This is a genomic window from Alishewanella sp. BS5-314, assembly GCF_025377695.1.
Lineage (GTDB): Bacteria > Pseudomonadota > Gammaproteobacteria > Enterobacterales > Alteromonadaceae > Alishewanella > Alishewanella aestuarii.
Genome location: NZ_JACEHJ010000001.1, coordinates 1 through 57,671, shown reverse-complemented (window position 1 = coordinate 57,671; position 57,671 = coordinate 1). Strand labels below are relative to the sequence as shown.

The window sequence follows — 57,671 nt, the reverse complement described above, 5'->3', positions numbered from 1 at the left end:
AGGCTGCCAGTAATAAGCTGCTAAGCGTAACAACAGGAAGAGTTTGCAGAAGACGGTTGTTCACGATAGTTACCCTGTTAAATAGAATTGGCACTTGCCTGTGAGTGATTCGGGCCTTCCGTGGCACGCGAAACATGCTGCGCCTGACTCAGGGGCAGACAGCACTTAAGCGGCAGTGCGCCGCTTAAGTGTCAGATGGGTGCTTAAAACTTATATTGCGCACCCAGGTAGTACTGCCGGCCAGTGGCATGGTAGTAAGTTAAACGATTGCCGCTGGAATCAACCCACTGATCATCCACTTCGTTGGTCAGGTTCAGTGCTTCAAACGTCAGCTTCCAGTTATCGTTTAACTGATACGACATCGCAGCATCAATGTTACGGGTGGCATTGGTGCCTTCCATATCATTGTTATCGCGGCCGATAGCGTTGGTCAGGTAACGCGCACGGTCTGCCAGTGACACCCGGGCGGAGAATTTTTCGTCCTCGTAGTACAGGGTGGCACTACGGGTATTCTCGGATAACCCCTGCAGGTCGCGGGTGGCCAGCACGACGCCGGTATTGTTAATGTAGTCCATCTGGGCTTTAACATAGGTATAGTTACCGATAAAGCCGAAACGGTTCCAGAACTCCGGCAGGAAGCTAAACGGCATCTGGTACTGCACTTCAAAGCCATACAGATTACCGCCAGGGCCATTTAATGGCGTATTGGTTTGCCACTCAACGTTCTCAGTACAACCTGTGGCTTCGCCATAGCCGGGGCCGGCATTACAGGCGTCGATGGCGGCCTGGATCGGTAAACCGGTTTCGGTAAACAGCTTGGTTTCGCGCAGACCTTGTACATAGCTGTCGATATCCTTGCGGAATACCGCCACGCCCAGTAACGACTCGTTATCAAAGTACAGTTCCAGGCCTAGGTCATAGGTCTTGGCTTTGGTCGGCTCCAGTGTTGGGTTACCGCCGCTAATAGAGCGCGAACCACCCGATACTGACACTGAGACGTTAGGTCGGATGCTGCCGAGGCCGGCCCGGGCCATCACTTCGGCATAACCAAAGCGGATAATCACATCATCCATGGGTTCAAACACCAGGTTCAGCGATGGCAGGAACTCGTTATAGTCATGCTTGGCGGTAATCAGCTGCTCAGTTCCACCCAGGGTCGCCCAGGCAGTGGAAGACTGATCGGTTTTTACAAAGCGGCCACCAATATCACCACGGAAGCCGGTATCACCCAGTTCGGTATCAAAAGCCAGCTGCACATAGGCACCCAGCGTTTTCTCTTCAGCAGAGTAGTTATCGACGCGGCGGAAATCACGGCTTACGGTAAAGGCACCGGTATTGCTGTAGATATTGTAGCGGGCATCGATAGCCGCTAAATCCGGCACCAGCCAGCTGCCGTAAGGACCCACACCTGCGCCATACTGGCGGATCAGATCCGGGCTCATCACCACACCAGCGGCGTTTTCACTTTGCCGGCGTGCTTCGTAGGTTTCGAATTCAAACTTTTTATAGTGCAAGCCACTGCGTAAGGTCAGGATATCGTTCAGTACATACTCAACGTTAAAAGCAGCACTATCAAAGGTGTTTTCTGCGCCCAGTGGCCGTAAACGCACGCTGTTGGTGGTCCAGCCGTTCGGATCGAACACGCCGGCACCGAACAGCAGTTCAGGATTCTGCCGCTTGCCGCCACGGTAATCGTAACTGAAGGTCTGACCGGCTTTCTCCATTACCACTGTGGTTTGGATCGGGTTATCGAACTCAGAGGTAGCGCGACCGATCATACCGTCAATTTTCAGGTTATCGGTTAACTGATGTTGGCCACTGAGCGTGATTTGCAGGAACTCGGTCGACAGTTCGTCATAACGCAGTTCGTTGCGGATCAGCGCGTTTTCAAAAGAGGCGTAGGTGACCGTATTGGTGCTGTCAATTTCGTAATCCAGTACGTTCATACCGCCGGTAATGCCGCTGGCCGGGTTGGTCAGGGCGGCCCGGTTAGCACCGGCATTCAGAATGCCCTGCATAAAGGCTTCCTGACGGGTTGAATCGTCTTTGGAGTACAGCACATCCAGATTAAAGCGGGTTTCCATGCTTGGACGGTATTCCAGTGCGGTAGCAACACCGGTACGTTTCACATTGTGGATGTAAGAATCGTAACGTGGCAGACGCGGCCTGAAAGCATTGTTGATGGTCTGCAGCTCAGGTGCGTTGGCATTGCCGCGGTAAGTGCCAAAGTCATTGACGTTGTTCCAGCGCACCGTAGAGGCGCCTTCATCGAGAATATTACGCTCGGAGAAGGCCGCTGAAATCAGATAGCCAAAGGTGCCATCGTCGTTAATATTGCTAAACAGGAAGGAGCCTTTCGGATCGATTTCTTCTGACTTATCGTTATAGCCGGCCTGAATATTGGCCGCGAAGGTCATGCCATCATAATCGAAGGGGCGGGCAGTGCGCATATCGACGGTCGCACCCAATGAGCCTTCTTCAATATTGGCCGACGCCGTTTTGCGTACCGTCAGTTCGTTAAATAAGTCTGAGGAGAAGGTATTAAAGTCGAAACCACGGCCGCGGTTAGCGCCGCCGATCTGGTCGGTACCACCACTGGTGGATTGTGCTTCCATACCGTTGATCCGAACCCGGGTAAAATCCGGGCCCAGACCACGTACTGAGATCTGGCGGCCTTCACCGGCTACCCGGCTAATGGCTACCCCCGGAATACGCTGCAGCGATTCGGCCAGGTTCAGATCAGGGAAATCAGCGATATCTTCAGCCTTGATGGTGTCAGTGGCGCCGGTTTCAAAGCGCTTCTGGTTTAGGGCACTGGCCAGACTGCCACGGAAGCTACCGACAACGGAAATTACTTCAATTTGTTCTTCCGCTTTTTGCTGTTCGGTCTGTTCAGCCTGTTCAGTTTGCTGTGCCAGCGCCTGAGCGCTGAATAAGGTTGCCAGACCGGCCAGGGTTAATGCCCGGCAGACTTTACTGGGGCGAAAGGGTGTTCTGCTGTTTGCCATCTTGTTCACCTTGTCCTGAGTGTTTATCTGTTGCCAGCTTAACTGGCTATTCTCGTCTTTGTCAGGAACCTATACCCGTTGTCTGTAACCTTGCAGCGCAAAAAGCTGTGTGGGTTATCGTGCCGGGTATATTGCTCCCCTGTTGATAATTCGGCGACTGTTAAAGCATAGTTGTCTTGTCTACCGGTGGCAAAAAAAGCTTGCAATTTTATGCCACCGATGGCAAAAAGCTAACACCAAGCAGTAAATCCTGTCAATTAATGATGCAAATTAAATCAGTTTTCGACAGGCGCTTTCTGCGGATCCATGGTTTAACTTAATGAATTTATTGCGTTTTATTGGTTATTGAAAATTCAGGTTGTTCCATATTTGAACATTATTCCTGACGATAGCACCGCGGATGCCGCAGCGACAAACCGACAAAATAGGAGTGACAGATGACAAGCTTATTTACCCTAAGCGGCCAAACTGCGCTGGTCACCGGTGCCAGCCGTGGTTTAGGCCAGGCGATAGCTAAGGCGCTGGCTGCAGCGGGGGCCAAAGTGCTGTGCGCCTGTTCCAACAGTGGTGGCGCAGCAGCAACGGTTGATGCCATTCTGGCCAGTGGTGGCCAGGCGCAGGAGTTGGTGGCGGATCTGAGTAACGAACAGGCCGTGCGGGAACTTGCTGCCGCCGCGCTGGCAGCAGGGCCGGTGCAGATCCTGGTGAACTGTGGCGGCACCATTTTCCGGGCGCCGGCACATGAGTTTCCGATGAGCGAGTGGCATAAGGTGATCGCAGTCAATCTGGATGCGGCCTTTTTATTGTCGCAACTGCTCGGTGCCGAGATGATCAAACGCCAGAGCGGTAAGATTATTAATATCGCCTCGATGCTTTCCTACAGTGGTGGCATCACGGTACCGGCCTATACTGCCAGTAAACATGCGATTGCCGGAGTCACCAAAGCGCTGGCCAATGAGTGGGCGCAGCATAATATTCAGGTTAATGCGATCGCCCCGGGCTATTTCCGCACCGATAACACCGCTGCTTTACAGGCTGATGCACAGCGCAATGCCGCTATTTTGGGGCGGATCCCGGCCGGGCGCTGGGGTGAGCCGGAAGATTTAGCCGGTGCCGCCGTATTTTTGGCGAGCGGGGCCAGCGATTATGTGAATGGTCATGTGCTGGCCGTCGATGGCGGCTGGCTGGCGCGCTAAAGCGCTAAATCACAAGACAGCCAGAGCGCAGCAACCCATTAAACAGAGGACTAATGATGAGCGTAATTTTTGAAAGCCGTTATCCAACCCACCCGGATGATGTAAAGCGTTACGATACCGAGCAGCTACGGCAGCATTTTCTGGTCGATAACCTGATGCAGCCTGACCAGCTGGTACTTTGCTATACCCATTACGAGCGGGTTATTGTCGGCAGTGCGGTGCCGGTGGCCGGTCCGGTGCTGCTTGAGACGGTAGAAGCGTTAAAAGCCGACTATTTTTTACAGCGCCGCGAGCTTGGCATTATTAACGTCGGTGGCAGTGGCGTGGTTGAAGTTGATGGCCAGCGTTATCCGCTGCAAAACAAAGAAGCGCTCTATGTCGGTATGGGCGCACGGCAGGTTAGTTTTTATAGCGACAACGCCGCTACCCCGGCCAGGTTTTATCTGAATTCGGCGCCGGCACATCACAGCTATCCGACCAAGCATCTGACCATGGATAAGTGTACTGTGCTGCAAATGGGAGCCCAGGCGACATCGAATGAACGGGCGATCCATCAATTAATGATTAATGATGTGGTAGAGACCTGTCAGCTACAAATGGGCCTGACGGTATTAAAGCCCGGCAGTGTCTGGAATACCATGCCAGCGCACCAGCATGACCGCCGGATGGAAGCCTATTTTTACTTTGATTTAGCGCCGGAGCAGGGCGTTTGCCACTTTATGGGCCAGCCACAGCAAACCCGGCATATTTGGGTCGCCAATGAGCAGGCGGTGGTGTCGCCGGCCTGGTCGATTCACAGCGGCTGCGGTACCAGCAACTATGCCTTTATCTGGGGTATGGCCGGTGAAAATCTGGATTATCACGATATGGATAAGTTTCCGGCCAGCGCCATGCGCTAACGGCAGCAGCCAACGTCAGGCCGGCACAGACCGGCCGACCGGCTACCACAGTAGCCAGCATAGGATTAACAGGGTAACAGTATGAAGAAACGAACACAGCAAAGCCGGATGCGCTGGGTGCTGGCGGCAGCGGCCAGTTTGCTGCTAAGCGCCTGTCAGCCAGAGCAGGAGGTTAAGGTGCTGAGGCTGGCGCACACGCTGGATCAGGAGCATGTGGTGCATAAAGCCATGGTACTGATGGGCGAGCGGCTGGCAGAATACTCCGGCGGCAGTATGCGGATTGAGATCTACAGTGGTGGTCAGCTCGGTAACGAGCGGGAGCTGGTTGAGTTGCTGCAGATCGGCAGTCTGGCGATGACCAAGGTGTCGGCCAGCCCGCTGGAAGGCTTTGTACCGGCGATGCAGGTGTTCAGTGTGCCCTATATTTTTGACGATAACGCGCATTTCTGGCGGGTATTGGAAAGCGAGATCGGTCAGGGCTTGCTGCAGGAGATCCAGGTTGCCCGTCTGTATGGCCTGGGTTATTACGATGCCGGCAGCCGCAGTTTTTATTCCAGTAATACCCGTATCGATAGCCCGGCCGATTTACGCGGCAAAAAATTCCGGGTGCTTAACAGTCAAACCGCAGTGCGGATGGTGGAAGCACTGGGCGGCGCTGCTACCCCGATTGACTGGGGTGAGCTTTACACTGCTATCCAACAGGGGGTGGTGGACGGTGCCGAGAATAATCCGCCCAGTTTCTATTTATCCCGCCACTATGAGCTGAGTAAATACTTCTCGCTGGATGAACACACCGCGGTACCGGATGTGCTGATTATGAGCCTGCATGTCTGGCAGGATCTGACGCCAGAGCAGCAGCAATGGGTGCAGCAGGCCGCTAATGATTCAATTGTCTATCAACGTGCTGCCTGGCAGCAAGCCTCGGAAGACGCACTTAATGCCGTTAAAGCCGCAGGGGTGACGGTTATTTACCCGGATAAAGCACCCTTCCGTCAGGCGGTTGCGCCCTTCTATCAGCAAATGCTGCAAACCCGTATCGGCCCCTTGCTGCAGCAAATTGCGGCCATGCGTGAGGTTAGCCCGGAGGTAAAGGATGACTAAATTATTGTTCTGGGTTGATACGGTGCTGAAGTGGTTTCTGGCGCTGCTGATGCTCAGCATCGTGCTGGTGGTAAGCTGGCAGGTGGTATCACGTTATTTGCTGCAAAGCCCAAGCTCGGTCACCGAAGAGTTGTCGCGTTGCCTGTTGATTTGGATAGGCATGATTGGCGCAGCACTGGCCTATCGCACCGGTGTACATCTGGGGCTGGATATTGTGACCCGGCGCTTTGACGCTGAGTTGCAGCGGCGGCTGAATATGCTGCTAACCAGTGCCGTAGTGCTATTTGCGCTGGCGGTGATGGTGGTGGGTGGCGGTAATCTGATGGCGCTGACCTTTGAGTTAAATCAGATGTCAGCAGCACTGGGAATTAAGATGGCCTATATCTACAGCGTGATCCCGCTATCAGGCTTACTTATTGCGTTTTATGGCTGTTGCCAGCTGTATCATCTGGCGCTGCGACAGCCAATGCCACAAGTCGAGGGGCTGCACTAATGGAAATCTCAATACTGGTACTGTTGCTGGTCTTTTTCTCACTGCTACTGCTCAATGTCCCTATTTCGTTCTGTATCGGGTTGGCAACGCTGGCCACCATGTTGATCAGTATCGACTTTATGCCGGCGGTCACGACGATGGCGCAGCGGATGGCCGGTGGGATTAACAGCTTTGCGTTACTGGCGATTCCGTTTTTTATTTTGTCCGGTTTGATTATGGGGCGTGGCGGCATTGCCAAGCGGCTGATTGAATGTGCCATGGCACTGATTGGTATGCTGCCGGGCGGCCTGGCACTGGTCAATGTGGTGTCCTGTATGTTCTTTGGCGCCATCTCCGGCTCGGCGGTAGCCGCCACCTCGGCCATCGGCAGCTTTATGCTGCCAGAGATGAAAAAACAGGGTTATGACGTTAACTTCAGTGCCGCTGTAACCGCCTCTGCGGCAACCACCGGCATGTTAATTCCACCGAGCAATATTCTGATTGTCTATGCCATTGCCAGTGGTGGGGTATCGATTGCCGCGCTCTTTGTTGCCGGCTATTTACCCGGCATTTTGCTCGGCGTGTCGCTGATGCTGGTGTGTGCCGGCTATGCGAAGTTAAAAGGTTATCCGGTTGGTGCCCGTTTGCCGCTGAAATTAGTGGCGCAGAAAGTGGCGGCCGCCTTACCCAGCCTGTTTATGATTTTCCTGGTGATTGGCGGCATTATCGGTGGCATTTTTACCGCCACTGAGGCCGGCGCCATCGCCGTGATCTATTCGTTGATTCTCGCTGTTGGCCTGTACCGTGAAGTGAAAGTCAGTGAGCTGTCGGGTATTTTAATGAAAGCGGCCGAAACCACGGCCATAGTGCTGGCGTTAATTGCGACCTCGTCGGCGATGTCGTGGATCTTGTCTTATGAGCAAATTCCGCAAACCATCAGCGCGGCGATGCTGACCATCAGCGAGAACCCTTTGTTGATCCTGCTGATGATTAACCTGATTTTATTGATTGTCGGTGCCTTTATGGATATGACGCCGGCGGTGTTGATCTTTACCCCAATCTTTTTACCGGTGGCGGTTGAGCTGGGCATGAGCCCACTGCACTTTGGCATTATGATGGTGTTGAATCTGTCGATTGGTCTGGTATCGCCGCCGGTTGGCAGTGTGCTCTTTGTCAGCTGCGCCATTGCCAAAACGCGGATTGAAGCCATTATCCGGCCGATGTTGCCGCTGTATCTGGCGATGTTTGTGGTACTGATGCTGGTAACCTATATTCCGGCGATCAGCGAGTTTTTACCGGCCCTGTTTGGACTGTAAAACACCAAGGAGCAATGCGATGGGTAGTTATGTGATCCCTAATCTGGCTAATGCCTGCCGGGTATTGGCCCTGGTGGCTGAATCGGAGCAAGGCTTAAGCTTAACCGAGCTGGAGCAACGGCTGGCGGTGCCACGCACGACCACCTTTCGCATTTTGCAGACGCTATGTCAGCAGCAATTGCTGGAAAAACACGGTAAGCGCTATCTGGTAGGCGCGGCGCTGTTTAAGATGAGCTGCCAGCTGGTGAGTACTTCTAAACTGAGCCGGGAAGCCTTACCTTTCTTGCAGCGCCTGACACTGGCAACCGGCATGAGTGTGCAATTGGTGCTGCCGCATGCCGAGGGGGCACTGATCACTGAGGTCTGTGATTGCCCAAACCCACTGCGGCTGGCAGCAAGGCCGGGCACCCTGGCTTATTTTAATTGCTCGGCAGCAGGTAAGCTGTTTCTGGCATTTTTACATTTTGATGCGCTGCCTGAGCTGGCGGATCAGGGCCTGTTTCGCGCCCAAACACCACAAAGTATCGTGAGTTGCCCTGAACTTAGGGTAGAATTGCAACGCATATTAGGCCGGGGTTATGCAACGGATGATTTAGAGTATCATCCGGATGTGCGCTGCTTAGCAGCGCCGATCCGCGATGAGCGCGGTATAGTCGTCGCAGCGGTGTCGGTAACGGCGCCGGCCAGCATGTTCCCGCGACAAAATATCACTGAGGTTGCGGCGAAAGTGAAGAAAGCGGCTATCGATATTGGATTAACCGTATACCGGCCACAACTGGCTGCCAATCAGAAATAATCCGGAATGCGAGATGAGTAACCTTATGCAGAAACAGTCAACCATCAATGATGTCGCCCGGATTGCCGGTGTGTCGAAACGCACCGTCTCAAGAGTGATCAATGGCTCACTGAGCGTGGGGGAGAGTACCCGCTTAAAAGTTGAGAAGGTGATTAACGAGCTGAAATATGCCCCCAACGCCCAGGCGCGTGGCCTGGCATCCAGCCGCTCTTATTTGCTGGGGCTGATTTATGATAACCCGGACGCCCTGTATCTGGATGATGTACAGCGCGGCGTGCTGGAGGTGTGTTCGACGCTTGGCTATGAGCTGGTAGTGCATCCCTGCCGTTATCAGAGTGAAACCCTGGTCAATGATTGTCTGCGTTTTATGCGCCGCTCCAAGCTGGACGGGGTGATCGTATTGCCGCCGGTATCAGAGTCGGAAACCCTGGCCAGCGCGTTAAAAGAGTCTGGCAGCCCCTATGTCCGGCTTAGCTCAGTGGCACTGGATAGTCAGGAGCATATCGTGGTGTCGGACGACCGCGCGGCTGCGGCCGAAATGGCGCGCTATTTTGCGCAGCTGGGCCATGAGAAGATTGCCTTTATCAGTGGTCCACAGCGTTATAAATCCTCGACTGAGCGGATGGAAGGATTTCAGCTTGGCTTGTCAGCCTATGGGGTAAAGATCCCACCGCAGATGATCCTGGAGGGCAATAACAGCTTTGAAACCGGCATCGAATGTGCCCGGCAGTTATTGCAGCGCGACGAGCGCCCGACCGCGATCTTCGCCAATAATGACCAGATGGCAGCCGGCGTATTAAAGGTGGCGTATAGCCTTGGCATCAAGGTACCGGATGAGCTATCGGTCGCCGGTTTCGATGACAATATGCTGGCGTCGCGGGTGACTCCGGCCCTGACAACCATTCGCCGCCCGGTGCGACAAATGGCGCTGTTGGCGACGACGAAGATGATTATGTCGATCGAACAAAACCATAAAGCGGCATTAAATGTGGCAGCCAAGGTGGCGCCAACCCTGGTGGTACGTGAGTCAACCGGCCCTTGCCAAGGCTCTGCTGCCGCGGCTGAGACGGCTTTGGCACGTCATGCAACGGCGCCTGGTTAAACGGCTTTTTTAAGCTGCACTAAAAAAGTTGCCAACGGTGGCAATTTTTTTAGTGAAATGCTTGCCACCGGTGGCAAATTGGTTATTATAACAACCAGACCCCGGTAATTGTCGAGCGACCGCCTCGACGTACGCAGTAGGTATTGTTCCCTGTTGCCAACAACAAAGGATACAAGATGACAGATCTGAAGAAACGTAACAGCCTGAAACTTTTTACCGCCGCCTCGGCCAGTCTTGGTCTGTTAAGCGTCAGTGGTTGCCAGAGCGTTACTCCACTGCCTGTTAGTGCCAAAGACGCCGACGATTTGCGGCAGTGGCAGCAGGCCGATCAGATTATCGCTGCCATTAAGCCGGTTAAGTTTCCGGATCGCAGCTTCTCAATTACTGATTTTGGCGCTGCAGCCAAAACCGGCTTTGACAATACGGCCGCCATTGCTGCGACTATTGCCGCCTGTGCCGCTGCCGGCGGTGGCCGGGTACTGATCCCGGGCGGCCGTTTTGAAACCGGTGCTATTCATCTGAAATCGAACGTCAATTTACATCTGGCTGATGACACTGTGCTGTCGTTCTATACCGATCGCGAGCATTACCTGCCTTATGTGATGACCCGCTGGGAAGGCGTTGAGTTAATGGGCTATTCACCACTGATCTATGCTTATCAGCAGGAAAATATTGCGCTGACGGGCAATGGCATTCTTGAAGGTAATGGTGCGGTAGACGCCTGGTGGCCGTGGAAAGGCCAGTGGGAGCGCCGCAACTGGGATTACGATGCCAGTGTTGATCAGGTGAAAACCCGCTCACCGCTGTTTGAGATGGCCGAACGCGGCGTGCCGGTCAGTGAGCGGGTGTTTAACGAAAACTTTTTACGGCCACCTTTTATTCAACCCTATGGCTGTAAGCGGGTGTTGATTGAAGGGGTGACCATCCGTAATTCGCCGTTCTGGTTAATCAATCCGGTGTTATCGGAAGATGTGATAGTGCGTAATGTGAATTGCATCAGCTATGGTCCGAACTCGGATGGTTGTAACCCGGAGTCCTGCAACAGAGTCCTGATTGAAAACTGCCTGTTTGATACCGGCGATGACTGTATTGCGTTGAAGTCCGGCCGCAACAATGACGGCCGTCGCCTGGCAACACCGGTACAAAACGTGGTGATCCAGGATTGTATTATGCGTGCGGGTCATGGCGGTGTAGTGATGGGCAGTGAAATCTCCGGCGGTGCCCGTAATATCTTTGCCCGCCGCTGCCGGATGAGCAGCCCTAATCTGGCGCGTGGTATCCGGATCAAAACCAACTCGGTCCGTGGTGGCCTGATTGAAAACGTCTATATCCGGGATATCGAGATTGGTGAAGTGCGCGACGCTATCGTGATTAACTTCTTCTACGAAGAGGGCGATGCCGGCAACTTTATGCCACAGGTTAAGAATTTACATATCAGTAATCTGACAGTGCAAAAGGCGCAGCGGGCTTTTGAGCTGCGCGGCTTCGAACGGGCGCCAATCAGCGGCGTTACCCTGCATCATGTGCAGTTTAACAATACAGCGGCGCTGGGCGTGTTGGAAAACATTGCTGGTATTGATCAGTTAGACGTCAGCCTGAACGGCCGGGCGATTAGCATTTAATTTTTTGTTTTTATTGCCACCGCTAGACAAGGTTGGCGCAACACAGGTAACAACAGATGACAACAGAGCAGCAAGCCGGATGCAGTATCCGTTTACCGGAACAAAGCAGTGCAGCCCAGCTGGCGGTATTGCAGGTGCACCAGCGTGATAATGTGCTGGTGGCGTTGCAAGCGCTGCAGGTGGGCGAGCCGTTACCGGCGCCGTTTTCACATCTTAGCGCGCAAACCGCAGTACCGGCCGGGCATAAGCTGGCGCTGACGGCAATCGCGGCCGGTGAGCCGGTGCTGAAATACGGTTTTGCGATTGGCCGTGCCACCCAGCCGATTGCCGCTGGCGAGCATGTGCACTCGCATAATCTGGCGACCGCGCTAAGTGGCACCATTGAATACAGCTATACCGGCTGTCAGGCACCGGCGCTGAGTTTTCCGGCTGACTTGCCGCAAAGCTTTCAGGGTTACCGGCGCAGCAACGGCAAGGTGGGTACCCGCAATGAGCTGTGGATCATCAATACGGTAGGCTGTGTCAACCGCGCGGCAATGCGGGTCGCCGAGCAGGCGCGTCAGCACTATGCCGATTTGTTAGCCCTTAACAATATCGATGGTGTTCATGCTTTCACTCATCCCTTTGGTTGCTCGCAACTGGGCGATGATCTTGATCATACCCGCCAGTTACTGGCCGGCCTGATCCAACATCCAAACGCCGGTGCGGTGCTGATCCTGGGACTTGGCTGCGAGAACAATCAGTTAGCCAGGCTGTTGCAAGCCTGCCCCGATGTTGATAGCAGCCGTATCCGCGCCTTTAATGCCCAGCAGGTTGAAGATGAAGTGGAGCAGGGCCTGGCTGCAGTGGGGGAATTACTGCAGCTGATGGCCAACGACCAGCGCTCGGCCTGTCCGGTATCAGATCTGGTGCTGGGCATGAAATGCGGTGGTTCAGATGGTTTTAGCGGCCTGACAGCTAACGCCCTGGTCGGACGAACCGCCGATTTGCTGGCCGCAGCTGGCGGCAAGGTGGTGCTGACTGAAACGCCGGAAATGTTTGGCGCCGAGCAGGTGTTTATGGCTCGTGCCGCCAATCAGCAGGTGTTTGCCGATCTGGTCACTCTGGTTAATGACTTTAAACAGTACTTTATCGACAACCAGCAGCCGGTGTATGAGAACCCGAGCCCGGGCAATAAAGACGGCGGCCTGACCACGTTGGAAGAAAAGTCGCTTGGTGCCATTCAAAAAGGCGGCTCTGCCGTGGTGCAGCAAATTATCCGCTACGGCGAACAAGCGCATGCCGCCGGTCTGACCTTGCTGGAAGGGCCGGGCAATGATGCGGTGTCCTCAACGGCGTTAACAGCAGCCGGTGCCACCTTACTGCTGTTTACTACCGGTCGTGGCACACCGCTGGGCTTCCCGGCACCCACCGTCAAGATCGCATCGAATTCCAATCTGGCGGCGCGTAAGCCGCAATGGATTGACTATGACGCCGGCCAGTTGTTGCAGGTCGGGCAGGATGCGCAGCAGTTTACCGGGCAATTTTTCCGTTATTTGCTGGCGGTGGCCTCGGGCGAGCGCACCCGCAACGAAATTTCTGACAACCGTGAAATCGCTATCTGGAAGAACGGTGTCACGCTTTAACCTATGCTGCGGCCAGGCCGCAGTCAGTATGCTTACAGGATCTTAATTATGGCTCAGACCACGCCTTTAACCTTACATCCGGACCGCTTATTCCCATCCGATCCGCTGGTACGCGATATTGCCCGCCGGCTGTATCAGCAAATCAAGGATCTGCCTATTGTCAGCCCGCATGGTCATACTGATCCGCGTTGGTTTGCCGACGATGCCAACTTTGATAACGCCACAACCTTGCTGCTGCTGCCGGATCACTATGTGTTCCGCATGCTGTATAGCCAGGGGATCAAACTGGAAGAGTTGGGGATCCGGCGTAAGGACGGCGTGGCGGTAGAAAGTGATTACCGTAAAATCTTCCGTATTTTTGCCAAGCACTATTATCTGTTTCGTGGCACGCCATCGCGGATCTGGTTGGACAGCGTATTTCACGATGTGTTTGGCCTTAAGGTCGCGCTGAGCGAAGAGACCGCTGATCACTATTACGACAGTATCAATGCCCAGCTGCTAAAACCGGAATTTAAGCCGCGCGCCTTACTGGATCGCTTTAATATCGAGCTGATTGCCACCACCGAAGGGGCACTGAATGACCTGCGCCACCATGCCAAACTAAAAGGCACCGGCTATGAGCATAAAGTGATTACCACCTTCCGGCCAGACGATGTGGTCGATGCTGATCGTACGGATTTTGCCGCTAACGTCGCCAAACTGGGGCAATTGACCGGCGAAGATACGCAAAGCTGGCCGGGTTATCTGGCAGCACTGCGAAAAAGACGGGCATTTTTCCGTGAACATGGCGCGACGGCAACCGACCATGGTCATCCGTCGGCTATTACCGCTGATTTAGCGCCAAGCGAGGCCGCAGCCTTGTTCCAGCGTTGTCTGGCCGGTACTGCAACGCCTGCAGAAACCGAGTTATTCCGTGGCCAGATGCTAACCGAGATGGCCGGCATGAGCCTGGAAGATGGCATGACGATGCAAATTCATCCCGGCGCGCACCGCAACCATAATCAGGTGATCTTTGAGCGTTTTGGGCCTGATAAAGGCGCTGATATTCCAAGCCCGACTGAGTTTGTCAGCAACCTGAAGCCGCTGCTGCAAAAATATGGCAACGAAGCCAGCTTAAATATCATTCTGTTTACGCTGGATGAAACCACCTATGCCCGCGAGCTGGCGCCATTGGCTGGCCATTATCCAGCGTTAAAGCTGGGCCCGGCCTGGTGGTTCCATGATAGCCCGGAGGGCATGCTGCGCTTCCGGCATCAGGTTACCGAAACGGCTGGTTTCTATAACACTGTCGGTTTTAATGACGATACCCGGGCTTTCTTCTCGATCCCGGCCCGGCATGATGTGGCGCGGCGTATTGACTGCCGCTTCCTGGCTGGCTTAGTGGCCGAGCACCGCCTGACCGAAGCAGAAGCCGCCGAGTTGGCCTACCAGCTGACTTATGGCCTGGTGAAACAGGCTTATCAGCTGAAGTAATAGCACCGCCTAACTTTGGATGACGGTGGCAGGCACTTGCCGGCAACCCGTCATCAGGCTTAACGCGAACAGCAGGCAAACTATGACATTATTAAGCAATAACACCCTTGCCAGTTTGGCCGGCAAACTGCCACTGCCCGCCTACCGGCTGGCATCGCAGCAACCCGGTATCGGCATAGTGCATCTGGGGCCCGGCGCGTTTTTCCGCGGCCATCAGGCCTATTACACTGACTTGGCACTGCAGCACGGTGGTGACTGGGCGATCAGTGCGGTCTCGATGCGCTCGCCGGATGTCAGTCAGGCGCTGACTCCGCAGGACGGGCTCTATACGCTGGCAGTACTGGATAGCGACACCCGTTATCAGGTGATTGGCAGTGTGCAGGAAGTGCTGATTGCCAGTGAGCAGTATCAGAGTGTACTGGCACGACTCAGCGACGCAGCGACCCGCTATGTCACCCTGACGATTACCGAAAAAGGCTATTGCCTGAATGCGCAGGGCGAACTGGATTTACAGCATCCGCAAATTCAGCAGGATCTGAGCGGCGGGCAACCGGCGGTCACCGCTATCGGCTTGCTGGTTGCCGCCTTAGCAGCCCGCTATGCCACGAATGTGGCGCCTTTTTGCGTACTCAGTTGCGATAACCTGACCGATAACGGCCATAAGCTACGCAAGGCACTGATTGGCTTTGCGGCGCAAAAGGCGCCGGCCCTGGCCAACTGGCTGGAGCAGCAACTGATCAGCCCCTGTACCATGGTCGACAGTATTACGCCGGCAACCGACGCTGCGCTGCGCGCTCAGGTCGCGGGGGTACTGGGCGTTAACGACAACTGGCCGATTAAACGCGAAGCCTTTGTGCAGTGGGTGATTGAAGATATTTTACCGGCAGAGCGGCCAGCCTGGCAGCAAGCCGGGGTGATCTATGCCGCCGATGTTAGCGCCTTTGAAAAAGCCAAGTTACGGTTATTAAATGCCCCGCACTCGACGCTGGCCTATATCGGTTATCTGCTGGGGTATGAAACCGTTTATGACGCCATGCAGGATAAAACGTTGCTGAATTTACTGCAGCAGATGGTACAGCAGGAAATTATGCCATCTTTTACCGCACCGGCTGAGCTGGATATTCAGCAATATAGTCAGGCGATCTTTGCCCGCTTTGAAAACCCGGCAATCCGCCATCTGCTGGCGCAAATTGCCTGGGATGGATCGCAAAAAATGCCGATGCGTATTCTGCCGGTGATCCGCGATAACCTGGCGGCCGGGCGCAGCATCAGCAAACTGAGCTTTTGTCTGGCAGCCTGGTTCTTATTTATCCGCCGCCGGCTGGCAGAAGGTCAGCCGCTGGTTGACCCCTTAGCCAGCAGTCTGACTGCGGCAGCGTCCGCTTGTCGCGGTGAGGCGCAGCATGATGTCGCCCGCTTTCTGGCGATTGAGGCCGTGTTCGGCACTGAGCTGCCAAAGCAAGATACCTTTATCCAGGCCGTGACTGCGGCCTATCAACAACTGACGACCCTGGTATCCGAACAGCCAGTGGCGCGCGGAGTAGTCTAATGTCGGCGTTATCTCACGTTTTACAAGGCCCAGCCTTATTACCCATTATTCAGGCTGAGGTACCAAGCACTGCAGTAGCTATTGCTAAGGCGATGCAGCAGGGCGGTATCGGTTCGGTTGAGGTGGTACTGCGTACACCCAAAGCGTTGGATTGTATCAGTGCTATTCGCAGCGCCTTACCTGAGCTCTTGGTGGGCGCCGGTACCATTTTATCGGCGGCGGATGCCCAGGCAGCAAAAGACGCCGGTTCGCAGTTTCTGGTGAGCCCGGCCAGTACGCCCAAACTGTTACAGGCCATGCTGGATACCGGGCTGGCGTTGGCGCCGGGGGTATCGACCCCTTCAGAAATTGCGCTGGCACTGGAAATGGGCATTCGTGAACTGAAATTTTTTCCGGCCAATTTATCCGGTGGCAGCGCCATGTTAAAGGCACTGAGCAGTATTTTTCAGCAGGTCCGGTTCTGTCCGACCGGCGGCATCAGCCAGCAAAATCTGGCTGAATATCTGGCGTTGCCAAATGTGTTTGTGGTCGGTGGCTCCTGGATCTCGCCGGCCAGCGCCATTGCCAGTGGCGACTGGGCACAGATCACGGCATTGTCACACCAGGCTTGTAGCCTGGCCCGGCAATTAAAACAGGCGGCATAGGAGAAAGACCATGAGCAAACGTATTGTCATTATGGGCGAGTGCATGGTGGAGCTGTTTCAGCTGGTGGAAAATGTCTATCACCAGGCCTTTGCCGGCGATGTGTTTAATACCGCTGTTTATCTGAAACGCTGTGCTGAGCAACCTGTAGAGGTGCAGTTTTTTACCGCGGTCGGTACCGATCTGATCAGCGACAAGCTGGTGCGGGCGGTGGAGCGCGAAAAAATTGATACCCAGCTGATATTACGCAGCAAAACCGCACGCCCCGGCCTGTATATGATTAATACCGATGCCTTTGGTGAGCGCAGCTTTGTGTACTGGCGCGATACGTCGGCAGCGAAACAGGTACTGCAACTGGCCAGCAGTCAGCAGCGCCTCGCCGAGCTGACGGGCGCTGAGATGTTTTTCTTCTCCGGCATCACGCTGGCCATTTTGAATGACAGCGACCGCGAAGCGCTGTTTGCGCTGGTGGCAGAATTAAAAGCCAGCGGCAGTCGGATCATCTTTGACCCTAACTACCGACCGGCGCTGTGGTCAACAGCCGAAGCGGCAAAGGCAGCATTTTTGCGTGCCTATGCGCTGGCTGATGTGGCCCTGCCGGGGCTGGATGATCATAAGGTGTTATTTGCTGCCACCTGCACCGAACAGGTGGTGGCGCAGCTTTCCGCCCTTGGCGTGGAAGAGATCGTGGTAAAAAACGGTAAGGACGGCATCAGTGGTCGTTATCAGGGTCAGGATTTCAGCGCCCTGGCACATCCGGTAAAAAAAGTGGTGGATACCACAGCGGCCGGAGATTCCTTTAACGGCGGTTATCTGGCGGCCCGGCTGGGCGGTATTGCGCCGGCGCAGGCAGTAAAATTTGCGGCGCGGCTGGCGGGCTTCGTGGTTGAACATACCGGCGCCATTGTCGGCAAAGAGCATTTTAATGGCTTTTGGGCCAAGAACCGGCCATCGCAATTTCAATAACAATAACATCCTGGCGGGCAAACCCGCCCGCTAATAATAAGATCTGATCGATCAGACAGTACTCCTACAACCAGGCAAACTTTAATTGAATGGGAGTAAGGTATGAGTATAACGACACTGTTTCCGCAAGCGGCGGAGATCCCGGCAGAGTTTGCCCAGCAGCGGCTACTGGAGCAACGCGACTATCTGTTAAATGGTGAGCTGGTTAGCTGGCCAGGTGAGCTGAGCCCGGTAATCAGCCCGGTACAGCTGCGCCATGGCGATACCCTGACACCGGTATTACTGGGTTATACGCCGCTGCTGGATGCCGAGGCGGCACTGCAGGCATTGGATGGCGCCGTTAAGGCCTATGATCTGGGGCGTGGCGCCTGGCCGAGCATGCCGGTGCTGGAACGGATCCGGCATGTTGAAACTTTTTTAGGCCTGATGCAGCAGCAACGCGCGGAGGTGATCCGGTTGCTGATGTGGGAAATTGGTAAGAATTATCCGGATGCGGCCAAAGAGTTTGACCGCACCTGCGATTATATCCGCGATACCATCGCTGCCCTGAAGCAGCAGGATCGGGACGCCAGCCATTTTATTATCGAACAGGGCGCACTGGGTAAGATCCGCCGTGTCCCGGTTGGGGTGGCGCTGTGTATGGGGCCCTTTAACTACCCGCTCAATGAAACCTTTACTACGCTGATCCCGGCACTGATTATGGGCAATACCGTGATCTTTAAACCGGCGAAATATGGTGTGCTGCTGATCCAGCCGTTGCTACGCGCCTTTGCGCAAAGCTTTCCACCCGGGGTGATTAATATTATTTATGGTCGCGGCCGGGAAACCGTCGGGGTGCTGATGGAAAGCGGCAAGATCGATCTGTTTGCCTTTATCGGCACTAACAAAGGCGCCAGCGATTTAAAACGGATGCACCCTAAGCCGCACCGGCTGCGCGCTGTACTGGGGTTAGATGCGAAAAATCCCGGCATTATTCTCGCGGATGCCGACTTAAAGCGCACTGTCGCTGAAGTCGTCGCCGGCGCCTTGTCGTTTAACGGTCAGCGCTGTACCGCACTAAAAATTCTGTTTGTCGAACGGCCCTTGGCGGCGGCTTTTGTCAAAGCGCTAAGCCAGGCGGTAGATCAGTTGCAGTTGGGCATGCCCTGGCAAGCGGGTGTACAGATCACGCCGTTGCCAGAACCTGGTAAAACGGCGTTTCTTACCGCCTTACTCGACGATGCAATCGCCAACGGTGCTCAGGTGCAGAATGTCCAGGGTGGTGTCTGTGCCGGCTCCTTGTTTAAGCCAGCGGTGCTGTATCCGGTGAACGCCAAGATGCGGCTCTATCAGGAAGAGCAGTTCGGCCCGCTGGTGCCGGTCGTGCCTTTTGATAGCATCGACGAGGTGATTGACTACGTGGTGAACTCCAACTTTGGCCAGCAGCTGAGTATCTTTGGGCAGGATCCGCGACAGGTCGGTGAGCTGGTCGATATTTTTGCCAATCAGGTCGGTCGGATCAATATTAACGCTCAGTGTCAGCGCGGGCCGGATAGCTTCCCGTTTAACGGCCGCAAAGACTCCGCCGAGGGCACCTTATCGGTCGTGGATGCGCTGCGGCAGTTTTCCACGCCAACATTAGTCGCGACCAAGTATCAGGATCCGGATGTCGGCTTTGTAAAACAGATTATCCAGCAGCGCGCCTCGCATTTTCTGGCGACAGATTTTTTGTTTTAGGTGAGCTGCCGCAGTTTTGCTAATTGCCGCCGAACCGATTAAGCTGCTGCCAAGCCTGTAACCGTTGGCAGCAGCGCGATCTTTGCTGCTTACCAGCCGCCATACTTTGAGGTTGATATGCAGCCGCAGTTTCTGCACGCCGTACAACAGCTTATTCCTGCTGAGCGCTATTTCGATGATCCGCTCAGCACGCTGGCCTTTGGCACTGACGCCAGTTTTTATCGGTTAACGCCGAAGTTGGTACTCAGGGTTGAAAGCGAACAGGAAGTAATCGCTTTATTAAAGCTGGCAGGTCAGTATCAGGTACCACTAACCTTTCGCGCGGCGGGCACCAGTTTATCCGGTCAGGCAGTGACGGATTCGGTGCTGTTGGTGCTGGGCGAAAACTGGCAGCAATATCAGATTTTTGAGCTCGGTGAACGGATCCGGCTCGCGCCCGGGGTGATAGGCGCGCAGGCAAATCAATGGCTGGCGCCCTATGGCCGCAAGATTGGCCCGGATCCGGCATCGATTAACAGCTGCAAAATTGGCGGTATCGTCGCCAATAATGCCAGCGGCATGTGCTGCGGTACCGCGCAAAACAGCTTTAATACCCTGCATGGTATGCGTTTGGTGCTCGCTGACGGCACGGTGTTGGATACGGAAGATGCAGCAAGTATTGCCGCCTTTCGGCAGTCGCATGCGCCGCTGTTAGCCGAGCTTAGCGCCCTGGCTCAGCAAACGTGCGCCAATCCCGAGCTGCTGGCTAAAATCCGCCATAAATACCGCTTAAAAAATACCATGGGCTTTTCGCTAAACGCCCTGACAGAGTTTAGCGATCCTATCGATATCTTAAGCCACCTGATGGTGGGATCAGAAGGCTGCCTCGGCTTTATTAGTAGCGTTACCTACCAGACGGTGCCGGAACATCCGCATAAAGCCAGCGCACTCTATGTGTTCCCGGATATTGCCAGCTGCTGTCAGGCGGTAACCTTGCTAAAAGACACGCCGGTGGCGGCTGTTGAGCTGCTGGACCGGCGTAGTTTACGCTCGGTGCAACATAAAGCCGGCTTGCCGGCCTGGGTGGCGACCTTGTCAGAGGGGGCTGCGGCGCTGTTAATTGAGAGTCGCGCCGCCACAGTGCCGCAGCTGGAACGCCAGTTGGCACAAATACAGCAGCAACTGGCGGCCTTTGAGCTGGAACAAAAAGTGGATTTTACCCGCGAGCCGGCAGTCTGTGAGCAACTGTGGGCGATCCGCAAAGGCACTTTTCCGGCGGTCGGCGCGGTACGTGAAACCGGCACCACGGTGATCATTGAAGATGTTACCTTCCCACTACCACGGCTGGCCGAGGGGGTATTAGCTTTACAGCAGCTGTTTGACTGTTTTGGCTATCACGAGGCCATTATTTTCGGGCATGCGCTGGAGGGCAATCTGCATTTTGTGTTTACCCAGAGTTTTAACAGCGCCGCCGAGATCCAGCGTTATGCCGATTTTATGCGTGAGGTGGCGCAGCTGGTGGCAGTAGAATTTGGTGGCGCTTTAAAGGCTGAGCATGGCACCGGCCGTAATATGGCACCCTTTGTGGAGCTGGAGTGGGGTACTGAGGCATACCAGCTGATGTGGCGGATTAAGCAGCTATTGGATCCGCAGCATATCCTTAACCCTGAGGTGGTGCTAAGCCGCGATAGTCAGCTGCATCTAAAGCATCTGAAAGCGCTGCCGGCGGCGGATCCTTTGGTCGATAAATGTATTGAATGTGGCTTTTGTGAGCCGGTTTGTCCCTCGCGTAAGCTAACGTTAACGCCGCGCCAACGCATAGTAGCACAGCGTGAAATCTCTCAACTGCAGCAAAGTGGCGAGGATAGCGCGCGCTTAACTGCATTGCAGCAAGCTTATCAGTATGCCGGCACCGATACCTGTGCCGCCTGTGGCCTGTGCAGCACGGCCTGTCCGGTGGGCATTAATACCGGCGATCTGACGCGGCAACTGCGTGGCCGTGCTAATCAGCGTTTTCATGGGCTGGCCAACTTTGCTGCCAGTAAGTTTAGTGTTATTAGCAGCCTAGGGCGCGCCGCGCTTAACATCGGCCAGCTTGGCGCCCGTATGTTAGGCGCGGCCATGCCAATTTGGCATCAGGCAATGCCTACTGCGGCCCGCGCCTTTCAGTTGCCGGATCAGCCGGAGCAGGGCTCAGGCTTAATACCGGTATTATACTTTGGCAGCTGCAGTGGCCGGGTACTGGGGCCACAGCAGCATAGTCAGGACCCGCGCAGTCTGGCTGAGGTAAGTGCCAACTTACTACAAAAAGCCGGTTATCAATTATTTCAGCCGCCAAAGCTGGCGCAGCAATGCTGTGGCATGCCGTTTCAGTCCAAGGGGCAATTTGCTGCTGCGAAACAAATGCAGCAACAATTGCATCAGTGGTTAATGCAGCACAGTGAGCAGGGCCGGATTGCAGTGTTTTGCGATAGCAGCCCCTGCAGCTTAACTTTACGCGAAGCCTTAGATCCGAGCTTGCAGCTGTTTGATAGTATTGACTTTATCTATGACAAGGTTCTGCCTAAGCTAAAGCTGAATAAACAGGCCGCGCCACTGGCGCTGCATATCAGTTGCAGCGCGCAGCAGTTGGGGCAGGGCCGCAAGCTGACTGAACTGGCCGCCGCCTGTACTGAACAGCTGGTGATCCCCGAGGGCATCAGCTGCTGTGGTTTTGCCGGTGACAAGGGCTTTTTCTTACCGGAGCTTAATGCGTCAGCATTGTCTGATTTAGCGCGGCAGGTAAGTAAGTGCTCACGGGGGGTATCCAGCAGCCGCACCTGTGAAATTGGCTTAAGCCGGCACAGTGGCGTCGAGTATCAACATCTACTTTACTTGTTAGATGAACTATCAGATGCTGAGTGCTAACTCACTGCAATCGCAGCTTATTACGGGAACAGAGGATGCGCATTTTACACGTTGAGGACGATGAGGATATCCGGGCGGTGACCGAAATCGCTTTGGTGCAGCTTAGCGGTTTTCAGTTATGTAGCTGTGACTCAGGTGCTATGGCGCTTAGTCTGGCACAGGCGTTTCAACCCGATCTGATGCTGCTCGATGTGATGATGCCACAGATGGATGGCTTGCAAACCCTGGCGGCGTTGCGACGTTTGCCCGGTTTGGCTGCCGTGCCAGCGGTGTTTATGACTGCCAGGTTGCAGGACGCCGAAAAGCAACAGTATCTGAATGCCGGTGCCATAGCGGTGCTGGAAAAGCCCTTTGATCCCCTTACGCTTGGCCAGCAGTTACAGCAGTATCTGAGCAGGCCGGCATCAGACAGTTAGAGCCGACACTATGCAAGCACCGATAACGCCAGCTAACGAAGTGCAACGTTTGCAGGCTTTACAGGCGTTAAAGCTACTAGATACGGCGGCTGAGCCCCGCTTTGACCGTTTAACCCGCCTGGTTCAGCAATGTCTGGATTGTCCAATCGTATTGATCTCGTTGATTGATGAGCAGCGGCAATGGTTTAAGTCCCGTCAGGGCCTGGAGGCTTGTGAAACGCCAAGAGATATTTCCTTTTGTGGCCATGCAATTTTAACTGACCAGCTATTTGAAATCAGCGATGCCCGGCTCGACCCTCGTTTTGCCGATAATCCGCTGGTGACGGCAGCACCTTTTATCCGTTTCTATGCCGGTGCGCCGCTGACCATCAATCAGCAGCGTATTGGTACCCTCTGTGTAATTGATCCTGAACCGCGGCAACTCACGCTGCAACAGCGGCAGGTCCTGCGTGATTTTGCCGATGCCGTAGAGCAGGAGATTATCGATCGCTTGCAGGAGCAAGCAGAGCAGGAACTCAAAGCCAGCCGGGATCAATACCAGGCGTTGGTTAATAATATCCCGGGTATTACCTACCGCTGTAAAGCGGACGCGAACTGGACCATGCTCTATATCAGCGGCAGTATCGATCCGTTATCAGGTTACCCAGCCAGCGACTTTATTCAGAATAAGCTGCGCAGTTACGCCAGTGTGATTTACCCACCAGATCGTGAGCGGTTGGAGCAGGCGGTTGCTCAGGCGATAGCGCAGCGACATAGCTGGACCCTGCAATACCGGGTGCAACACCGTGATGGCAGTTTGCGCTGGGTTGAAGAACGTGGTCAGGCGGAATATGACGACGCCGGGCAGGTACGCTATCTGGATGGATTTATTCTGGATATTAATGCTGAGAAGCAGTTGAAACAGCAGTTATTGAATCTGACCTCACACTTACCAGGGGTGGTGTATCAGTATCAGCAATGGCCGGATGGCCGCGCCGCCTTTCCGTATGCCAGCGCAGCTTTAAAGCGGATCTACGGCGTAACACCAGAGCAGGTAAAGGCCGATGCGACGCCGGTCTTTGCAGCGATCCACGAAGAGGACCTGGCAGGACTGGCGAGTAGTATTGAACACTCCAGGCAGCAGCTGCTGGAGTGGCGCCATGAATACCGGGTCAAAGATCTGAATGGGAAAGTGGCTTGGATGGCGGGTAATGCGACACCGGAAGCGATGCCGGATGGCAGTGTGCTCTGGCATGGCTATATTCAGGATATCACTGCCTCTAAACAGAGTTTTTTGGCGCTGCAGCAGGCCAATCAGCAGTTGCAACTGGCCCGCGAGCGGTTGGATACCGCCAGTGAGCTGGCTCTGATCGGCTTCTGGCAGGCTTCATTGAAAACCGGTGAACTGTGGTGGTCGCCTGCCATTTTTCAAATCTTTGGTTTTGATGAAGCCAATACCACCCCCAGTGTGGCGCTGTTTAAAAGTACCCTGCATCCGGATGACCGGCAAAAGGTGGCACTAAGTGAACAACAAGCCTTAATCAGTGGCATTCATGATGTCAGTCACCGGATTATCCGGCCGGATGGCAGTATCCGCTGGGTGCATGAGCGGGCACGTATCGTAACGGATGCCGATAATCCGGAGCGTATTATGGTCGGTTCAGTGCAGGATATAACCGAGCGGGTGCAGTTACAGCAGCTAAAGGATGAGTTTATTGCCACTGTCAGCCATGAGTTACGCACGCCATTAACGGTGATTAAAGGCGCGCTGAGTTTGGTCAATTCCGGCCAGCTTGGTGTTTTGCCTGCCGCGTCACAAAAGTTGCTAGTGGCGGCACAGCAAAATAGTGAGCGTCTGGCGCATCTGATTAACGATTTGCTGGATATGGAAAAACTGGTTGCCGGCAAAATGCCGTTTTTACGCCAGCCATTGCAGGTACAGGCACAGCTAGCTCAGGCGGTGCATGAGTTGGAGCCTTTCGCCGCACAATATCAGGTGCAATTAGAGGTCACGCCGGTTGAATCTGGTCTGCAGCTGTGGGCCGACAGCCTGCGTTTACAACAAACGCTGGCCAATTTATTATCAAATGCGATTAAGTTTTCCAAACCCAACAGCCGGGTGCAACTACGTGCTCAGTTGCTGGCGGATCATATTCGGATTGAAGTTGAGGATAACGGGCTCGGCATCCCGGAGGCGTTTCAGGCACGGATTTTTGAGCGTTTTGCGCAGGCCGATACTGAGCAACGCCGGCAAAAAGGTGGGACTGGCCTGGGGCTGGCCATATGCAAGGCCTTGATTGAACAAATGGGTGGCGAGATCGGATTTCAGTCTGCCGCCGGGCAGGGCACCTTGTTTTATTTTACGTTACCGGCAGTGAATGCCGATAAGTGATGATTGATGACTGACATTTCAAAACATAAAGCCGATTTAAGTACAGCCTTTGCTCAGGTACGACAGCGGTTTGAGCAGGCTCTGCCGGCGCGGGCTGCGGCAATGCGGGCTTTGGTTAACAGTGATGAGCTGGCGGAGAATGATTTACAACAGTTAATTTATGAGGCACATAAGCTGGCAGGAGCCTGCGGCACCTTTGGTTTCCATAACCTGGGTGGACAAGCGCGGATCCTCGAGCAATTGGCCCGAACAGTCGAAGCTAAACCGGCAGCACAGCAACGTCAGGCCAGACAAACGCTGGAATATGCGTTACAGGACTTTCTGCAGGCGGTGGGCGGAGCCTTACAGCAACGCGCAGCCTTACAAAATAATCAGGCCGTCGAGGTCCGGTTACAAAATGCGATCTGGTTATTACTTGGCACAGCACAGCTCAGCAAGGAGCTGATTACTCAGCTGTCGGCCTTTGGCCATCAAATACGAGAGTTCCACGACTACGACAGCTGCCTGAAGGCGCTGGAGCTGGAATGTCCGGCGGTGTTATTTAGTGCCATTAATCTGGATGGGCAATCCTTATTTAAACAACGCCTGCTACTGGAGCGCTTATCGCAGCAGGGCGGGCGCTTGATGGTGTTTGCTACTGAGGATAATTTCGAACTCAGGATCAAGGCCGCGCAACTGCGTGCCGAAGCCTTTTTTGTGTCCTCTATTGATGTGCCCAATATGATTGCGACCTTGTCCGAGCTGGTCGAGCAGGCGAATGGCTATCATGGCCGTGTTTTTATCGTCGATGACGACCGGTTGTTGGCGGAACACTATGCGTTGGTACTGAACTCAGTCGGTATTGAAACCCGGATCATGCAGAATGTGCGGAATATCGTGCATGAGCTGTTAAGCTTTCAACCGGATCTGGTGTTGATGGATATCTATATGCCCGATTATTCGGGTACTGAACTGGCGGGGGTATTACGCCAGTATCAGTCGCTAAAACGCCTGCCGATCGTCTTTTTATCGTCCGAGGCAAATAAGTTTTTGCAAATTAAGGCGATGGCACAGGGTGCAGATGATTTCCTGACCAAGCCAATCGCTGATGCGGAGTTGGCGCAAGCGATTAAAGTGCGGCTCAGGCGCAGCCTGCAGATCCGGCAGCTTATTGAAAAAGATGGCCTGACCGCTTTAATTAAACACAGTGCCATTAAAGAAGTGGCCGCGCTGGAGCTGGAGCGTGCTGAACGGTCTGGCAAGCCGCTAAGTGTCGTGATGCTGGATATTGATTTCTTTAAATCAGTCAATGACCGTTATGGTCATGCTACCGGCGATATTGTTATTACTGCTCTGGCAACGATGCTACGTAAAAGGATCCGCAAGACGGACAAAGCCGGTCGCTATGGCGGCGAGGAGTTTATGCTGGTATTACCGGATTGCAGTAGCGAGCAGGCACGGCAATTAACGGCGCAAATTTTACAGGCCTTTCGCCAGCTACAGTTTAGTGCTGCCGAACAATTGTTTCAGTGCAGTTTTTCGGCGGGGGTGGCCTCGACCAGTGACAGTAGCTATGCCAACGCCGATTTGCTGATTGCGGCAGCTGACACTGCGCTATATCAGGCGAAGCAAGCTGGCCGGGATCGGGTATGTTGATCGTTTAGCTGGCGGCTGTTGCTGCCGCCAGCCGGTGTATTACAGCTTTTGCAACACTTCTGCCGGTAAGGCTAACTCGTCATTACGGTTAACGCCAACACCACGGCTAATCACATTTTGGGCGATCTGTTTGGCTTCATCCAGCGAGTGCATTTGCGCGGTACCACACTGATAAATATTCAGCTCCGGAATATCGTTTTGACTGGCCACCTGTAACACATCCTGCATCGCGGCCTGCCAGGCAGCGGCTACCCGCGGTTCATCCGGTGTACCAATCAGGCTCATATAAAAACCAGTGCGGCAGCCCATTGGCGAGATATCGATAATTTCGACATCCTGGCCATTAAGATGGTCCCGCATAAAGCCGGCAAATAAATGCTCCAGCGTATGGATACCTTTTTCCGACAGGATCTCTTCATTCGGTACACAAAAACGCAGGTCATATACGGTAATCGCATCGCCCTTTGGCGTGGTCATTTTCTTGGCGATACGCACCGCCGGCGCTTTCATAATGGTGTGATCAACGGTAAAGCTATCAAGTAATGGCATAACAAATCCTGTAAGCAGCAATAAGTGCTTTGATTATAGCGCTGGCGGCCAGCGAAAGTTAACCGCTTTCGCGAGTTAGCGGCAGAAGCGGCACAAAATACGCAAAAACGTAAAATTTTACTTTTGATAACCTTGAATAGATCAGGGCTAATCCCCACTAATCGGTCATCGCAATGTTTCATTGTTCAGAATATAGGTGGAGAGACGTTATGGGTAGAATTATTGGTATTGACTTAGGTACAACCAACTCTTGTGTGGCTATTTTAGATGGTGATAAACCAAGAGTCCTGGAGAATGCCGAAGGGGCACGTACCACGCCTTCAATTATTGCTTACACAGAAGATGGCGAAGTGTTAGTCGGCCAGCCAGCTAAGCGCCAGGCGGTGACTAACCCGAAAAATACCTTATTCGCCATCAAGCGCTTAATCGGTCGTCGTTTTGAAGACGAAGAAGTGCAGCGTGATATCAAAATCATGCCTTTCAGCATTGTTAAAGCCGATAATGGTGATGCCTGGGTTGAAGTAAAAGGTAAAAAGTTAGCGGCACCACAAATTTCAGCTGAAGTGCTGAAAAAGATGAAAAAGACGGCTGAAGATTACCTGGGCGAACCGGTAACCGCAGCGGTTATTACAGTACCAGCTTACTTTAACGATGCTCAGCGTCAGGCTACTAAAGATGCTGGCCGGATTGCCGGTTTAGATGTAAAACGCATTATCAACGAGCCAACCGCAGCTGCGCTGGCTTATGGTATGGATAAAAAGAAAGGCGATACCAAGGTTGCGGTTTATGATCTGGGTGGTGGTACTTTCGATATCTCTATTATTGAAATTGATGATGTTGACGGCGAGCAAACCTTTGAAGTACTGGCTACTAACGGTGATACGCACTTAGGTGGTGAAGACTTCGATAACCGCGTGATCAACTATCTGGTTGACGAGTTCAAGAAAGAGCAAGGTATTGATCTGCGGAACGATCCGCTGGCGATGCAGCGTTTAAAAGAAGCCGGTGAGAAGGCGAAGATTGAATTGTCTTCAGCGTCACAAACGGAAGTAAACCTGCCGTATATCACGGCCGATGCGACTGGTCCGAAGCACCTGAATATCAAGGTTACCCGGGCTAAGCTGGAATCACTGGTTGAAGATTTAGTGCAGCGTACTCTGGAGCCGCTGAAAAAGGCGCTGGCAGATGCCGATTTAAGCGTCAGTGACATCGATGAAATCATCCTGGTAGGTGGTCAGACCCGGATGCCGAAAGTGCAGGAAGCGGTTACCGCCTTCTTTGGCAAAGAGCCACGCAAAGACGTCAACCCGGATGAAGCGGTAGCAGTAGGTGCGGCCATTCAGGGTGCAGTACTGTCGGGCGACGTGAAAGACGTATTACTGTTAGACGTGACGCCACTGTCGTTGGGTATCGAGACCATGGGTAGCGTGATGACCGCGCTGATTGAGAAAAACACCACTATTCCGACCAAGAAGTCGCAGGTGTTCTCAACGGCCGATGATAACCAGTCTGCGGTAACGATTCACGTACTACAGGGTGAACGTAAACGTGCCTCTGACAATAAGTCATTAGGTCAGTTTAACTTAGAAGGTATTCGTCCGGCCCGTCGTGGCGAGCCACAAATCGAAGTCACCTTCGATCTGGATGCGGATGGTATTCTGCATGTGTCGGCGAAAGACAAAGATACCGGTAAAGAGCAGAAGATTACCATTAAGGCGTCTTCAGGCTTAAGCGAAGAAGAAATTCAGAAAATGGTGCGTGATGCCGAAGCACACGCCGAAGAAGATAAAAAATTCGAAGAGCTGGTGCAGGCGCGTAACCAGGCCGATGCCATGGTACATGCCACCCGCAAGCAAATCGAAGACGTTGGTTCAGCTTTAGCCGCGAATGACAAAGAAGCGATTGAAGCGGCTATTGGTGAACTGGAAAAAGCCATCAAGGGCAATGAGAAGTCAGAGATCGAAGCCAAAACCCAGGCGCTGATCCAGGCGTCACAGAAGCTGATGGAAGCCCAGCAAGCCAAAGGTCAGGCGACTGATGCTGGCCAGCAGGCCAGTGGTGCTGACGACGTGGTCGATGCGGAATTCGAAGAAGTTAAAGACGACAAAAAGTAATTAACGCTAAAGCAGGCTGCAGCTTAGGCTGCAGCCGTTAACTGAGAAATAAGCACAGATCTATGTCCAAGCGTGACTATTATGAAGTACTAGGTGTCGCTAAAGGCGCCGATGATAAAGACATCAAAAAGGCTTATAAACGCCTCGCCATGAAATTTCACCCGGATCGTACTCAGGGTGATAAAGACATGGAGGAGAAGTTTAAAGAAGTACAGGAAGCCTATGAAGTTTTGTCTGACGAGCAAAAGCGCGCAGCCTATGACCGTTACGGCCATGCCGGAGTAGATCCGAATCGTGGTGCCGGTGGTTTTGGTGGCGGCGGTGGTGCCGACTTTGGCGATATCTTTGGTGATGTATTCGGTGACATCTTCGGTGGTGGCCGCCGTGGTGGTGGCGCGCGTTCACAACGCGGAGCTGACCTGCGCTACAACCTGGAATTAACACTGGAAGAAGCGGTTAAAGGTAAGTCGGTTGATATTAAAGTGCCGACGATGGTCAGTTGCGACAGCTGCGATGGCTCTGGTGCCAAAAAAGGCACTACGGCGAAAACCTGTACCACCTGTCATGGCTCGGGCCAGGTTACCATGCGCCAGGGCTTTTTTGCGGTGCAACAAACCTGTCCAACCTGTTCTGGTCGCGGCAAGATTATCCCGGATCCCTGCACTAAGTGTCACGGTGAAGGGCGGATTGAGAAAACCAAAACCTTATCGGTCAAGATCCCGGCCGGTGTCGATACCGGCGACCGAATTCGCTTATCAGGCGAAGGCGAAGCGGGTATGCATGGCGCGCCTGCAGGCGATCTCTATGTGCAGGTTTCGGTACGGGCTCACCCAATCTTCCAGCGTGATGGCAATAATCTGTACTGTGAAGTGCCAATGAGCTTTGCTACCGCGGCTTTAGGTGGTGAGATTGATGTACCAACGCTGGATGGTCGGGTAAAACTGAAGATCCCGGCTGAGACGCAAACCGATAAGATGTTCCGCTTACGCGGTAAAGGTGTGCAGTCGGTCCGTGGTGGCGGTGTCGGTGATCTGGTCTGTAAGGTGGTGATTGAAACGCCGGTTAAGTTGTCAGAGCGGCAAAAAGAGCTGCTGCGCCAACTGGACGAGAGCATGACCGGTGAAGGCGAAGCCACGCATCGGCCGAAGTCAAAAGGCTTTTTCGATGGTGTGAAAAAGTTTTTTGATGATTTAACCAGCTAAAGCTGTTATCTGGCTGCAGCAACAACAGAAACCACCCGTTTTGGGTGGTTTTTTTATGCCCAGACGGTAAACTTAAGCCACGATGTTATTTTCAATGGACTGCCTATGTTAAAGAAATTACTTATTCCGACGCTCTGCGCACTGTTATTGAGTTCCTGTGCTGAGTCGCCTACTGGCCGGCGTCAGGTGATGTTGTTTGACAACAACCAGCTGAACACTCTGGGAGCTCAGACCTTTGAGCAAATGAAAGCCGAGCAAAAAATCAGTACTGATCCGGCAACCAATAACTATGTGCAGTGTGTGGCGAATGCTCTGCTAAAGGTTACCCCCGCTGAGTACCAGCAATATAAATGGGAAATCGTGGTATTTGACAGCGATCAGGTGAATGCCTTTGCCTTACCCGGTGGTAAGATGGGAGTTTATACCGGTCTGCTTAAAGTGGCACAAACGTCGGCCCAGTTAGCGGCGGTGGTTGGGCATGAAATTGGCCATGTGATGGCCGGCCATAGTAACGAGCGTTTATCGACCAATCAGTTTTTACAGGTGGCATTGGCGCTGGGTGATGCCGGCAGCCGGGCGGCCGGGGTGCGTTATCAGCAGGAGATGATGGCAGCTCTTGGTTTAGGTGCTCAGGTTGGTGTTGCTTTGCCCTTTAGCCGGGCTCATGAAACTGAAGCCGATATTATAGGTCTGGACTTAATGGCGCGGGCCGGTTTTAATCCGGAAGAGTCTGTTGCGCTGTGGCAGAACATGGCCGCTGCCGGCAGTGGTGGGGTGCCGCAATTTTTATCGAGTCACCCGATCCCGGATACCCGGATCCGCACCTTACAGCAAAAGATGCCGGAAGCTGCTACACTGTATCAGCAGCGGCGCCAACAAGGTGCTTTACCGGCTTGTCGGAAGCCCTAATGACTGGCTTGCTCCGCAAGAACTCAAATAACTGCGGATTGAGTGTCAGTAATTTTTACAATATCGTGGCCTGGTCAGGTGTTTGCCAGACTAACAATATGATGAAACAAAGGTTTGCAAGGGCTGGTATAGTACTTGCATACTATTTCAGCAGAGAAGTGCTTTAACTAACGGAATTTGCTATGCAAGGACATGACCCTAAAGATCAGAACGCGGCAAAAATGAACCGGCGTAAGTTTTTAACCCGTACCGGCGCTGGTTTGGTGATTGCCTCTATTCCTGCACGTTCTGTATGGGCCAGCAGTGGTGGTTTGACCCAATCCATAGTGGCTTCGGGCCACGGCTCTGATTTTGCTAATGGCCATGACATCAAGTTGGAGTCGCCGGGTTACTTTAAAAATACTGCGACCAGTCAAAACAAGCTGCGTTTTATTGATGTCTTTGGTGGGCCTCCTATCGGGGTAAATGCTAAAGATTTTAATGCGACCCTGGGCGATGTACTTGATCAGCCTGGTAAGAAAAAGCTGGGTGGTCCGGCAAATATCAACTTTAACCTGGTTGGTATCTATCTGAATGCTTTTTTCAGTGGTAGTTCGCCGTTCGATCGTATCTATTATCCGATCGTTGGGCATGACAAGCCCTTCGCCACTTTTCAGCAGTTTGCGTTTTACCTTTATGATCAAGCCATGGCAAGCCCCGAGAGTACCAGTGCTGCTTTGGGCAACTTAATTACCCAATATCACGGCTAACTTTTGCGACTGGATTTGCCCAGACTGCACCCTAAAACACTGTTCTATAGCTTTGCTGATGGCTCTGGAACAGTGTTTTTTGATCCTGATACCGGTGAAACCCTAGCCTTGGAGTGGAATGCCGCAACTCTGCAAGCGGTGCTTAGCGGTTGTAGTGATATTAAACTGGATCTCCAAACGTTAAGTAAATTGCGGGCTTTCGGTAGCTGGCCAGACAGTATGCGGCTTGACGAACAGCATGACGATAACTAAGCAGCTTTATCTCCCTCCCTTTACCTTCAGTGTGACAACCGATATCCCACTGGTGGTCGATAATCTGCAGCGGCTCTATGCCCATGCTCCCCAGGCTGAATCCTTATTGGTCGATTATCCGCTACGACTGGAACGGGGAGCCGGCTTACGTCGTTTGTTTAAGCCTCAGGCGCGTTTTTTTGCCGATACGCAGGAACCGTTCCAGCCGTTACAATTGCAGCAAGGTTATGCGATGTTGGAATGGGGGATGAACTGGTGTATTGCTGCACACGAAATGCAGTATGTAATTATCCACTCAGCGGTGCTAGCCAAAGGGGATAAGGCCATTTTGTTTCCTGCACCACCGGGCTCGGGTAAAAGTACCCTGACGGCCTATCTTGCCTTTAACGGCTGGCGTTTATTATCCGATGAAATGGCGCTGATCCTGCCGTTTAGTAATAAGGTGCAACCCTTTGTCCGGCCAATCTGCCTGAAAAACCGCTCCATTGCGCTGGCTAAAAGCTGGTTCCCGACAGGGGTGTTTTCCAGCATTGCTACCGACACCCACAAGGGTGATGTGGTGCACCTGTCGCCGCCTGCTGCCAGCTGGCAAGGCGCTTTGCAACAAGCTGAAATTGTAGCAGTGGTGTTTCCGAGTTATCAGGCTGACACCAACCTGGATATTTATAGCCTGGATCAGACTCAGGCCTTTATGCAGCTGGCGCGAAATGCTTTTAACTTTGGTGTGATAGGGCAGGAGGGCTTTGCCACCCTGACCGCTATTATTGAACAGGTGCCAGCCTTTGAGGTGCAGTACAACGATTTAACAGCCGTGGCCGCGTTTCTAGAGCAAGAGGTACTGGCTGATGCGCGCTAGTCAGCTGTTGTTACAGTTATTTCAACAACCGCAACTGGCGTTGACACTCAGTGCGGATAGTTGGGTGCATCTGATCAGGCTGCTGCGTCAGCAGCAGCAACTGGCCCGTTACGCCTATTTGTTCCGCAAGGCCGGCGTCTTTACACAGCTGCCCCAGTACGCGCGCCATCACTTACGCAATGCCGAAATTATTGCCGATAAGCAATATCGTCAGGTTAGCGCTGAGGCAGCTGAGCTGACGCAGTTACTGGCACCGTTGCAGGTGAAACCGGTATTTCTGAAGGGCGCAGCCTATGCGTTACAGCAAGGATTGCCGGCCGGAATAGGCCGGACTTTCAGCGATCTGGATATTTTGGTACCGAAAGAGCAAATTACAGCGGTAGAGCAAAGGCTGTCGGTATTTGGCTTTTTACCTGAGCCGGTTAGTGCTTATGATCAGCATTATTACCGTAAATGGACACATGAGATCCCGCCGTTACGGCATCATAGCCGCGGCACTATTCTGGATATTCATCATAATTTGATCCCACCCATCTCGGGCCGGGCGCCGGATATTCGCCGTTTCTGGCAGCAGCTGAACCTAACCGCCGACGGTTATCAGGTGCTGAGCTTACCGGCTATGACCTTACATAGTCTGATCCATCTGTTTTTTAACGAGGATTTCAAAAAGGGCTTTCGGGACCTGACCGATCTGCATTTGTTATTTGCCGGCTTTAGTGAGCAAGATTGGGAGCAATTGCTGCAACTGGCCGAGCAGACCGGCTTTATGTTTGAATTGATGCTGGCTTGCCGCTACACCAGTTATTTACTGGCGACGCCAATTCCTGCCTGGGTGATGCAACAAACCGAGCAGTACCAGCCGTCAAAACTGCGCTTACGGCTACTGGATTTTATCTTCCTGCGACTGTTAAGTCCGCAGCACCCGTTATTAAACACTTATCTGGATCAGCTGGCCGCGCTACTGGCGCTGATCCGTGGTCACTGGCTGAAAATGCCGCCACAGATCCTGTTCGGGCACCTGAGCGTGAAAGCATTTTGTGCTGTACGTGATGCCCTCTTTGGTAAGCACCAATTTAGCCCGAAACGGCCTGGCTAGGCTGGCGGCGCGCTAACACGACACCCAAGGCTACCAGCAGTAAAATCAGGCAGTAGTAGTTGTGTGTAATCACCTGCCACGGCGATAAGCCAAAACTGGCACCCAGTAACAACGCCTGCGCACCATAGGGGACCAATCCCTGGCTGATACAGGCAAAGATATCCAGCAAACTGGCACTGCGCCGTGGGCTGATCTGGTGTTGCTGCGCCAGATTGCGGCTAACATCGCCGGTTAATACTATGGCAACGGTATTATTGGCAATACACAGGTTGCTGATAAAGGCCAGGGCGGCAATGGCAAGTTGTTGGGCCTTATTGCCAGCAAGGCGCAGTTTAGCGGTAACGGATTGGATCTGATTTGAGATCCACTGCAGACCACCTTGTTGCCGGATAAACTCGCTCAGACTGCTAACCAACATCGCCAGCAAGAAAATCTCCTGCACATTGGCAAAGCCGGTGGCGATATCTTTACCCAGATTACTCATCGCGTAATCGGCAAGCAAGCTACCCTGCAGTGCGGCTAATACGATCCCCAGCAGCAGTACCACAAATACATTTAAGCCCAGTACTGCCAGTACCAGAATGGCGGCATAGGGTAAAATGCCGGTCCAGTTATAGGCTTCGGTGCTAATTTGTGGGGAGTCTGAGCTAAGCAAGCCGTAAGCCAGAATCGTCAGCAGTGCCGCCGGCAGGGCAATTTTGATATTTTCTTTAAATTTATCAGCCATATTGGCACCCTGGGTGCGGGTAGCGGCAATAGTCGTATCAGAGATAATCGACAGATTATCACCGAACATGGCGCCACTAAGCAGTACCCCTGCGACTACTGCAGGATTCAGCTCTGCCTGATTGGCGATACCCACGGCTATCGGCGCCAGCGCGCCGATGGTCCCCATCGAAGTGCCCATAGCAGTAGAAACCAGAGCGGCAATAATAAATAAACCCGGCAAAATAAAAGCAGGCGGAATAATACTTAAACCGGCATTGACCACGGCATCGACGCCACCACTGGCGGTCGCCACACTGGCAAAGGCGCCGGCCAGCAGATAGATCAGACACATGGTAATAATATTGCTATTACCCGCGCCTTTAATAATAACGTCAATCGATTGCGTCAATGGAGCGCGATGCAGCCACACCGCCAGGATTAATGCCGGCAGAATGGCGACATGACCAGGCAATTGGTAAAACGCGTACTCGACATTCTGGCTTTGAAAATACAGGCCGCTGCCTAAAAACAGCAGCACAAAGAGTAGCAACGGCAGTAATGAGCGCTTAGCGCCGGTATTCATTGTTGTATCCACTAGAGCAACCTCAGCAAAATGGAAGCGCACTATATAGATGTCCAGACGTCTTGTCAATCTGGCGGCAGTTGAGGCATGTTGTGTTACGGCGTTATTCATTTGCCCCATGCTGAATAACATAGGGTATTTTGAATAAAAAACATACCGTTAGAGCGCAAGAATCATTATTAGCGAGTGCGGAGGCACGGATGGCAGCAAAGCAAATCATTGGCAGCAAGCGGTTTCTGCCGTTCTTTTTGACTCAGGCGCTGGGCGCCTTTAACGACAATGTATTTAAAAATGCGCTGATGTTGCTGCTGACCTTTAGTGCAGCCAGTGCTATGCCCTGGAGTGTTGATGTCAGTATGAACCTGGCCGCCGGGCTCTTTATTCTGCCATTCTTACTGTTTTCAGCCACCGCGGGTACCCTCGCCGATAGTGTTTGTAAAACGCGGCTGATCCGCTGGCTTAAATTACTGGAAATAGGTCTGATGCTATTGGCGGCAGCCGCATTCTTCTTTGAACAATATTTGTGGTTGCTCGGACTGTTGTTTTTGATGGGGAGTCAATCTGCTTTTTTCGGCCCGGTTAAATATGCCATCTTGCCGCAGTTGTTAACTGATCGACAGCTATTGGCGGGCAATGCCTGGGTGGAGATGGGAACCTTTATCGCGATTCTGTTGGGCACTATCGTTGGTGGCTTATTAGTCGGCGTAGCCAATGCCATGCTATGGATCGGCAGTTTAGTGGTGTTATTTGCGGTGTTGGGTTATCTGGCCAGCTTGCAGATCCCGGAAGTCGGCGCCATTGCTGCCGGTCCGCGTTTTCAATTTTCGCCCTGGCGGCAAAGCCTGGAAACTGTTCGTATCAGCTATCAAAACCGTACCCTGTATCTGGCAATTATGGCAATCAGCTGGTTCTGGTTTTTAGGAGCCAGCTATCTGACCCAGTTTCCGAATTTTACCAAAAGCCATTTAGCCGGTGATAATACTGTGGTGACGGCCTTGCTGGTCGCCTTTTCGGTTGGGGTAGGCATAGGTTCTATGCTTTGTGAGCGTCTATCCGGCGACAGAGTTGAACTGGGGCTGGTGCCCATTGGCTCTATTGGCCTGACGGTGTTTGGTATCAGCCTGTATTTTAGTACGCCGGCTGTTATGCCAGCGGAGTTGTTATCACTGAGTCAGTTTTTGGCCACTGCCTTTGGCTGGTGGATACTATTAGATTTAACCTTGATTGGTGTTTTTGGCGGGCTCTTTATTGTGCCGCTGTATGCGATGCTGCAGCAGCGCGCAGAGCCAGCGCAGCGCGCCCGCATGATCGCGGCCAATAATATTTTTAACGCGCTCTTCATGGTGGTTGCGGCGCTGGCCGGCATGCTGTTTCTGGCCGGACTTGGCTTGAATATCCCGGAGTATTTTCTGATCCTGGCGATTATGAATGCGGTGGTCGCGATCTATGTTTACAGCACAGTGCCGGAGTTTGTGCTGCGTTTTGTGATTTATCTGCTTAGCCATACCATGTACCGGGTGAAAGCACAGGGTTTAGAGCATATTCCAGAGGAGGGGCCGGCGGTACTGGTTGCTAATCATGTTAGCTATGTTGATGCGCTACTGATTGGTGGGGCAGTGCGCCGGCCGGTACGCTTTGTGATGTATAAAGGGATTTATCAGATCCCGGTGGCGAACTGGCTGTTTAAAGCCGCTAAAACCATTCCGATTTGCGGCAAGCAACAAGACGAACAAATGTATGAAGCCGCCTTTGCGGCTATTCGGCGTGAGCTTTCAGAAGGCAATCTGATCTGTATCTTCCCGGAAGGGCGCTTAACCCAGGATGGTGAAATCGATGCCTTCCGCACGGGCATTGAACGGATTATCGCCGAAACCCCGGTACCGGTGATCCCGATGGCGCTGCAGGGCTTGTGGGGCTCTTTCTTTAGCCATCATGGCAAGGGGGCTTTTAAGTTTAAAGGGCGCTTCTGGTCGAGAGTTAAACTGGCGGTTGGCGAGCCGGTGGCTGCAACGGACGTGACCGCAGCGAGCCTGGAGCAGCAAGTCAAAACGTTACGCGGGTCACATCCTTAGCCTGCTACTTTAGCCAATCAGCCGCCAGCGCATTGATTGTCAGGTTATTTTACAACTTGCTGGCCGGTGGCGTCTGGCTTTAATAGCGAACCGGCTCTGATCGGAGGTCTGGCAAGTTGTGCGATAAATGACCGAAGTTAGGCACGAAATCTGCTTAGTTAACCGGGTTGCCACTAAGGTAGCAGGTCTAAAACAATAATAAGGATAATTAACAATGACTTTACCGTATCTAAAATGGTTTCAATCAACCGCTGTAAGCCTCCTATTATTAACATTAAGTCTGGGCGCCAATGCGTCGCTGACATTCTCAAATCTTATCATCTTCGGTGATAGCTTATCTGACACCGGAAATGTGGCGCAATCAACCGGTAATCTGCTGGGAGGCCCCGCAGGTTACGGTAATAATGGTCGTTTCTCGAATGGTCAGTTGTGGCATGAGTATATGGCCACAGGACTGGGATTGAGCAGCACTCATTCCCTTGCCGGCGGCAATAATTTTGCTTATGGCGGTGCACAAATTGACAATGCCGGTGGCATTTCGGTTGGCGTACTGACGCAGTACGAGCAATATAAAAGCCGGATTGGCGCCAATCCGTTTGATGCCGATGCTCTTTACGTTGCCTGGGCTGGCGGTAATGATATGCGTGCTCTGGTTGGCAACGCCAACCCGCTGAATGCCATCAGCAGTATTATGGATGGCTTCCGGATGATGTTGACAGATATGGTTGTGCGCGGTGCCAGCACCTTGTTGGTCCCCAATTTGCCGAATCTGGGCGCCATTCCGGAATTCAGAACCGGCGCTAATGCTGCCAGCGCAACCTTTGTCAGTAACAGTTGGAATCAGCTATTAGAGCAAACACTGATTGATATTGCTAAAACACATCTGGTCGATATTTACCTGTTGGATGTGTTCAGTATTTTCGATGAGATCCTGGCCAATCCGGCAGCCGAGGGTTTTACCAATACCACCGGTCAGTGTCGTAGTTTGTTTCTGGGTTTAATTGAGCGTAGCTGTAGTCAGCCAAATCGCTTTGTATTCTGGGATCAAATTCACCCTACGACAGCTGCTCACAGTGTACTGGGGCGGGAGGCATTATTACTGTTGCAAAGTGGCCAGACAGTGTATCAGCGGGTACCCGCACCTGTGACGCTGCTGTTGTTAGTCAGCGGTCTGGCGCTGCTTGCCCGCCGTTACCAGCCGGCAGCCCTTAAACGCTAACCGGATAGCAATTAAAAAGCCTGCAGCGGCGCTGCAGGCTTTAATAGTCATTTCATGCGTTATCTCTGTTAACCATTGATCCAGGCCGGTTCTAGCCCCATAGCATAAGGGTGTTTAACTATGCCGCTATGGAGCCTGCGCATGTTTAATTTTTCCTATCAAAATCCCACCCGTATTGTGTTTGGTAAAGATCAGATCAGCGAGCTGACTAATCTGTTACCCAAAGATAAAAAGGTACTGCTGATCTATGGCGGTGGCTCAATCAAGCGTAACGGCGTTTATCAGCAGGTGGTCAAGGCACTGGCTGGCGTCAGTTTTATTGAATTTGCCGGTGTTGAGCCAAATCCCGCTTTTGAAACGCTGATGCGGGCAACGACGTTAGTGAAAGAGCAGGGCATTGATTATATTCTGGCGGTCGGCGGCGGTAGCGTAATTGATGGCGCCAAATTTGTTGCCGCTGCCGCCGTATTTAACGGCGATCCCTGGGATATTCTGGCCAAAGGTGCCAAGGTCACAACGGCAGTGCCGCTGGGTTGTGTACTGACACTGCCCGCTACCGGCTCGGAGAGTAACGGCAATTCAGTCGTTACCCGCTATGAAACCCAGCAAAAGCTGGCCTTTAGCAGTGAGCTGGTGTTCCCGCAATTTGCTATTTTGGATCCGACTGTCACTTACAGCTTGCCACCGAAGCAGGTGGCCAATGGCGTGGTCGACGCCTTTGTGCATGTGATGGAGCAGTATCTGACCTATCCGGTTAATGCACCGGTACAGGACCGTTTTGCTGAGGGCTTACTGCAAACTCTGATTGAAGAGGGCCCGAAAGCATTGGCGGAACCAGAAAACTATGACGTGCGCGCTAATGTGATGTGGGCCGCGACCATGGCACTGAATGGCCTGATTGGTCAGGGCGTGCCGCAGGATTGGGCCACTCATATGATTGGCCATGAAATTACTGCGCTCTATGGCTTGGATCATGCACAAACCCTGGCGATAGTGTTACCGGCACTGATGCAGCAACAACGCGCTGCTAAAGGCGCCAAGTTACTGCAATATGGTCAGCGGGTCTGGCAACTACAGCATCAGGACCAAGAGCGGCTGATTGACGAGGCCATCAGCCACACCCGGCAATTCTTTGAGCGGATGGGCGTACCTACCCGTCTGGCTGACTATGGTATCAAAGCCGATGCCGTCGATAAGCTGGTCGATAAACTGGTGCAGCATAAGATGATTAAGCTCGGCGAACACCGGGATATTACGCCCGAAGTCAGCCGCAGTATCCTGCAACGGGCGCTGTAACTCAGAATGAACAGCCGTTTTTCCTTAAAGACGGCTGTTTTGCTTTTGTAATCAGCCGGCTTTTGGTCTAATAGCGGCCATTAAGAACAATGATTGATTGAAGAGTGCAGAGCATAATATGACCTCAATTGGGATCTTTGGTGCCAATGGCCGTATGGGCCGGGCTTTGGTGACAGTAGCAAAAGAACAGCAATTACAGCTCACAGCAGCCACAGTGAGATCCGGTTCAGAGTTAGTGGGGCTTGATGCCGGCGAACTGGCCGGCTGCGGTAAGATCGGGCTGGCGCTGAGCGCTACTGCCGCTGCGGCAGTGCAGCAAGCTGACGTGTGGGTCGATTTTACCATGCCCGAGCCGATGTTAGCCCAGTTGGCACTCTGCGTGGCAGAGCGTAAAGCCATGGTGATCGGCGTCACCGGCTTAACCGATGCCCAGTATCAGCTGATTCAACAAGCCAGCACGCAGATCCCGATTGTCTGGGCGCCGAATATGAGTGTCGGCGTGAATTTGCTGCTACATCTGGCTCAAACTGCCGCCAGGGTGATGGGGAATACGGCCGATATTGAGATTATCGAAGCGCACCACCGTTTTAAAAAGGACTCGCCGTCGGGTACCGCAATGGCGATAGGTGCCAGCATTGCCCGTAGTCTTGGCCGTAACCTGAACGAGGTTGCCGTCTATGGTCGCGAAGGCATGATTGGTGAGCGGCCGCAACAAACTATCGGCTTTGCCACAGTAAGGGGCGGCGACATTATTGGCGATCACACCGCGCTGTTTGCAGATCTTGGCGAAAGGCTGGAAATTACCCACAAAGCATCAAGCCGTAACACCTTTGCGCAAGGCGCACTGCGCGCTGCTTTATGGTTGCAAAATAAGCAACCAGGACTTTATACCATGCAACAAGTGCTGGGTTTGCCAAAGTTAGATTAAACTTTTGCGGCATTTAACGAAAAAACGTGTTAAAGCCGCTATTTTTGTAAAAACAAAAAATAGTCATAGCCAAATTAGCGCTTATCACCTAAAATAAGCAGGTTTGCCCGTACGCTCGAAGATTTCCTGGTTTTGTTATCATTACCGGGAGCTGTTAGCGCACGGTAAATACGGGTATCAGAATTTTAGGTCAAAACGGGTTGTAAAACGCCACTGGTTTTCGCCCGTTTTTTGCTGTTTGGAGGTTATTTTGACTAAGTCCGCCCTGCTCGTACTGGAAGACGGCACCGTATTTCGCGGTACAGCCATTGGCGCCGAAGGAGTTTCTGTTGGTGAGGTAGTATTTAACACCTCGATGACCGGGTATCAGGAAATTTTAACTGACCCCTCATACGCAGAACAAATTGTGACTCTTACCTATCCTCATATTGGCAATACCGGAACCAATGAGGAAGATGAGGAATCCGGCAAGATTTGGGCAAAAGGCCTGATCATCCGTGACCTCCCGCTGTTAGCCAGCAATTTCCGCAACCAACTCTCTCTTAGTCAATATTTACAAAACAACAATATTCTCGGCATCGCCGATATCGATACCCGCAAATTAACCCGGATCCTGCGTGAAAAAGGCGCCCAGAATGGCTGCATTATGGCCGGTGATAATCTGGATGAAGCTAAAGCACTGCAATTAGCCAAAGGCTTTCCAGGGTTATCGGGGATGGATTTGGCAAAAGAAGTCACCGTCAGCGCACCTTATCAGTGGACCGAAGGTAGCTGGCAGCTGGGCGTAGGTCATCAGGCCGCTGCCGCCGGGCGCTTCCATGTCGTAGCATATGACTTTGGTGTGAAACGCAATATCCTGCGTATGTTAGCGGACCGCGGCTGTAAACTGACCGTAGTACCGGCGCAAACCCCTGCCGCTGACGTACTGGCCTTAAACCCGGATGGTATTTTCTTATCTAATGGCCCGGGTGACCCAGCACCTTGTACCTATGCTATCGAAGCGATTAAAGCCTTTTTAGAGACCGATATTCCGATCTTTGGTATCTGCTTAGGTCACCAGTTACTGGCCCTGGCCAGCGGCGCTAAGACGGTAAAAATGGTGTTAGGCCATCATGGTGGTAACCACCCAGTACAAAACCTCGACACTAAACGGGTGCTGATTACTGCGCAAAACCACGGTTTTGCGGTAGAAGAAGCCAGCTTACCAGCCAATTTACGCGCTACCCATAAATCGTTATTCGACGGCACCCTGCAAGGGATCCACCGTACTGATAAACCGGCATTCAGTTTCCAAGGCCACCCGGAAGCGAGCCCAGGCCCGCACGAAGCCTCAGAGCTGTTCGACCACTTTATCGCGCTGATGCAAAAAGCCTAAGCAAAGAGAATTACGGAGATTTACTGCAATGCCAAAACGTACCGACCTAAAAAGTATTCTGATCTTAGGCGCTGGCCCTATCGTGATCGGCCAGGCTTGTGAGTTCGACTATTCAGGCGCTCAAGCCTGTAAAGCCTTAAAAGAAGAAGGCTACCGCGTTATTCTGGTGAACTCTAACCCGGCCACCATTATGACCGATCCGGAAATGGCCGACGCCACCTATATCGAGCCAATTCACTGGCAGGTAGTAGAAAAAATTATTGAAAAAGAGCGTCCGTGCGCTGTGTTGCCGACCATGGGTGGCCAGACAGCACTGAACTGTGCGCTGGATTTAGAGCGTCACGGTGTACTGGCGAAATACAATGTTGAAATGATCGGCGCCACGGCTGATGCCATTGATAAAGCTGAAGATCGCAGCCGCTTTGATAAAGCGATGCGCTCTATCGGTTTAGCCTGTCCACGTGCCGGTTTAGCCCACTCTATGGAAGAAGCCTATCAGGTACTGGAAACCATCGGTTTCCCTTGTATTATCCGCCCGTCATTCACCATGGGTGGGTCAGGCGGTGGTATTGCCTATAACCGCGAAGAATTTGAAGAAATCTGTACCCGTGGTCTGGATCTGTCGCCGACCAAAGAGCTGCTGATTGACGAATCGTTAATCGGTTGGAAAGAGTACGAGATGGAAGTGGTGCGCGACAAGAACGATAACTGCATTATCGTCTGTTCGATTGAAAACTTCGATCCGATGGGCGTTCACACCGGTGACTCGATCACCGTAGCGCCGGCGCAAACCCTGACTGACAAAGAATACCAGATTATGCGTAACGCCTCGTTGGCGGTATTGCGTGAAATCGGCGTAGAAACCGGTGGCTCAAACGTACAGTTTGGTATTAACCCGGTTGATGGCCGGATGGTCATTATCGAAATGAACCCGCGGGTATCGCGCTCATCTGCACTGGCCTCAAAAGCCACTGGCTTCCCAATCGCCAAAGTAGCCGCCAAGCTGGCGGTAGGTTATACCCTGGATGAACTGGCCAACGATATTACCGGTGGTGTTACCCCTGCGTCATTCGAGCCAAGTATCGATTACGTAGTTACCAAGGTGCCGCGCTTTAACTTTGAAAAATTTGCCGGTGCTAACGATCGCTTAACTACCCAGATGAAATCAGTGGGTGAGGTAATGGCGATTGGCCGTAACCAGCAGGAATCGCTGCAAAAAGCCCTGCGTGGTTTAGAGATTGGTGTCTCAGGTTTAGACCCGATTATTGATATCAATGCGTCGGAAGCCAAAGAAAAGATTATCCGTGAACTGCGTGAACCGGGCGCGCACCGTATTTGGTATATCGCCGATGCCTTCCGTTTTGGCATGAGTATGGACGAGATCTTTAACCTCACCAAAATCGACCCCTGGTTCCTGGTACAAATTGAAGATCTGGTAAAAGAAGAACAGGCGCTGAGTGTCGACGGCTTTGCCGCGCTGGACGAAACCCGGATTGCCCGCTTAAAACGCAAAGGCTTTGCCGACAAGCGCATTGCTGAAGTGCTTGGCGTCAGCGAAACTGAAGTGCGCAAAAAGCGCTACAGCTACAATATTCACCCGGTTTATAAGCGGGTTGATACCTGTGCCGCTGAATTTGCCTCTAACACCGCTTATATGTACAGCACTTATGATGAAGAGTGTGAAGCAGCACCGAGCAACCGCGATAAGATTATGATTATCGGTGGTGGCCCGAACCGTATCGGCCAGGGTATCGAGTTTGACTATTGCTGTGTGCACGCGGCGTTAGCGCTGCGTGAAGACGGTTATGAAACCATTATGGTGAACTGTAACCCGGAAACCGTTTCTACCGATTACGACACCTCAGACCGTCTGTATTTTGAGCCTATTACGCTGGAAGATGTGCTGGAAATTGTGCGCAAAGAACAGCCAAAGGGTGTAATAGTGCAATACGGTGGTCAAACGCCACTGAAATTAGCCCGCGCTTTAGAAGCTAACGGCGTGCCAATTATTGGTACCTCGCCGGATGCGATTGACCGTGCCGAAGACCGTGAGCGCTTCCAGCAAGCGGTAACCCGCTTGGGCTTAAAGCAGCCGAAAAACGCCACCGTGACCAGCCTGGAAGAAGCCATTGCCAAGGCACCGGAAATCGGCTTCCCGATGGTGGTGCGCCCGTCTTATGTACTGGGTGGCCGGGCGATGGAAATCGTTTATGACGAGCAAGACCTGCGCCGTTATATGAACGAAGCGGTAAGTGTGTCGAATGACTCGCCGGTATTGCTGGATAACTTCCTCGATGACGCCATTGAAGTCGATATCGATGCCATCTGTGACGGCAAAGAGGTAGTGATTGGCGGCATTATGGAGCATATCGAGCAAGCCGGTGTGCACTCAGGTGACTCGGCCTGTTCATTACCATCGCATAGCTTATCGCAGGCGGTACAGGATGTGATGCGTGAGCAGGTACGCAAACTGGCACTGGAACTGGGCGTAGTCGGTCTGATGAATACCCAGTTTGCGGTCAAAGATGGCGAAGTTTACTTAATTGAAGTTAACCCACGTGCTGCTCGTACTGTGCCCTTCGTATCGAAAGCCACCGGTGTAGCTGTCGCCAAAGTCGGTGCCCGCTGTATGGCAGGCCGTTCGCTGGCAGAGCAGGGCATTACCAAAGAGATTATCCCGCCGTACTTCTCGGTAAAAGAAGTGGTGATCCCGTTTAACAAGTTCCCGGGCGTCGATCCGATCCTTGGTCCGGAAATGCGTTCTACCGGTGAAGTAATGGGCGTAGGCGATACCTTTGAAGAGGCCTTTGCCAAAGCGGAACTGGGCTGTGGCATTGTGATCCCGACCGGTGGCCGTGCCTTGCTTTCTGTACGCGACAGCGATAAAGTGCGCGTGGTTGAGTTAGCTAAACGTATGGTGGAATCTGGTTTTGAACTGGATGCCAGTGGCGGTACGGCGGCAGCGTTAAAAGCGGCCGGTATTGAATGCCGTGTAGTCAATAAAGTGTTCGAAGGTCGTCCGAATATGCTGGACCGGATTAAAAACGGTGAATACAGCTATGTGGTGAATACCACCGAAGGACGCCAGGCCATTGAAGATTCCAAAATGCTGCGCCGTGGCGCCTTACAGCATAAGGTAAACTACACGACAACGCTGAATGCCGCTTTTGCTACGGTAAAAGCCAATGCGGCCAGTGCTTTTGCTAATGTCGTATCTGTACAGGAATTGCATAAGAGAGTTAACGGATGAGTTTAATCCCGATGACAGTTCAGGGCGCAGAAGCACTGCGCGCTGAGCTGAACGAGCTAAAAACGGTAAAGCGCCCGACGGTGATCCTGGCGATTGCCGAAGCGCGTGCGCATGGCGATTTAAAAGAAAACGCCGAGTATCATGCCGCCCGCGAACAGCAGGGTTTTATTGAAGGCCGGATCCAGGATATTGAAGCCAAGTTGTCCAATGCGCAAATCATTGATGTGACCAAGTTGCCAAATAGTGGCAAGGTGATCTTTGGCGCTACCGTCACCATTCTGAATCTGGATACGGATGAAGAAGTGACCTACCGGATTGTCGGTGATGACGAAGCGGATATTAAAAATAATCTGATTTCGGTGAATTCACCGATCGCCCGTGGCCTGATTGGCAAAACAGCAGATGAAGTGGTTAATATTACGACGCCCAAAGGCGTGGTTGAATATGAAATTACCGACGTACAGTATCTGTAAGTCTTCAATGCTGAATTAAAAACGCCGGCGCTGATGCCGGCGTTTTTTTATCCCCAAAACCAGCGGCCGTTTTTAACCAGCCCCGCTATCAAGCCGGCAAAGCCGGCTGTCGCACCACCGAGCATCCCAAACCAACACCAAAACAAATTATTGCGATACTGCCGTTTTGCTGCTGCACTCTGTGCGGCTTTTGCTAATAAGCGCGGTTTAATGGTTTGCCATACCCGAAGTTGCAGATAAACCACACCGGTCATAAAAAGGCCAAAGGCCAGCAGCGGAGCTATAGCGCCGGCGGTAAATTCGTATGCGGCAGCCAGCAGTAAGCCTGAGAGGCCAACCCAAGCCAAAGCCTGATTGCGATAACGCAATAAGCGACTGCGCTCGTGATCACTGGCGGCATTTTTCAGTGGCGCGCGCATCCCCAGCAACACACCGAGCATGCCGCCGAGCGCGCCAAGTAAAGCCCCACTAAATAGCCAGCCAAATTTTGCCAGGCCGCTGCTATGTGCTGCCATAGCACTGGCGGTCGCGGCGGCTGCGGGTGGGCTACCGACCAGTAAGGCGCTAAGCACAGCACTGCTTAGGCCCACACCCGGCGCAGTGCTTAAAATCAGTTTGCCGTATCTGGCTAATAGCTGCTCTTTTAGCAATTCCCGCACCCGCTGCAGTTTTTTCCGGACATTGGCCTCCGTCAGGCCTAATAAACTAGCAACTTGTTGGCTATTTTGTTCTTCACGGTAAAACAGCAGTACGATTTCCCGGCTCTCCGGCGGCAGCTCATCCAGCAGATTACGGATCAGCGTGGCTTGTTCGCTGCGCAGTAATTCGTCTGTCGGACTGCTGTCGCTGGCAAAAGTCTCCAGCAAGGCTTCAGCGTCAGTGCCGCGCTCGGTCTGTGCATCCCGTTGTTCGCGCAGATAGCTATAGGCGCGATAACGGGTGATCTGGCGCAGCCAGGGCAAAAAGCTGGCCGGGTTTTGCAGGCTGTTCAGTTGCTGCCAGGCGGCAATAAATACCTGCTGACAGACCTCTTCACTGGCGTCTAAATCTTTAACAATCGCCAGTGCAATACTGCTGATACCATTTTGGCAGCGCTGTACCAGGCGGCTAAAGGCCTGCATATCGCCGGCGATGGCAGCGCTAACATCGGGTTGTAATTGTTGTTCTATGCTAACCGACATAATCATGTTACTCCTGTAACGCCTGACGCAGCGTGCTGATAAACCACTCTGGTTCATCCAGCATCATAAAATGGCGGCTATTAGTATTCATCAGCAGGGTAGCATTAGCAATGCCGGCAATTTGCTGCTGGTAAAGGGCGGCGGCCTGTTGCTGTTGCGCTGCGGGTAGAGCACCACTGGCGCCCAACAGCCAGACTTTACTGGTAATGGCGGTAACCTCAGGGCGTAAGTCCGTGGTGAGCAGTTCATACATCGCCTGACCAACGCTATTCGCATCGGAGGCCGCGGCCATTTCCAGTACCAGTTGCTGATGCTCTGGCGCCCTGGCCTGAATAAAAATACCCTGCGCCGCACCGGCTTTAAGTTGTTCGCCATTCAGTTGCTGATAATAGGCTTTAATTTGCAACGCTTGTTGCTGCATATCGGCAACCTGGGTCGCAGGATTGCGGCTAAAAATTGGCGCAATATAGGGCAAGCCATCGACGGCGACTACCGTGCCGATTCGCTCCGGAGCGCTACTCGCCAGTGAGAACGCCAGAAAAGCGCCCAGGCTATGACCGACAATAGCCGGCCGTTGTAGTTGTTGCGTCGCAATATATTGCAGTAAATCCTGTTTTAACCGCGGTAACAGCTCGCCCGCAATGGCCGGGGTACCGGCAAAGCCAGCCACGCTAATCAGGTGCAACTGATAATCCTGCTTTAGAGCTGCAGCAGTGTGCTGCCATATCCGGCTATCAGACATTAAACCGGGGATCAGTAATACCGGCTTGCCTTCACCTATTACCTCGACCTGAAAACTGGGGACGGTTTCGACTTCGGCGGCTTTTAATTGCGGCGCTATTACGCCGCCAAAAATAGACATAAAAATGGCGAAAAATGTCCAAAAGCCAGGTTTGGCTTTAGCGGATTTTTTCTGTGCTTGGGTATTATGAGTGTGTTGAGTGGTGTTTTGCATGGCGATATCCTTAGTTAAGTATGGGTTACCTTAACAAGTCGCCGCAGCTCGCTGTGGTGTGACAAAAAATCTTTAATAATTTTTATTTTTTTGCTTTTTCAGCTGCCAAGCCGTGCCTAATTGATAAAAGCTGAGCTTGCTTCCGTAAACTCATAGGTCCTTGCTACAGATTTTGGGTTGACGACCAGGCAGCGCGCAGTTCTTACCTCTCGCCTAGGCGATTACAAGGCAGATCCTGCACAAGGTGAAAGCTGGGATTCTGCTATCACTGAACTTCGCAGCTACGCAACATAAGCTCAATCCCATCGAATTCGATGGGATTAGCGGTGCAGTAACAAAAAGCAAAGTCCTCGAATTCGAGGACTTTAAAGGCTTAGTTAAATTAAAAAATCAGCTGGAAATAAAAATCAGTGGCAAGTTAGTACCCGGAATACCGCTATCTGCCATTAATACCGATAGCCAGAGCAAAATGGCCAACAAGCCGCAGTAAGCCAGGATAGTGACTAAAATACCGGTGTCGGTCATTGGCGGTAGGGCTTTATCGCGCTCGTCGGTATCGCTTAGTAAGTCGAAGGTGCCGAGGATGCCAAACAGCATTAACAGGTAAAAGCCAAAATACCAGGCGGCGCAGGACAGGCCGCCGGTTACCACCACTAAGCCTATTTTCGCGGCCTTACCCTTACGGCTATAGGCGGCAGCTTGCACGATCCGGCCACCATCCAGCGGCACCATAGGTAATAAATTAAACAGGTTAAGCAATAAACTGATAGCAGCAAATAGCGCCAGTGCCGGGTACTGGGTTTCCAGCCACAGCCAGTAAGCCACCAGAGCCCCTACGGTACCAAAAGCCGGCCCGGCGATGGCAATTTTAAAATCCTGCCAGCGGCTAGTTGCTCTTTCACTAACCGCTACACCGCCGATAAAGGGGAGCAGATAAATACCTTTAACCTTTAAACCACAGCGTTTCATTGCGTGCAGATGGCCATATTCATGGATCAGTAGGGCGGCAATCAGCCCCAGTGCAAACTCTAGATTAAACAACCAAGCCCAACCAGCCAGCGCGGTGCCGGCGAGCGCGGCTTTAATGGCGCCGGCACTTTTGGATAACTTTAAGATCAGTACACCGATAACCAGTAGCGGCCGAAACCAGCGCCGTTCAGTTACTTTATGCTCGGTCTCGATGGCCGTTTCAGTTTCGGGTGTCGTGGCACAGTCGGCAAGGTGCTGTTCTGGCGCTGGAGAAAGTTTTTGCTCGAATTTGGCCAGCCATTTTGGTGGTTGTGCCGGTGTAGTTCCCTCATATAGCACGGCAGTTGTGTTTTCTAAGCGGTAAGTGACCAGCGCCGTTTTTAGCGATACCCGAAAATGCAGCCGTAAAGGCCCATGTTTTGGGCATAAGAAACGATGATCATTGCTGGTACTAAAGAATGCCCGTCCTTGTGACACCAACTCACCGTTGCGGAACAGTAGTTCCTTACCAAAGTTATTGGCTTTCAGCTGATAAAAAACCTGATCGTAAGAAAATTCAAACAAAGTCTGCATAGTGTCCGGGGAAGCATTTATTTTCGGACAGTGTAGCAAAGTTTAAATAAAAGTTAATTGAAATGATCGGAAATTATCGACAGTGAACTGGAGCGGGTGACGGGAATCGAACCCGTATCTCGAGCTTGGGAAGCTGGCATTCTACCACTGAACTACACCCGCCTGACGCGAAGCGCTAAATTACGGTTTGGCGCCCGTACTGTCAAGCCTGATCTGGTGCCGGTTGACATAACAGTACCAAAACGCCACTCCAATCCAGGCTGCGGCTGTACTGACCAACAGGTGTAGCCGCCCGCGCTTCGTGATAAATCTGTCTCAGGCTTCGTGATAAATTTATCAGCTTCGTGGGACAACTTTAGAGCACGGTTACTTACACTATCAATCGATTAAAACTAACGCCTTTTCTGCCCGCTTACAAAGCCCCTTTAAAGGGTATTTAACCAGCCTTTCACCGGCTGGTTTTTTGCGGATAAAGCTAAGGTGAGTTATGCCTGGTTTGGTTTGCAAGTAAGCGATCAGCTCTCTGATACATGCTGGCGATATCGAGCCAGATACGCCCTGGATACTTGCAGTATCGCCGAAGTAGGTAATGGTAAACGCCACACTAAAAGTACTGCCAAGCTCTTGTGACCGATAGATCTCTGCAATAACCTGGGCGCCCATTTGGACCTCCTAAACGTCGATATCGGCATAGGGCAGATCTGCTGCTGCGCCTATAATGCGGCCGTCCTCTATATATGCTTTGCTGCCGATCTCAACGTCCTGGCCAAGCACGGTTATACTGGTGCCGGACATGAGTTCTACGGCACTGGTGCCGTCATCATTATGCGCCGTTACTGTTGCCACTGTGCGGGTGGCGCGGGCCGTGAGTACCCGCAGCCGCTGGTAATTGTTAGTCATAGCTACGCAATACTCCTACGGTTTGGCGAACTGTGATGGCGCCGTCATTTGTGCGCTCGGCGCGAATGCTCAGGCTGTCGACAGTGGCCTTATAGCTGTCGGTTTGCCATACCACACCCAGCAATGAGCCGGGCAGGCAAGGGGGCAGATTGGCCATTACCGGCAGCACAATGCTGATCTCGTCTTTGTAGCCACTATCTGCCAGCTCAGCCGTACCGCGCATCCGCGCTGCCTGGTTGTCGGTGATGAGTGCGTCTACTATATCAGGCGCTACAACATCGCCAGCGGTGCCAGTACGACGAACGCCACACATCACGCCCTGTTGCTCACCCCGAACAAATACCTTGTTATAAAGTGGGTTTACGGCCGGCGTACTGTTGTATTGCAGGATCACATCGTCATGCACAGCGATATCCGGCGTGGCTGCTGCAATAGCCCAGGGAACAACTGGCCAGCGCGGGCGTACGATCAGAGTGTTGGTAGCGCCGTCGGCATAGACCATACCGCCAATGGCAGACACTACTTGGGCGATAGCTTCCATCTTGGTTTTGTTTTGATAGCTGAACGCGCCGGCAGGCACATTATAGGCTGTCATTTGATAGTCGAGTGTCCAGCCGGTGCCTGCCAGCTCGTCGCTAATTAATGCAGCTACGCCTTTGGCAGTACTGTTAGTGTAAGAGCGCGGTGCAACGTGTGGGCTTGCTAATGCCGCAATGCTGCTACGGGCATTTACGGTCCAGGATGTTTGGCCAAATTGATGGCTAAGACTTGGCTGCTCTGCCAGACCGAAAAACTCATATCCGTTTACCACTAACTTAAATAGCTGCGGGCCACCGGCAAAGAGCATGTCTTTATCGCCCCGGCTACCACATGCCAGGCTAATAGCTGCGGCCCAGCTGCTGCGGCTGAAACTTAGCGAGGCGCTAAAAATATTGACCTCTTGATTGTCGCTGACTCGATAGCAGCGTAACTCTGGCTGCATAACATAGCTCCTGCGGCGCGGTGGCCGGATGGGTTTTGTTGTGTCGATGGTTGGTACGTCGGGCGCGGGCGGTATTAGGCCGCCGCCGATGTCCAGATCGCAAATTATTGGGTTATTGGCATTGCTAAAGCGCAGCGTTACACGGCCTACTGTGGGCTGTGCCGGATCTGCAAATTGCAGCACTACGCGGCCAACCGGTGGCCGGTAATCCTGAGTACAAATAAAGGTTGCTGGCCGTGGGCCGTATGGCAGTCGGTAGTAGCGGGTAATGTCGCCGCCGTTTTGCCAAAGTAAGTCGTACCGCTGGGCAGTGATGCCGGGGTAACGATAGCCAGTGGTTAGCTGCAGTTGCTGGATGCCAGAGCGCCGCCAGCTGGTTTGCCACTGTTGCTGCTGCATCGGCGCTTCCCGCCAGTTGGTGCCGGTTACCTGTTGCTGTATTAACAGTTGCTGCCAGCCGGTTTTTAGCTGCTGGTTAAGTACCGGCAGCACTTGCCACTGTACACCAAACTGGGTGGTGATTACCGGCGGTAAGCGCCAGTTTGCTGTGCTTTGCAGCGTGGTTGGCGCTTCGGCGGTGTAACGGATCCGCACCTTTGCAGTAATGTCGTTGCCAGAGCGCCAACGGGTATGCAGTTGGTTTTGCTGCAGCGGCATACGGCGGTAGCTGGTTGCCAGGGCCATGATGGTGTTGGGTAGTAGGTTTGGCGGTGGTGGCGGTGCTTCGCCGGCAAAGTCGAGGGTAATCGGACTAACCGGAAAATAGGCCAGTTCCTCAAACTGCAGCACTAACACAGTCATTCCGGCATCAGCTCCGCTTGCACAAAATCCGCAACAACCGCGTTATAAGTCATAGTATCGTCGTATGCCTTAACACATAGATATCTTGTTGAAGCGTATGCTGGTGGTAATCTGCGAGTTATTTCACCGTTGTTTTCAACAAAACTATGCCATAAAAGTTCCTGTGTTTCTCGATCTACAACAACAATACGCTTACGTGCTGGAGCCGATGAAACTTGTGTTTTTACAGTTAAAAACGCTATAACTTGTGGTTCAGGAGGTAGTAAAGCTGAACGAAAAAACATAGGCTACCCCCAATCTTCCAGATTTATCCAAAAAATTATACCGCCGTGTGTACTACTAGAAGAAATTATTGAAACACCTAAATAATTTACGCCGTCAATTTCCTTTATAACCGGCCAAGTCTCGGCGTGGAAGCCCCTCAGTTTAGGTGTCATAATACCCGGCATACGACCTCTGATTAAAGGTCTATCGGTAGCAAACATAGTTTCAGCAGTTAAAGAAACCTCTCTTTTAATATACAAATATTCAATAATTGAACCTGCCGGCCAAGAAGTGTTGCTCACTATAGAATTCGGGGTACCTGTACCCGGTAAACCTGGTACATAAATACTATAAGCTGAAGATAAGGCTGAGCCATCTACAGATGTAGGGAAAAGTATTCTGCTCCTAGAAGCATCTCCACTAAACGTTGCATTTAAGTTATTGGTCGTATCACTATAAAATGACAAAGGACCAACTACCCCCGAGTTCATAGTGCCGATTGTAGGTGCGGAGGTAGTTGAATTGGAGTTAAAACCTGTGCAAATAAACTTTGAAGCATCCTCGGGAGTTAAAGAATCAATATCACCACAAAAAAAACAAACTTCCGGTATTGATGAATTAAAATTTTGACTTGCGTGGTGCAGTATAAAATAAAACGATTTTTTATTGCCCACAAGAATCCAGCGAGTAAAACTAGGATCGGTTCCTATAGTATTCAAATACCCTGGGTTAAAAAGGTCGGCAAAACTGGTTCCTGTTGCAGCCTGTGCAGATTGAGTCCTAATATAAGGGCCTGTTAAGCCGCTCTGCGTAGTAAAACGAAAAACACCGCCGCTACCGTTTACAGGGGAGTTCCTAAAAACAGCTACACCGTCGGTAGGATCTTCGTACTCCAGTGTCCAACCAAGAGGGTCTTTTGTACCGTAACCCTCAACCAGACATTTTTTCAATATGTTTAAAATTTGCTGGGCATTTGACGGGCTTCTTTGTGGCGCACCTGGATCATCCCACCGATAAACTGTTACTGGCTGTGCCATAAAATCCTCCTGTTAATCCGCATTACCACGGAAATGTAATCTGATTGAATCCTGCTCGATTTGACTATGGCCTGCGCTGACTGGGCGAGCTAGTACGATTGGCGGGAACGATGAGTACGTGTTTAAACGAACGCATTCGCCGGCATTCCAACCGCCGCCCCAGCCTTGTTTGCGTATTACAAAGTACGGCTGCTGGGTGTTGGGGTTAATGGGTGCAAAATCATTTAAAGTGTCGCCACTGGCGATAAGCCCAAGGCCCTTGCCAATACAGTTAAATGCGGTTGGGCTGGTAAACACGATTACCCAGCGCTCGTTAATGGCGCTGCGGTTCTCGACTTCGATGGGATAGTTCAACTCGTTAAAATTGCCGACTGCAGGGCTGCCGGTAATAGTGTCGCTCCAGACATTGCTCCATGTTGTCATGTCAAAAAGCACTTCAGCTGATGCCTGCAGATTGCCCAGTACTTGCACACTGCTTACTACGGATCCTGCTGGGTAGTCTTGATTAAGAGGCGCTGTTAGTTGCAGGGCGTTTTGTGTTACATCAGATACCAGCGCCATTTCTGCGATTGTGTCCGATATCTCAAATGGACCGGTAAAGCCGGTGGTGTCCACAATAGTGACTACGCCTGTGGTTTTGTTGTAGCTGTAGTGGGCATCTAACGGATGCCACAGGCTGGCCCCATTGCTGTCGACGATATCAATAAAGGCGTTTGGCCGTTGGTTTAAGGTAGTGCCATTTGGTAAGTCGGCCGCTGTGCTGTATTGGTTGTGGCTGATGTTTACTACGCCAAAAGGCCGGAAAATTGGCACCCGGCCGTTGTTAGTTAGGCGCAGCTGGTTAATGCCGTACAGCGATGCTGGCGGGGTTAACGGCAACAGCTCGGTAACCGTATAGCTGAGGCTGCTGCGGGTGATGGCGGCGGTAAACGTTAGCGATACAACGCCGTTTGCCACTGTACCGCTTACACCCACGCCGCTAATGGTGCCATTGGCATCTGCTGATGCGCTGACTGCACCACCGGCGGCTAACTGAGCAGTAATGTAGAGGGTGTCGGTAATAATATCGTCGTACGCCAGTACAAAATTGACACTTGTAGTGATTACGCCGGCGCCTGCGTCATTTTGTATCACAGCCGTGTACTGCAGGTTGCTGTAGCCGTTTACATACTGCGATACCGAACCATCGGTGTTAACAATGGCTGCTAACTGCCATGTTAACGAGTTAACTTGAGCGTATACGCCGTCGGTGCGCCATTCTGCAGATCGCGTACTACCACTAAATACAATAGTGCCCCGAATTGTTTGCTGCGCAACGCTATAGCCTGCCGGCATCGCTGTGCTGTTGGACCACATTTGGTAAACAGTCGCGTCAAAGTAGTAGATATAGAGATCTGTGCCGGCATCAGGTTGTACAGGCAACGAAAACGTAAATGTACCAGCTGAATAACTTGCGTTATTAAATGTGCGGCTTTGCAGCGCTCCGTCGGCAATGTAGTTAACGATAAACATCGGCTCGCCAGCGACGCTGAGCGTGTTGAGATCAGCCGCATCTTGCATGTCTAGCACATAATTTATGCCATTTGCAGGAGTGGTTAGCGTTTTACGCTGCAGGCCATTTATTGTATCGAATGGTTTTGTCGCTGCACGCACCACAGCTTGAGTTAGACGCGGCAATAGTTGGCCTGTTGTTTTTGCAACGGGTAATATCTGAGCAGCGGCAGAGACTGGTGCTGTCAGGCGGGTGCAGCCGTGGTAAGTAACATTGTCGTTTACAGTTACTGCGCGCAGTTTAGTGCAACGAGTTTGGCTATTAATATTGGTATCTCGACCCGGTGCATTAAACGGGATGCCCGGTTCAAAAATAACGTTCTGGCCTAGTATTGCTGTAACAACTTTAGCGAAGTGAGTAAAACGCGGAAAGTTTACATTCTCGGCGCCGGTATACTCTACTGAGATCGCGATGATGCTGCCGGGGTTAAGGCTAACAACGGGCTGCTCGTTTACTCCGGCGTTGCCACTTAAATCAAAGGCATTAATGATGTTTTGCCCTGATGCCATTTCTGAAAGCCCCGAGCGCAGCAATAAACCCGGTGTTACCCCAGATTCAATGATATTGACGATTTCAGCGCGAGTGCTGGCATCATTAATAGCTGCTGATTCGATCATAATAATGTCGACCTGAGGATCCTCTGGCGGCTCGTTGATCAGCACATGGGCATCTTGCAGCAAGGCGGTGTTTGCAGTGCTAACGCCAGCGTAAATTTTGACGATATCTAACGCGCTTTGGGCATGGTCGATAGCGCTGATATTGCCAAATACGTCGTTTAGCTGGCCGTTCGCTACTTCGTTCGCTGTGCGCTGGCCGCCTGCGTTGGCGTTTTGCGTCATGCGCTGTGATTTAAAGATTTTTAAGTCGGTTCTTAGCATGGTTAAACGCCTTTTAAATGGTCATAAATCGCAGGGTTACACCCATTAATAAACTGGTGTTGTCCGGGTCGGTTTCGTTCTGCAGTGGATCGGCGCTGATAGGGCCAGCGGCAAAATCCCACATCACGGTAAATTGGCGGCCATCGCCCAGGGTGATATCAAATTCGCCTGGCGTGGCTTCGGCATGTGCAACCAGAGCATTTACCGTGGCGCGGGTTAACATGTCGTCTTGCAGTACGATGGGTCGGCCAGCCTGTCGCTGTGCTACCTCCACAATGAGCGCGCCGCTGCTGGCGAACTGCGTATTAGCGGTGCGGCTGTTCCAGCTGTATTCGTTAATCCAGGGCATATCTGGCACGGTTAGGGTGTCGATAATCATAAGCTGGTACTCCGGGCGCGCTCGATTTGGGCGAGCAGGCGGTCTGCTTCTGCGCTATCGATGCTTGCGGTAAAAGTGCGGCCTGGCATAGCCAGCTCTAAGCGCACAGTTCTGGCGTTGCCACTATTCGTTACTGGTGCGGGACCTGTTGGGGCTACAACCGGCAAAGGCGCGGCAGTGCTGGGGCTTGTAGCGCTGGTAGTGGTTGTACTGGTGCGGCGCGTAGTGGTTGTTGAGCCTGTTGCCGCAGCTTCTTCGGCCAGCTGCTTTTGCTTAATTTTGTAGATATCTTCGGCCAGTTTAAGGGCTTGTTGGGCTGCTGCCAGGGCTTCTTTGTCGCCACTTGCCTGGGCAGCTTTTAGTTTTTCGCGCAGCTCGGCTACCTGGGCCTCGTAACGGCGTTTTTCGATAGCGGCCTGGTTGTTGTTGAGGCGGTCGAATTCGTCCTGGAGTGAAAGCAGCGTGCCTTGTAGTTCGTCGCGGAAGCTTATCAGACGGTTTTCGGCGTCAGTAATGGCCTGGCGTAAACCGCGCATTTCGTTTTCGCCAAGGTATCTAAAGTTGGTATCGGTTTTCCGGGTGATATTTGCCAGCTGCGCCATGGTGAGAGTGGTGCTGCCCAGCTGCTCTGTTAAACGGCGCATTAACAAGGTTTCGTTGATAATGTTGCGCTCGCGGGTAAAGGCGGCATTACTTGCGCGTGCCAGTTCGGTCCACCAGATATTGGTTACCCGGTTGTTTTGCACTATAAAGCCGTTAAGCTCATTAAAAAAAGAAA

At 52.5% G+C, this 57,671-nt stretch carries 46 protein-coding genes, 1 tRNA gene and 1 pseudogene (1 of these 48 running past the window's edge); 32 read left to right on the top strand and 16 right to left on the bottom strand.

Annotated elements, in window-relative coordinates:
- Positions 1-64 carry the 5' end (the start) of a glycoside hydrolase family 88 protein gene (locus H1D31_RS00240; RefSeq protein ID WP_261255092.1) on the bottom strand. 2,432 nt of this gene lie to the left of the window's left edge, so 64 of the gene's 2,496 nt are visible here — the first part of the coding sequence; it begins with the start codon at positions 62-64; the stop codon falls past the left edge of the window.
- Positions 65-203: 139 nt separating this feature from the next.
- Entirely contained in the window at positions 204-3,008 is a 2,805-nt protein-coding gene (locus H1D31_RS00235; RefSeq protein ID WP_261255091.1) for a TonB-dependent receptor, read from the bottom strand.
- Positions 3,009-3,445: 437 nt separating this feature from the next.
- Here H1D31_RS00235 and H1D31_RS00230 point away from each other — a divergent pair, with 437 nt between their 5' ends.
- From H1D31_RS00230 to H1D31_RS00145, 18 genes are all read left to right on the top strand, one after another.
- The gene (locus tag H1D31_RS00230) at positions 3,446-4,204 is read left to right on the top strand and encodes an SDR family oxidoreductase (RefSeq protein ID WP_261255090.1); all 759 of its coding nucleotides are present in this window, start codon (positions 3,446-3,448) and stop codon (positions 4,202-4,204) included.
- A gap of 56 nt (positions 4,205-4,260) precedes the next feature.
- Positions 4,261-5,103 (top strand): 5-dehydro-4-deoxy-D-glucuronate isomerase, encoded by an 843-nt coding sequence (gene kduI, locus H1D31_RS00225; RefSeq protein ID WP_261256417.1) that lies wholly within the window; start codon positions 4,261-4,263, stop codon positions 5,101-5,103.
- 81 nt (positions 5,104-5,184) lie between these two features.
- Positions 5,185-6,204, top strand: a complete 1,020-nt coding sequence (locus tag H1D31_RS00220) for a TRAP transporter substrate-binding protein (RefSeq protein ID WP_261255089.1) — start codon at positions 5,185-5,187, stop codon at positions 6,202-6,204.
- The gene (locus H1D31_RS00215) at positions 6,197-6,697 is read left to right on the top strand and encodes a TRAP transporter small permease (protein WP_008608820.1); all 501 of its coding nucleotides are present in this window, start codon (positions 6,197-6,199) and stop codon (positions 6,695-6,697) included. Before H1D31_RS00220 ends, H1D31_RS00215 begins: the two co-directional genes overlap by 8 nt.
- Positions 6,697-7,992: a TRAP transporter large permease gene (locus H1D31_RS00210; RefSeq protein WP_008985740.1), complete on the top strand. Its 1,296-nt coding sequence runs from the start codon at positions 6,697-6,699 to the stop codon at positions 7,990-7,992. Before H1D31_RS00215 ends, H1D31_RS00210 begins: the two co-directional genes overlap by 1 nt.
- A 19-nt stretch (positions 7,993-8,011) precedes the next feature.
- A complete protein-coding gene (locus H1D31_RS00205; RefSeq protein ID WP_261255088.1) occupies positions 8,012-8,788 on the top strand; it encodes an IclR family transcriptional regulator in 777 nt (258 codons plus the stop codon).
- 13 nt (positions 8,789-8,801) lie between these two features.
- On the top strand, positions 8,802-9,890 hold the full coding sequence (locus H1D31_RS00200) for a LacI family DNA-binding transcriptional regulator (RefSeq protein WP_261255087.1): 1,089 nt from the start codon (positions 8,802-8,804) through the stop codon (positions 9,888-9,890).
- Positions 9,891-10,066: 176 nt separating this feature from the next.
- On the top strand, positions 10,067-11,512 hold the full coding sequence (locus H1D31_RS00195) for a glycoside hydrolase family 28 protein (protein WP_261255086.1): 1,446 nt from the start codon (positions 10,067-10,069) through the stop codon (positions 11,510-11,512).
- Between the two features lie 56 nt (positions 11,513-11,568).
- Positions 11,569-13,137 carry a UxaA family hydrolase gene (locus tag H1D31_RS00190; protein ID WP_261255084.1) on the top strand — a complete coding sequence of 523 codons (1,569 nt, stop codon included), beginning with the start codon at positions 11,569-11,571 and terminating at the stop codon, positions 13,135-13,137.
- 48 nt (positions 13,138-13,185) lie between these two features.
- Entirely contained in the window at positions 13,186-14,610 is a 1,425-nt protein-coding gene (gene uxaC, locus H1D31_RS00185; RefSeq protein WP_261255082.1) for a glucuronate isomerase, read from the top strand.
- An 82-nt stretch (positions 14,611-14,692) separates the two neighbouring features.
- A complete protein-coding gene (locus H1D31_RS00180; protein ID WP_261255081.1) occupies positions 14,693-16,159 on the top strand; it encodes a mannitol dehydrogenase family protein in 1,467 nt (488 codons plus the stop codon).
- Positions 16,159-16,803: a bifunctional 4-hydroxy-2-oxoglutarate aldolase/2-dehydro-3-deoxy-phosphogluconate aldolase gene (gene eda, locus H1D31_RS00175; protein WP_261255080.1), complete on the top strand. Its 645-nt coding sequence runs from the start codon at positions 16,159-16,161 to the stop codon at positions 16,801-16,803. Before H1D31_RS00180 ends, eda begins: the two co-directional genes overlap by 1 nt.
- 10 nt (positions 16,804-16,813) lie before the next feature.
- Entirely contained in the window at positions 16,814-17,767 is a 954-nt protein-coding gene (locus tag H1D31_RS00170; RefSeq protein ID WP_065956046.1) for a sugar kinase, read from the top strand.
- A gap of 102 nt (positions 17,768-17,869) precedes the next feature.
- Positions 17,870-19,483, top strand: coding sequence for an NADP-dependent glyceraldehyde-3-phosphate dehydrogenase (locus H1D31_RS00165; protein ID WP_261255078.1), 1,614 nt, complete (start codon positions 17,870-17,872; stop codon positions 19,481-19,483).
- 117 nt (positions 19,484-19,600) lie between these two features.
- Positions 19,601-22,369 carry an FAD-binding and (Fe-S)-binding domain-containing protein gene (locus H1D31_RS00160; protein WP_261255075.1) on the top strand — a complete coding sequence of 923 codons (2,769 nt, stop codon included), beginning with the start codon at positions 19,601-19,603 and terminating at the stop codon, positions 22,367-22,369.
- Between the two features lie 35 nt (positions 22,370-22,404).
- Complete coding sequence (locus H1D31_RS00155; protein WP_008608806.1) at positions 22,405-22,785, top strand: response regulator; 381 nt, start codon at positions 22,405-22,407, stop codon at positions 22,783-22,785.
- 10 nt (positions 22,786-22,795) lie between these two features.
- Positions 22,796-25,156, top strand: coding sequence for a PAS domain-containing protein (locus H1D31_RS00150; RefSeq protein WP_261255071.1), 2,361 nt, complete (start codon positions 22,796-22,798; stop codon positions 25,154-25,156).
- A 6-nt stretch (positions 25,157-25,162) separates the two neighbouring features.
- A complete protein-coding gene (locus H1D31_RS00145; RefSeq protein WP_008949919.1) occupies positions 25,163-26,791 on the top strand; it encodes a diguanylate cyclase in 1,629 nt (542 codons plus the stop codon).
- Positions 26,792-26,830: 39 nt separating this feature from the next.
- On the opposite strand, the gene luxS is transcribed toward H1D31_RS00145, so the two are convergent.
- Positions 26,831-27,340: an S-ribosylhomocysteine lyase gene (gene luxS, locus H1D31_RS00140; RefSeq protein WP_008949918.1), complete on the bottom strand. Its 510-nt coding sequence runs from the start codon at positions 27,338-27,340 to the stop codon at positions 26,831-26,833.
- A gap of 209 nt (positions 27,341-27,549) precedes the next feature.
- Here luxS and dnaK point away from each other — a divergent pair, with 209 nt between their 5' ends.
- The 7 genes from dnaK to H1D31_RS00105 all read left to right on the top strand — a co-directional run bounded on the left by dnaK (position 27,550) and on the right by H1D31_RS00105 (position 34,518).
- Positions 27,550-29,454, top strand: a complete 1,905-nt coding sequence (gene dnaK, locus H1D31_RS00135; RefSeq protein WP_261255068.1) for a molecular chaperone DnaK — start codon at positions 27,550-27,552, stop codon at positions 29,452-29,454.
- 62 nt (positions 29,455-29,516) lie between these two features.
- On the top strand, positions 29,517-30,656 hold the full coding sequence (gene dnaJ, locus H1D31_RS00130; RefSeq protein ID WP_261255067.1) for a molecular chaperone DnaJ: 1,140 nt from the start codon (positions 29,517-29,519) through the stop codon (positions 30,654-30,656).
- Between the two features lie 105 nt (positions 30,657-30,761).
- Positions 30,762-31,565, top strand: a complete 804-nt coding sequence (locus H1D31_RS00125; RefSeq protein WP_261255066.1) for a M48 family metallopeptidase — start codon at positions 30,762-30,764, stop codon at positions 31,563-31,565.
- A gap of 182 nt (positions 31,566-31,747) precedes the next feature.
- Positions 31,748-32,314 (top strand): hypothetical protein, encoded by a 567-nt coding sequence (locus tag H1D31_RS00120; RefSeq protein ID WP_261255065.1) that lies wholly within the window; start codon positions 31,748-31,750, stop codon positions 32,312-32,314.
- A gap of 3 nt (positions 32,315-32,317) precedes the next feature.
- The gene (locus tag H1D31_RS00115; RefSeq protein ID WP_261255064.1) at positions 32,318-32,566 is read left to right on the top strand and encodes a hypothetical protein; all 249 of its coding nucleotides are present in this window, start codon (positions 32,318-32,320) and stop codon (positions 32,564-32,566) included.
- Positions 32,553-33,422 (top strand): HprK-related kinase A, encoded by an 870-nt coding sequence (locus H1D31_RS00110; protein WP_261255063.1) that lies wholly within the window; start codon positions 32,553-32,555, stop codon positions 33,420-33,422. The genes H1D31_RS00115 and H1D31_RS00110 overlap by 14 nt, the downstream gene beginning before the upstream one ends.
- On the top strand, positions 33,412-34,518 hold the full coding sequence (locus tag H1D31_RS00105) for a nucleotidyltransferase family protein (RefSeq protein ID WP_261255061.1): 1,107 nt from the start codon (positions 33,412-33,414) through the stop codon (positions 34,516-34,518). The genes H1D31_RS00110 and H1D31_RS00105 overlap by 11 nt, the downstream gene beginning before the upstream one ends.
- Here the strand turns inward: H1D31_RS00105 and H1D31_RS00100 are convergent.
- The gene (locus tag H1D31_RS00100) at positions 34,496-35,809 is read right to left on the bottom strand and encodes a Na+/H+ antiporter NhaC family protein (protein ID WP_261256415.1); all 1,314 of its coding nucleotides are present in this window, start codon (positions 35,807-35,809) and stop codon (positions 34,496-34,498) included. The two genes, H1D31_RS00105 and H1D31_RS00100, sit on opposite strands and share 23 nt — an antisense overlap.
- Before the next feature lie 200 nt (positions 35,810-36,009).
- On the opposite strand from H1D31_RS00100, the gene H1D31_RS00095 reads away from it, so the two are divergent.
- The 7 genes from H1D31_RS00095 to greA all read left to right on the top strand — a co-directional run bounded on the left by H1D31_RS00095 (position 36,010) and on the right by greA (position 46,422).
- Entirely contained in the window at positions 36,010-37,881 is a 1,872-nt protein-coding gene (locus H1D31_RS00095; RefSeq protein ID WP_261255060.1) for an MFS transporter, read from the top strand.
- 214 nt (positions 37,882-38,095) lie between these two features.
- Positions 38,096-39,100 carry an SGNH/GDSL hydrolase family protein gene (locus tag H1D31_RS00090; protein WP_261255059.1) on the top strand — a complete coding sequence of 335 codons (1,005 nt, stop codon included), beginning with the start codon at positions 38,096-38,098 and terminating at the stop codon, positions 39,098-39,100.
- A gap of 141 nt (positions 39,101-39,241) precedes the next feature.
- Positions 39,242-40,396 (top strand): iron-containing alcohol dehydrogenase, encoded by a 1,155-nt coding sequence (locus tag H1D31_RS00085; protein ID WP_261255058.1) that lies wholly within the window; start codon positions 39,242-39,244, stop codon positions 40,394-40,396.
- A 118-nt stretch (positions 40,397-40,514) separates the two neighbouring features.
- Complete coding sequence (dapB, locus tag H1D31_RS00080) at positions 40,515-41,324, top strand: 4-hydroxy-tetrahydrodipicolinate reductase (RefSeq protein ID WP_261255057.1); 810 nt, start codon at positions 40,515-40,517, stop codon at positions 41,322-41,324.
- 250 nt (positions 41,325-41,574) lie between these two features.
- Positions 41,575-42,699, top strand: a complete 1,125-nt coding sequence (gene carA / locus H1D31_RS00075) for a glutamine-hydrolyzing carbamoyl-phosphate synthase small subunit (RefSeq protein ID WP_261255056.1) — start codon at positions 41,575-41,577, stop codon at positions 42,697-42,699.
- Between the two features lie 28 nt (positions 42,700-42,727).
- Positions 42,728-45,949, top strand: coding sequence for a carbamoyl-phosphate synthase large subunit (carB, locus tag H1D31_RS00070; RefSeq protein ID WP_261255055.1), 3,222 nt, complete (start codon positions 42,728-42,730; stop codon positions 45,947-45,949).
- Positions 45,946-46,422 (top strand): transcription elongation factor GreA, encoded by a 477-nt coding sequence (gene greA, locus H1D31_RS00065; RefSeq protein ID WP_261255054.1) that lies wholly within the window; start codon positions 45,946-45,948, stop codon positions 46,420-46,422. Before carB ends, greA begins: the two co-directional genes overlap by 4 nt.
- Positions 46,423-46,469: 47 nt before the next feature.
- Here the strand turns inward: greA and H1D31_RS00060 are convergent, their stop codons facing one another.
- From H1D31_RS00060 to H1D31_RS00005, 12 genes and pseudogenes are all read right to left on the bottom strand, one after another.
- Complete coding sequence (locus H1D31_RS00060) at positions 46,470-47,603, bottom strand: RNA polymerase sigma factor (RefSeq protein ID WP_261255052.1); 1,134 nt, start codon at positions 47,601-47,603, stop codon at positions 46,470-46,472.
- A 7-nt stretch (positions 47,604-47,610) separates the two neighbouring features.
- The gene (locus tag H1D31_RS00055) at positions 47,611-48,558 is read right to left on the bottom strand and encodes an alpha/beta fold hydrolase (RefSeq protein ID WP_261255051.1); all 948 of its coding nucleotides are present in this window, start codon (positions 48,556-48,558) and stop codon (positions 47,611-47,613) included.
- Between the two features lie 390 nt (positions 48,559-48,948).
- On the bottom strand, positions 48,949-50,100 hold the full coding sequence (locus H1D31_RS00050) for a site-2 protease family protein (RefSeq protein WP_261255050.1): 1,152 nt from the start codon (positions 50,098-50,100) through the stop codon (positions 48,949-48,951).
- Positions 50,101-50,188: 88 nt separating this feature from the next.
- A tRNA-Gly gene (locus H1D31_RS00045) sits at positions 50,189-50,262 on the bottom strand.
- A gap of 216 nt (positions 50,263-50,478) precedes the next feature.
- Positions 50,479-50,763: a hypothetical protein gene (locus tag H1D31_RS00040; protein WP_261255048.1), complete on the bottom strand. Its 285-nt coding sequence runs from the start codon at positions 50,761-50,763 to the stop codon at positions 50,479-50,481.
- A 9-nt stretch (positions 50,764-50,772) separates the two neighbouring features.
- Entirely contained in the window at positions 50,773-51,000 is a 228-nt protein-coding gene (locus tag H1D31_RS00035; RefSeq protein ID WP_261255047.1) for a hypothetical protein, read from the bottom strand.
- On the bottom strand, positions 50,993-52,783 hold the full coding sequence (locus H1D31_RS00030) for a hypothetical protein (RefSeq protein ID WP_261255045.1): 1,791 nt from the start codon (positions 52,781-52,783) through the stop codon (positions 50,993-50,995). Before H1D31_RS00030 ends, H1D31_RS00035 begins: the two co-directional genes overlap by 8 nt.
- Positions 52,780-53,067: a hypothetical protein gene (locus tag H1D31_RS00025; protein WP_261255043.1), complete on the bottom strand. Its 288-nt coding sequence runs from the start codon at positions 53,065-53,067 to the stop codon at positions 52,780-52,782. The genes H1D31_RS00030 and H1D31_RS00025 overlap by 4 nt, the downstream gene beginning before the upstream one ends.
- Before the next feature lie 3 nt (positions 53,068-53,070).
- A complete protein-coding gene (locus H1D31_RS00020; protein ID WP_261255042.1) occupies positions 53,071-54,084 on the bottom strand; it encodes a hypothetical protein in 1,014 nt (337 codons plus the stop codon).
- A 12-nt stretch (positions 54,085-54,096) separates the two neighbouring features.
- Entirely contained in the window at positions 54,097-56,514 is a 2,418-nt protein-coding gene (locus H1D31_RS00015) for a hypothetical protein (protein WP_261255041.1), read from the bottom strand.
- A gap of 13 nt (positions 56,515-56,527) precedes the next feature.
- Complete coding sequence (locus H1D31_RS00010; RefSeq protein ID WP_261255040.1) at positions 56,528-56,893, bottom strand: hypothetical protein; 366 nt, start codon at positions 56,891-56,893, stop codon at positions 56,528-56,530.
- Positions 56,890-57,671, bottom strand: a pseudogene (locus H1D31_RS00005) (phage tail tape measure protein); the annotation flags it as partial. The gene H1D31_RS00010 and the pseudogene H1D31_RS00005, both read right to left, overlap by 4 nt.

Coding starts and splice junctions, on each gene's coding strand:
- uxaC (WP_261255082.1), top strand. CDS start 13,186: ATGGCTCAGACCACGCCTTTAACCTTACATCCGGACCGCTTATTCCCA.
- H1D31_RS00125 (WP_261255066.1), top strand. CDS start 30,762: ATGTTAAAGAAATTACTTATTCCGACGCTCTGCGCACTGTTATTGAGT.
- H1D31_RS00095 (WP_261255060.1), top strand. CDS start 36,010: ATGGCAGCAAAGCAAATCATTGGCAGCAAGCGGTTTCTGCCGTTCTTT.
- H1D31_RS00160 (WP_261255075.1), top strand. CDS start 19,601: ATGCAGCCGCAGTTTCTGCACGCCGTACAACAGCTTATTCCTGCTGAG.
- greA (WP_261255054.1), top strand. CDS start 45,946: ATGAGTTTAATCCCGATGACAGTTCAGGGCGCAGAAGCACTGCGCGCT.
- dnaK (WP_261255068.1), top strand. CDS start 27,550: ATGGGTAGAATTATTGGTATTGACTTAGGTACAACCAACTCTTGTGTG.
- H1D31_RS00230 (WP_261255090.1), top strand. CDS start 3,446: ATGACAAGCTTATTTACCCTAAGCGGCCAAACTGCGCTGGTCACCGGT.
- H1D31_RS00085 (WP_261255058.1), top strand. CDS start 39,242: ATGTTTAATTTTTCCTATCAAAATCCCACCCGTATTGTGTTTGGTAAA.
- H1D31_RS00155 (WP_008608806.1), top strand. CDS start 22,405: ATGCGCATTTTACACGTTGAGGACGATGAGGATATCCGGGCGGTGACC.
- H1D31_RS00035 (WP_261255047.1), bottom strand. CDS start 51,000: ATGACTAACAATTACCAGCGGCTGCGGGTACTCACGGCCCGCGCCACC.
- dapB (WP_261255057.1), top strand. CDS start 40,515: ATGACCTCAATTGGGATCTTTGGTGCCAATGGCCGTATGGGCCGGGCT.
- H1D31_RS00060 (WP_261255052.1), bottom strand. CDS start 47,603: ATGTCGGTTAGCATAGAACAACAATTACAACCCGATGTTAGCGCTGCC.
- luxS (WP_008949918.1), bottom strand. CDS start 27,340: ATGCCATTACTTGATAGCTTTACCGTTGATCACACCATTATGAAAGCG.
- H1D31_RS00120 (WP_261255065.1), top strand. CDS start 31,748: ATGCAAGGACATGACCCTAAAGATCAGAACGCGGCAAAAATGAACCGG.
- H1D31_RS00210 (WP_008985740.1), top strand. CDS start 6,697: ATGGAAATCTCAATACTGGTACTGTTGCTGGTCTTTTTCTCACTGCTA.
- kduI (WP_261256417.1), top strand. CDS start 4,261: ATGAGCGTAATTTTTGAAAGCCGTTATCCAACCCACCCGGATGATGTA.
- H1D31_RS00220 (WP_261255089.1), top strand. CDS start 5,185: ATGAAGAAACGAACACAGCAAAGCCGGATGCGCTGGGTGCTGGCGGCA.
- H1D31_RS00190 (WP_261255084.1), top strand. CDS start 11,569: ATGACAACAGAGCAGCAAGCCGGATGCAGTATCCGTTTACCGGAACAA.
- H1D31_RS00170 (WP_065956046.1), top strand. CDS start 16,814: ATGAGCAAACGTATTGTCATTATGGGCGAGTGCATGGTGGAGCTGTTT.
- H1D31_RS00050 (WP_261255050.1), bottom strand. CDS start 50,100: ATGCAGACTTTGTTTGAATTTTCTTACGATCAGGTTTTTTATCAGCTG.
- H1D31_RS00105 (WP_261255061.1), top strand. CDS start 33,412: ATGCGCGCTAGTCAGCTGTTGTTACAGTTATTTCAACAACCGCAACTG.
- H1D31_RS00180 (WP_261255081.1), top strand. CDS start 14,693: ATGACATTATTAAGCAATAACACCCTTGCCAGTTTGGCCGGCAAACTG.
- H1D31_RS00090 (WP_261255059.1), top strand. CDS start 38,096: ATGACTTTACCGTATCTAAAATGGTTTCAATCAACCGCTGTAAGCCTC.
- H1D31_RS00235 (WP_261255091.1), bottom strand. CDS start 3,008: ATGGCAAACAGCAGAACACCCTTTCGCCCCAGTAAAGTCTGCCGGGCA.
- H1D31_RS00145 (WP_008949919.1), top strand. CDS start 25,163: ATGACTGACATTTCAAAACATAAAGCCGATTTAAGTACAGCCTTTGCT.
- H1D31_RS00205 (WP_261255088.1), top strand. CDS start 8,012: ATGGGTAGTTATGTGATCCCTAATCTGGCTAATGCCTGCCGGGTATTG.
- H1D31_RS00100 (WP_261256415.1), bottom strand. CDS start 35,809: ATGAATACCGGCGCTAAGCGCTCATTACTGCCGTTGCTACTCTTTGTG.
- dnaJ (WP_261255067.1), top strand. CDS start 29,517: ATGTCCAAGCGTGACTATTATGAAGTACTAGGTGTCGCTAAAGGCGCC.
- H1D31_RS00010 (WP_261255040.1), bottom strand. CDS start 56,893: ATGATTATCGACACCCTAACCGTGCCAGATATGCCCTGGATTAACGAA.
- H1D31_RS00030 (WP_261255045.1), bottom strand. CDS start 52,783: ATGACTGTGTTAGTGCTGCAGTTTGAGGAACTGGCCTATTTTCCGGTT.
- H1D31_RS00200 (WP_261255087.1), top strand. CDS start 8,802: ATGAGTAACCTTATGCAGAAACAGTCAACCATCAATGATGTCGCCCGG.
- H1D31_RS00040 (WP_261255048.1), bottom strand. CDS start 50,763: ATGGGCGCCCAGGTTATTGCAGAGATCTATCGGTCACAAGAGCTTGGC.
- H1D31_RS00055 (WP_261255051.1), bottom strand. CDS start 48,558: ATGCAAAACACCACTCAACACACTCATAATACCCAAGCACAGAAAAAA.
- carB (WP_261255055.1), top strand. CDS start 42,728: ATGCCAAAACGTACCGACCTAAAAAGTATTCTGATCTTAGGCGCTGGC.
- eda (WP_261255080.1), top strand. CDS start 16,159: ATGTCGGCGTTATCTCACGTTTTACAAGGCCCAGCCTTATTACCCATT.
- H1D31_RS00015 (WP_261255041.1), bottom strand. CDS start 56,514: ATGCTAAGAACCGACTTAAAAATCTTTAAATCACAGCGCATGACGCAA.
- H1D31_RS00020 (WP_261255042.1), bottom strand. CDS start 54,084: ATGGCACAGCCAGTAACAGTTTATCGGTGGGATGATCCAGGTGCGCCA.
- H1D31_RS00165 (WP_261255078.1), top strand. CDS start 17,870: ATGAGTATAACGACACTGTTTCCGCAAGCGGCGGAGATCCCGGCAGAG.
- H1D31_RS00215 (WP_008608820.1), top strand. CDS start 6,197: ATGACTAAATTATTGTTCTGGGTTGATACGGTGCTGAAGTGGTTTCTG.
- H1D31_RS00110 (WP_261255063.1), top strand. CDS start 32,553: ATGACGATAACTAAGCAGCTTTATCTCCCTCCCTTTACCTTCAGTGTG.
- H1D31_RS00150 (WP_261255071.1), top strand. CDS start 22,796: ATGCAAGCACCGATAACGCCAGCTAACGAAGTGCAACGTTTGCAGGCT.
- H1D31_RS00195 (WP_261255086.1), top strand. CDS start 10,067: ATGACAGATCTGAAGAAACGTAACAGCCTGAAACTTTTTACCGCCGCC.
- H1D31_RS00025 (WP_261255043.1), bottom strand. CDS start 53,067: ATGTTTTTTCGTTCAGCTTTACTACCTCCTGAACCACAAGTTATAGCG.